Source organism: Candidatus Krumholzibacteriota bacterium, assembly GCA_016931295.1.
In the GTDB taxonomy this organism is placed as follows: domain Bacteria; phylum Krumholzibacteriota; class Krumholzibacteriia; order Krumholzibacteriales; family Krumholzibacteriaceae; genus JAFGEZ01.
This window is the reverse complement of sequence record JAFGEZ010000035.1, coordinates 57672-101590: the sequence shown is the minus strand read 5'-3', so window position 1 is coordinate 101590 and position 43919 is coordinate 57672. Positions and strand designations below refer to the sequence as shown.

At 65.8% G+C, this 43919-nt stretch carries 40 protein-coding genes (1 of these 40 only partly in view); 32 read left to right on the top strand and 8 right to left on the bottom strand.

Going from position 1 to position 43919, the window contains the following annotated elements:
• The 15 genes from JW876_09540 to rseP form a co-directional block, all read left to right on the top strand.
• Positions 1–1021 (top strand): bifunctional (p)ppGpp synthetase/guanosine-3',5'-bis(diphosphate) 3'-pyrophosphohydrolase (locus JW876_09540; GenBank protein MBN1885747.1); only part of this gene is annotated, 1021 nt, incomplete at its 5' end.
• Between the two features lie 11 nt (positions 1022–1032).
• Positions 1033–1482, top strand: coding sequence for a D-tyrosyl-tRNA(Tyr) deacylase (locus JW876_09535; protein MBN1885746.1), 450 nt, complete (start codon positions 1033–1035; stop codon positions 1480–1482).
• A 31-nt stretch (positions 1483–1513) separates the two neighbouring features.
• On the top strand, positions 1514–2092 hold the full coding sequence (gene maf / locus JW876_09530; protein MBN1885745.1) for a septum formation protein Maf: 579 nt from the start codon (positions 1514–1516) through the stop codon (positions 2090–2092).
• Between the two features lie 25 nt (positions 2093–2117).
• Complete coding sequence (locus tag JW876_09525) at positions 2118–2537, top strand: YjbQ family protein (GenBank protein MBN1885744.1); 420 nt, start codon at positions 2118–2120, stop codon at positions 2535–2537.
• Between the two features lies 1 nt (position 2538).
• A complete protein-coding gene (gene mtnA / locus JW876_09520; GenBank protein MBN1885743.1) occupies positions 2539–3684 on the top strand; it encodes an S-methyl-5-thioribose-1-phosphate isomerase in 1146 nt (381 codons plus the stop codon).
• A 136-nt stretch (positions 3685–3820) separates the two neighbouring features.
• A complete protein-coding gene (gene rplM / locus JW876_09515; GenBank protein ID MBN1885742.1) occupies positions 3821–4252 on the top strand; it encodes a 50S ribosomal protein L13 in 432 nt (143 codons plus the stop codon).
• 49 nt (positions 4253–4301) lie between these two features.
• The gene (gene rpsI, locus JW876_09510; GenBank protein ID MBN1885741.1) at positions 4302–4694 is read left to right on the top strand and encodes a 30S ribosomal protein S9; all 393 of its coding nucleotides are present in this window, start codon (positions 4302–4304) and stop codon (positions 4692–4694) included.
• Between the two features lie 107 nt (positions 4695–4801).
• Positions 4802–5608, top strand: coding sequence for a 30S ribosomal protein S2 (gene rpsB / locus JW876_09505; protein MBN1885740.1), 807 nt, complete (start codon positions 4802–4804; stop codon positions 5606–5608).
• A gap of 38 nt (positions 5609–5646) precedes the next feature.
• On the top strand, positions 5647–6249 hold the full coding sequence (gene tsf / locus JW876_09500; protein ID MBN1885739.1) for a translation elongation factor Ts: 603 nt from the start codon (positions 5647–5649) through the stop codon (positions 6247–6249).
• Between the two features lie 92 nt (positions 6250–6341).
• The gene (locus tag JW876_09495; protein MBN1885738.1) at positions 6342–7055 is read left to right on the top strand and encodes a UMP kinase; all 714 of its coding nucleotides are present in this window, start codon (positions 6342–6344) and stop codon (positions 7053–7055) included.
• A gap of 9 nt (positions 7056–7064) precedes the next feature.
• On the top strand, positions 7065–7625 hold the full coding sequence (gene frr / locus JW876_09490) for a ribosome recycling factor (protein MBN1885737.1): 561 nt from the start codon (positions 7065–7067) through the stop codon (positions 7623–7625).
• Positions 7626–7655: 30 nt separating this feature from the next.
• Positions 7656–8423, top strand: a complete 768-nt coding sequence (gene uppS, locus JW876_09485) for a di-trans,poly-cis-decaprenylcistransferase (GenBank protein MBN1885736.1) — start codon at positions 7656–7658, stop codon at positions 8421–8423.
• Positions 8420–9271, top strand: a complete 852-nt coding sequence (locus JW876_09480; GenBank protein MBN1885735.1) for a phosphatidate cytidylyltransferase — start codon at positions 8420–8422, stop codon at positions 9269–9271. Before uppS ends, JW876_09480 begins: the two co-directional genes overlap by 4 nt.
• Positions 9272–9312: 41 nt before the next feature.
• Entirely contained in the window at positions 9313–10476 is a 1164-nt protein-coding gene (locus JW876_09475; GenBank protein ID MBN1885734.1) for a 1-deoxy-D-xylulose-5-phosphate reductoisomerase, read from the top strand.
• 10 nt (positions 10477–10486) lie between these two features.
• Positions 10487–11827, top strand: a complete 1341-nt coding sequence (gene rseP, locus JW876_09470) for an RIP metalloprotease RseP (GenBank protein MBN1885733.1) — start codon at positions 10487–10489, stop codon at positions 11825–11827.
• Between the two features lie 25 nt (positions 11828–11852).
• Here the strand turns inward: rseP and JW876_09465 are convergent, their stop codons facing one another.
• The gene (locus JW876_09465) at positions 11853–12212 is read right to left on the bottom strand and encodes a hypothetical protein (protein ID MBN1885732.1); all 360 of its coding nucleotides are present in this window, start codon (positions 12210–12212) and stop codon (positions 11853–11855) included.
• Between the two features lie 109 nt (positions 12213–12321).
• Between JW876_09465 and bamA the strand changes: the two genes are divergently transcribed.
• From bamA to JW876_09445, 4 genes are all read left to right on the top strand, one after another.
• Positions 12322–14238 (top strand): outer membrane protein assembly factor BamA, encoded by a 1917-nt coding sequence (gene bamA, locus JW876_09460; protein ID MBN1885731.1) that lies wholly within the window; start codon positions 12322–12324, stop codon positions 14236–14238.
• A 10-nt stretch (positions 14239–14248) separates the two neighbouring features.
• A complete protein-coding gene (locus JW876_09455; protein MBN1885730.1) occupies positions 14249–18106 on the top strand; it encodes a translocation/assembly module TamB domain-containing protein in 3858 nt (1285 codons plus the stop codon).
• A gap of 109 nt (positions 18107–18215) precedes the next feature.
• Complete coding sequence (locus tag JW876_09450) at positions 18216–21530, top strand: PD40 domain-containing protein (protein ID MBN1885729.1); 3315 nt, start codon at positions 18216–18218, stop codon at positions 21528–21530.
• Between the two features lie 53 nt (positions 21531–21583).
• The gene (locus JW876_09445; protein ID MBN1885728.1) at positions 21584–23746 is read left to right on the top strand and encodes a UvrD-helicase domain-containing protein; all 2163 of its coding nucleotides are present in this window, start codon (positions 21584–21586) and stop codon (positions 23744–23746) included.
• On the opposite strand, the gene JW876_09440 is transcribed toward JW876_09445, so the two are convergent.
• Entirely contained in the window at positions 23736–24308 is a 573-nt protein-coding gene (locus JW876_09440) for a LemA family protein (protein ID MBN1885727.1), read from the bottom strand. The genes JW876_09445 and JW876_09440 overlap by 11 nt on opposite strands.
• 10 nt (positions 24309–24318) lie before the next feature.
• Positions 24319–26217 carry a DUF2207 domain-containing protein gene (locus tag JW876_09435; protein MBN1885726.1) on the bottom strand — a complete coding sequence of 633 codons (1899 nt, stop codon included), beginning with the start codon at positions 26215–26217 and terminating at the stop codon, positions 24319–24321.
• Between the two features lie 227 nt (positions 26218–26444).
• On the opposite strand from JW876_09435, the gene gatC reads away from it, so the two are divergent.
• The 3 genes from gatC to gatB are packed head-to-tail and all read left to right on the top strand — an operon-like array spanning position 26445 to position 29652.
• On the top strand, positions 26445–26744 hold the full coding sequence (gatC, locus tag JW876_09430; GenBank protein ID MBN1885725.1) for an Asp-tRNA(Asn)/Glu-tRNA(Gln) amidotransferase subunit GatC: 300 nt from the start codon (positions 26445–26447) through the stop codon (positions 26742–26744).
• The gene (gene gatA / locus JW876_09425; GenBank protein MBN1885724.1) at positions 26741–28222 is read left to right on the top strand and encodes an Asp-tRNA(Asn)/Glu-tRNA(Gln) amidotransferase subunit GatA; all 1482 of its coding nucleotides are present in this window, start codon (positions 26741–26743) and stop codon (positions 28220–28222) included. The genes gatC and gatA overlap by 4 nt, the downstream gene beginning before the upstream one ends.
• The gene (gatB, locus tag JW876_09420; GenBank protein MBN1885723.1) at positions 28219–29652 is read left to right on the top strand and encodes an Asp-tRNA(Asn)/Glu-tRNA(Gln) amidotransferase subunit GatB; all 1434 of its coding nucleotides are present in this window, start codon (positions 28219–28221) and stop codon (positions 29650–29652) included. Before gatA ends, gatB begins: the two co-directional genes overlap by 4 nt.
• On the opposite strand, the gene JW876_09415 is transcribed toward gatB, so the two are convergent.
• The gene (locus JW876_09415; GenBank protein MBN1885722.1) at positions 29649–30161 is read right to left on the bottom strand and encodes a zf-HC2 domain-containing protein; all 513 of its coding nucleotides are present in this window, start codon (positions 30159–30161) and stop codon (positions 29649–29651) included. The two genes, gatB and JW876_09415, sit on opposite strands and share 4 nt — an antisense overlap.
• Complete coding sequence (locus JW876_09410; GenBank protein MBN1885721.1) at positions 30158–30724, bottom strand: RNA polymerase sigma factor; 567 nt, start codon at positions 30722–30724, stop codon at positions 30158–30160. Before JW876_09410 ends, JW876_09415 begins: the two co-directional genes overlap by 4 nt.
• Positions 30725–30935: 211 nt before the next feature.
• Between JW876_09410 and JW876_09405 the strand changes: the two genes are divergently transcribed.
• From JW876_09405 to JW876_09360, 10 genes are all read left to right on the top strand, one after another.
• Positions 30936–31304 carry a hypothetical protein gene (locus tag JW876_09405; GenBank protein MBN1885720.1) on the top strand — a complete coding sequence of 123 codons (369 nt, stop codon included), beginning with the start codon at positions 30936–30938 and terminating at the stop codon, positions 31302–31304.
• A 117-nt stretch (positions 31305–31421) separates the two neighbouring features.
• On the top strand, positions 31422–32900 hold the full coding sequence (locus JW876_09400) for a WD40 repeat domain-containing protein (protein MBN1885719.1): 1479 nt from the start codon (positions 31422–31424) through the stop codon (positions 32898–32900).
• 165 nt (positions 32901–33065) lie between these two features.
• On the top strand, positions 33066–33698 hold the full coding sequence (locus JW876_09395; protein ID MBN1885718.1) for a lamin tail domain-containing protein: 633 nt from the start codon (positions 33066–33068) through the stop codon (positions 33696–33698).
• 128 nt (positions 33699–33826) lie between these two features.
• A complete protein-coding gene (locus JW876_09390) occupies positions 33827–35515 on the top strand; it encodes a hypothetical protein (protein ID MBN1885717.1) in 1689 nt (562 codons plus the stop codon).
• Between the two features lie 99 nt (positions 35516–35614).
• Entirely contained in the window at positions 35615–36139 is a 525-nt protein-coding gene (locus JW876_09385; protein ID MBN1885716.1) for a cob(I)yrinic acid a,c-diamide adenosyltransferase, read from the top strand.
• Between the two features lies 1 nt (position 36140).
• Positions 36141–37124: a methylmalonyl Co-A mutase-associated GTPase MeaB gene (gene meaB / locus JW876_09380; protein ID MBN1885715.1), complete on the top strand. Its 984-nt coding sequence runs from the start codon at positions 36141–36143 to the stop codon at positions 37122–37124.
• Positions 37125–37131: 7 nt separating this feature from the next.
• Complete coding sequence (locus JW876_09375; GenBank protein MBN1885714.1) at positions 37132–38799, top strand: methylmalonyl-CoA mutase family protein; 1668 nt, start codon at positions 37132–37134, stop codon at positions 38797–38799.
• Positions 38800–38823: 24 nt separating this feature from the next.
• A complete protein-coding gene (locus JW876_09370; GenBank protein MBN1885713.1) occupies positions 38824–39231 on the top strand; it encodes a cobalamin B12-binding domain-containing protein in 408 nt (135 codons plus the stop codon).
• A gap of 65 nt (positions 39232–39296) precedes the next feature.
• Entirely contained in the window at positions 39297–40478 is a 1182-nt protein-coding gene (locus tag JW876_09365; protein MBN1885712.1) for an acetyl-CoA C-acetyltransferase, read from the top strand.
• A 101-nt stretch (positions 40479–40579) separates the two neighbouring features.
• Positions 40580–41437 carry a 3-hydroxybutyryl-CoA dehydrogenase gene (locus tag JW876_09360; protein MBN1885711.1) on the top strand — a complete coding sequence of 286 codons (858 nt, stop codon included), beginning with the start codon at positions 40580–40582 and terminating at the stop codon, positions 41435–41437.
• Between the two features lie 127 nt (positions 41438–41564).
• Here the strand turns inward: JW876_09360 and mce are convergent, their stop codons facing one another.
• The 3 genes in view from mce to JW876_09345 are tightly spaced (at most 17 nt apart) and all read right to left on the bottom strand, a layout consistent with a single transcriptional unit that may run on beyond the window.
• A complete protein-coding gene (gene mce, locus JW876_09355; GenBank protein ID MBN1885710.1) occupies positions 41565–41972 on the bottom strand; it encodes a methylmalonyl-CoA epimerase in 408 nt (135 codons plus the stop codon).
• Between the two features lie 17 nt (positions 41973–41989).
• The gene (locus JW876_09350; protein MBN1885709.1) at positions 41990–43657 is read right to left on the bottom strand and encodes a methylmalonyl-CoA mutase; all 1668 of its coding nucleotides are present in this window, start codon (positions 43655–43657) and stop codon (positions 41990–41992) included.
• A 17-nt stretch (positions 43658–43674) separates the two neighbouring features.
• Positions 43675–43919, bottom strand: partial view of an acyl-CoA carboxylase subunit beta gene (locus JW876_09345; GenBank protein ID MBN1885708.1) — the 3' portion only. It continues 1309 nt past the right edge of the window; the window shows 245 of its 1554 coding nt (coding positions 1310–1554); its start codon lies beyond the right edge, outside the window; it ends in the stop codon at positions 43675–43677.

Genomic DNA, 43919 nt, shown 5'->3' with positions numbered 1-43919 from the left:
CGATCCAAACGAGTTCCTCCACGCGCTGAAGACGGATCTCTTCGCGAACGAGATCTACGTGTTCACGCCGAAGGGAGAGCTCAAGCGGCTTCCGGCCGGGTCGACGCCGATCGATTTCGCCTACGCCGTCCATACGGACGTCGGCAGCCGGTGCGAGGCGGCCCGCGTCAACGGCAGGCTCGTTCCCCTCGATCATCGTCTCGGCAACGCCGACCGGGTGGAGATCCTGACTGGCGCCCGCGCGGAGCCGTCGGGGAAGTGGCTGGCGACGGTCCGCTCCTCCCGCGCGCGGCAGAAGATCCGCCAGTGGCTCCGCACGAGGACGCGGGAGCAGGAGGAATCCTCGGGCCGGGAGGCGCTCAAACGAGAGCTCCGGAGGCGGCGCATCGTCTTCCCGCGGGAAGAGCGACTCGGGCGGATCGCGGAGGAGACGGGACGCGACAGCGTCCGGAATCTCTACGCGGACATCGCCCGCGGGCGAGTCACGATCGCGTCGATCGTCGAACGTCTCGCCGGGGCGCCGCCCGATCGTGCGCCGGAGGAGATGGATGTCGAGCGACTCCGCGACATGGTGCGCCGCCCGGTCCGCGGTATCCGGATGGCGGGGATCGACAATATCCTCGTCTCGTTCGCCCGATGCTGCCAGCCCGTCCCCGGCGATCCGATCATCGGGATCGTCACGCGCGGGCGCGGCGTTTCGGTGCACCGGAGCAATTGCCCGAACGTCGAGGTCGTGCGAGAGCCGGGGCGTCTCGCCGAGGTCGAGTGGGACGTCGTGCCCGGCCAGCGGTTTCTCGTGTCGCTCGTCGTCAACGCCCGCGACAGAGAGGGCCTCGTCGCCGAGATCAGCCGCCGGGTGCAGGAACTGGGAACGGAGGTGCGCTCCGGGCGGTTCGAGATCCACGAGGGGGAATTCAGCCTCGTTCTCGTCGTGGCGATCGACGATCTCGGCCACCTGCAGCGCGTCGTGAGGGAGATCGAAGCGATCGACAGCGTGCTCAGCGTCACGCGGGCTGTCTAGAAGGGAGGGCCATGCGCACGGTCGTGCAGCGCGTCGCCGAAGCGTCCGTCGACGTCGACGGGCAGCGTGTTTCCTCGATCGGTCCGGGGATACTGCTGCTCGCCGCATTCCGGAAGGGCGATTCAAACGAGGAACTGGACTGGACGGCGAGGAAATGCCTCGAGCTCCGCATCTTCGAAGACGGCGAGGGCCGGATGAATCGATCCCTCCTTGACGTGGAAGGGGACGTTCTCGTAGTGTCCCAGTTCACGCTCTACGGGGACGTCCGCAGGGGAAAACGACCATCCTACACGGAAAGCGCGCCCGCGGAGGAAGCCCGAAGGCTCTACCGGCAATTCGTCGACATGCTCGGCGCCCACTGGCCCCGCGTGGCGGAGGGAGTCTTCCAGGCCCGCATGCGCGTGAGCCTCGTCAACGACGGGCCGGTCACGCTGATCGTCGAGCGGGACGCGCACGCGTGAGAAAGAGGAGGAGATGAACCCCTTCCTGTCGATGGACGTACAGCGATCCCTCGTGCTCGCGTCGGCTTCCCCGCGGCGCGGCGAGATACTCTCCCGACTCGGGTTCGAATTCGAGACGATCCCCTCGGCGGTCGACGAGAACGAGGTCTCGTGGGACGATCCGGTGCGCGCGGCGAGGCTCCTGGCCGAACTGAAGGCGGTCGACGTGCAGCGGATCCGTCCGAGGAAGACGATCATCGGGGCCGACACGATCGTGCTCCACGGCGGCGTGCCTCTCGGCAAGCCGGCCGATTCCGGCGAGGCGGCGGACATGCTCGCCCGTCTCTCCGGACAACGCCACGAGGTGATCACCGGCCTCGCGATCGTCGCCCCGCCCGACGTCAGGCTCGTCGACGCGGCGCGCACCGCCGTCTTCTTCCGGCCCCTGTCCGGGGAGGAGATCGCGCGCTACATCGATACGGCGGAGCCTTTCGACAAGGCGGGGGCGTACGCGATCCAGGGGCACGCGGCGGCGTTCGTCGAGCGCGTCGAGGGGGACTATCCGAACGTCGTCGGCCTGCCGGTCTCGCTGCTCTTCGCCATGTTCCGCGAGCTCGAGGCGCGGCGTTGATGGAGCGGTCGAACGAGGAGGACGGATGAAGGTCCACGAAGGAGAACACCGGTTCGAGACCGACGGCGACGGCACGATCGTCGATCTCACCCCGGCGGTCGCCGGCATACTCGCCGAGTCGCAGGTCACGACGGGGCAGCTGACCGTCTTCTGTCCGGGCTCCACGGGGGCGGTGACGACGATCGAATACGAACCGGGGCTCCTGCGCGATCTTCCCGCGCTCTTCGAACGTATCGCGCCCGAGGGGATCGGCTATCATCACGATGTCGCCTGGGGGGACGGCAACGGGTTCAGCCACGTGCGCGCCGCTTTCCTGGGGCCCTCGATGACCGTGCCCGTCTCCGGCGGGGAAATGACGCTCGGCACCTGGCAGCAGATCGTTTTCCTGGAATTCGACAACCGGCCGCGCAGCAGGCGCGTGACCGTGAGCGTGATCGGGGTCTGACATGGCATCGAGAGAACAGGACGGGAGGGCACGGGACGGCAGCCGCTTCGTCTTTCCGACGGTCGATTTCCGCGGCGGGAGGCTCCAAATCATCGACCAGACCCTGCTGCCCTCCGCGGAGGTGTCGATCGCTCCGGCGAGCCTCGACGATGTCGCGGAGGCGATACGGTCTCTCCGGGTCCGCGGCGCGCCGGCCATCGGGATCGCGGCCGCATACGGGATCCTGCTCGAGCTCGAGATCGCCTTCGAGACCGCGGGCGGGCGGGGGCGTCTCGACCGCCTCGACAGGCGGGAGGTGTCGCCGCCGGCTGGACTGGACGGCGAAACCCTCGCCGGTCGGCTCCTCGACGCCTGCAGCCTGCTCGCCGGCACGAGGCCGACGGCGGCGAACCTCTTCCGGGCGCTCGACCGCATGAGGGGCGTCGTCGAGGAAGCGGCGGGGGATGCGGTCCGGCTCTGCCGCGACCTTCCCGCCGAGGCGTTCGCGATCCACGAGGAGGAGCTCGAGGTCGAGTTCGAGATCGGAAGCCACGGGGCGCCGCTCGTCCGCGAGGGGGCGCGCGTCCTCACGCACTGCAACGCGGGAGGGCTCGCCACCGCCGGATACGGCACGGCCCTGGCCATACTCTACCGGGCGTGGGAAGACGGGCGCCGTTTCGAGGTGTTCGCCGACGAGACGCGGCCGCTCCTCCAGGGCTCGCGCATCACGGCCTGGGAATTGACGCGACGCGGCATCCCCGTCACCGTGCTCTGCGACGGGGCGGCGGCTTCGCTGTTCGACGCGGGCCGGATCGATCTGGTGGTAACCGGCGCGGACCGCATCGCCGCGAACGGCGACGTGGCGAACAAGGTGGGAACGCTCGGTGTCGCCGTCCTCTGCGCCCGGTACGGCGTGCCGTTCTACGTCGCCGCTCCCCTCTCGACCTTCGATCCGTCGGTCGGCTCCGGGGCGTCGATCCCGATCGAACAGCGTTCCCCGCAAGAGGTTGCGTTCTTCGGCGGCAAGAGGACGGCCCCGGAGGAAGCCGCCGTCTACAATCCCGCCTTCGACGTGACGCCGGCGGAGCTCGTCACGGCGATCGTCACCGAGCGGGGGCTGATCGAGCGGCCCGACAGGGCCGGCGTGGCGGCGTATCTCGCCGGGTGAGGGGGGCCGCGCCGGGCTCGCGAAACCGAAACGCCGGGGAGGACGAAACGGGGGGGCTCATCTTCCTTGACAACCCCCGGGAACGCGTGTATATTCAGACATTTGTACGAGGGATACGTCTGTCTGGAGGAGAAGGATGCAGAAGACAAGGGTGCTGAAACCCGGGGAGTTCACGAATGGCTGGTGCGTGGTCGACGCGGCCGGGAAGACGCTCGGGCGCCTCGCCTCGAACGTGGCCACCGTGCTCCGCGGCAAGGACAAGCCGGGATACGTGCCGTTCATGGATACCGGGGACTTCGTGATCGTGGTGAACGCGGACAAGATCCACGTCACGGGAAACAAGCGGGAAGACAAGACCTACTGGCGTCACACCGGGTATCCGGGCGGACTCCGCATCACGACGTACAAGGATGCCTTCGAGAAGGATCCCACCTTCGTGATCAAGCACGCCGTTCGCGGCATGCTCCCGCACAACCGGCTCGGAAGACGCCTCATCAAGAAGCTCAAGGTCTACGTCGGGCCGAAACACCCGCACGACGCCCAGCAGCCCCGCGAGCTCGATTTCTGAAGAGGCGAAGAACGGCAAGAAACGTTAGAACGCTGAAGGGAGGTGTACATTGGCGAAAGAGGTGTACCATTCGGTCGGCCGGCGGAAATCGGCGATCGCCCGCGTCTATCTGAGCGAGGGCAAGGGATCGATTACCGTCAACGGGGAGGATCTCGCCGGGTACATGAAGCGCGACAGTCTCACGTTGCTGGTCAAGCAGCCGCTCGAGGCGACGAGCAGCGTCGACAAGTACGACATCAAGGCGACGATCAACGGCGGCGGTATCGCCGGACAGGCCGGCGCGCTGCAGCTCGGCATCGCCCGCGCGATCCAGATGCACGACGAGACCCACCGCAAGGTCCTGAAGGCCCACGGATTCCTGACTCGCGATCCCCGCGAGAAGGAGCGCAAGAAGTACGGTCAGCCGGGCGCCAGGAAGAAGTTCCAGTTCTCGAAGCGCTAGGCGGCGGAATACGCACATCCCGGCCGGTGGCCCCCGGTGTCCCGGAGAAATGGGATTCGGGCCTGGATACGGCGGGGTGGAGGACAGAACCGAAGGAGGAATGCCACGTGGAAGTCCAGTTGACGGACCTGCTCGAGGCGGGCGCGCATTTCGGACACCAGACGAGACGCTGGAATCCGAAGATGAAGCCCTACATCTTCAAAGAGCAGAACGGCATCTACATCATCGATCTCCGCAAGACACTCGATCATCTCACAAAGGCCTACTCGTTCCTCACCGATCTGGCGGGCGAGGGGAAGACCGTGATCTTCGTCGGCACGAAGCGCCAGGCGAAGGAAAGCGTCCGCGAGGACGCCGAGCGGTGCGACATGTTCTACGTGAACGAACGGTGGCTCGGCGGCACGCTGACGAATTTCCGCACCATCAAGCAGTCGATGGACCGCCTCGACGATCTCGAGGCGATGGAAAAGGACGGGAGGATCGAGCAGTTCTCGAAGAAGGAGCGGCTCGACCTCGAAAAGCTGCACGGCAAGCTCCAGAAGGTGCTCGGCGGGATCAGGGGGATGACGAAGCCGCCTTCGTGTCTCATCGTCTTCGATACCAAGAAGGAGGCGATCGCGATCCGCGAGGCGCGCAAGCTCGGCATCCCGGTGATCGCGCTCGTCGACACAAACAGCGATCCGGACGACGCCGAATACCCGATACCGGCGAACGACGACGCGATCCGCTCGGTGAAGCTCTTCACCAGGATTCTCGCCGATGCGGTCATCGAGGGACGTTCCCGGTATCTCAAGAACAAGGATTTCCTCGACAAGAAGGAAAAGGACGCGGCAGGCGGCGGCAAGAAGCCGGGGCCCAAAGCTCCTCCCGCGGCGTCCGCGCCGCCCGTCGAGCCGAAGGACGGCGACAGGTAATTCGTATACCGGATGAAGATAGATAGAAGGAGACCCCGATGAGCATCACTCCGCAACTCGTCAAGGAGCTGCGCGACCGGACCGGCGCCGGCATGATGGACTGCAAGAAGGCCCTCATCGAGACGAACGGCGACATGGAGGCGGCGATCACCTACCTTCGCGAGAAGGGGATATCGCAGGCCGCGAAGCGGGCAGGCCGCGAGGCATCGGAAGGCTGCGTATTCACCTACGTCCATCCCGGCGACAAGCTGGCCGTCATGGTCGAGGTGAACTGCGAGACGGATTTCGTGGCCAGGACCGACGATTTCCGCGAACTGGGCAGGAATCTCTGCATGCAGGTCGCCGCGGCGAATCCCTCCGTGGTCCGGCGCGAGGAACTGTCCGCCGACATGGTCGCGAAGGAGCGCGAGATCTACGTCAACCAGGCCCGTGAAAGCGGAAAGCCCGAGAAGGTCATCGACAAAATAGTTGAAGGCAAACTCGGCAAGTTCTACCATGAGGTCGTTCTCCTCGAACAGCCGTACATCAAGGACGACAAGGAGAGCGTCGAGCAGGTGGTCAAGGCGGTCATCGGCAAGCTGGGTGAGAATATCGTCGTCAGGCGCTTCGCCCGGTTCCAGTTGGGGGAGGCTGCAAGCTGACGGGAGACGCGAGCGAAGATGACTGCGGTCGTGACATGACGTAGGGCGCAGGAGATCGTCTCTCTTGCGCCCGTTTTTACGGGGAGGCGCCGATGACGGAGCGTCCGAGACTGGGACGGGTGCTGCTCAAGGTCAGCGGGGAGATCCTCGGGGGCCAGGGCAGCGGTATCGAGCACGGGATGGTCGAAGCCTTCGCCGCCGAGCTCGAGGAAGCGAAGGAGACCGGGGCCGAGATCGCGGTCGTGATCGGGGGCGGGAACATCCTCCGCGGCGAGATGATGTGCCGCCAGGGGATCAAGAAGGTCGCCGCCGATTACATGGGCATGCTCGGGACGATCATCAACGCGCTCGCGCTCCAGTCGGCCCTCGAGGATCGCGGCGTCGACGCCAGGGTGATGACCGCCATCGTCATGGAGCACTTCGTCGAGCCGTACGTGTGGCGCAACGCGGTCAGGCATCTCGACGAGGGGCGGATCGTCATCTTCGCCGGCGGGACGGGGAACCCCTTCTTCACCACCGACACGGCCGCCGCCCTGCGCGCCTGCGAGACCGAGGCGGAGGCGCTTTTGAAGGGAACGAAGGTCGACGGAGTCTACACCGCCGACCCGATGACCGATCGGTCGGCCGAGCGGATCGGCGAGATGGGATACACCGACGTTCTCCGACGGGATCTGCGCGTCATGGACGCGACCGCCGTCGCGCTCTGCAGGGACAACCAGATCCCGGTCATCGTGTTCGACCTTTTCGAGAAGGGGAACCTCAGGAGGGTGATCGAGGGAGAGGCCCTCGGGACCATCATCAGGTAGGAGGACGACATGGACGTGGAGGAAATCTTCGTCGAAGCTGAAGATCACATGAAGAAGTCGATCGAGATGACCAGGACCGAGCTCATGTCGATACGGACGGGAAAGGCAACCCCGTCCCTTCTCGACACGATCAGAATCGACTACTACGGCTCGCCGGTCCCCCTGAAACAGGTCGCCAACATCGCCATCCCCGATCCGAAGCTCATCACGATCCAGCCGTACGAGAAGCCGCTCGTCGGCGAGATCGTCAAGACGATACAGTCCTCGAACCTCGGGCTGAATCCGCAGAGCGACGGCAACTTCATCCGCATCCCCCTGCCGCCCTTGACCGAGGAGCGGCGCAAGGAGCTCGTGAAGACCGTCAAGCAGCTCGTCGAGGATTCGAGGATCGCCGTGCGGAACGTCCGCCGGGACGCCAACGAGAAACTCAAGAAGATGGAAAAGGCGCACGAGCTCTCCGAGGACGAGCATCACCGGCGCGCCAAGGAGATACAGGATCTCACCGACAGTTCGATCGCCGAACTGGACGAGCTCGTCGTCGCGAAGGAAAAGGAGATCATGGAGTTTTGACGCTCCTTGGGGCCGGCGCCCGTTGACGATATGAATACGACCATTGAAAGGGAGATCGCCGAACTGTCCGCTCGCCCGGACCTGCCGGGGCACATCGCCGTCATCATGGACGGAAACGGACGGTGGGCCACGCAACGCAGGCTTCCCCGGATCGACGGCCACCGGGCCGGCAGGGAAGCGGTGCGCGCCGCCGTGCGGACCTGCGCCCGGCTGGGCGTCGGCGCCCTGTCGCTCTTCACCTTCTCGATAGAGAACTGGAAGCGTCCGCGCGCGGAGGTCGGTGCGCTCATGGCCTTCCTGCGGAACATCCTCGCCTCGGAATTCCTCGAGCTCGACGAGAACGACATCCGCCTGCGCGCTTCGGGAAGGCTCGACATGCTTCCGGCGTCCACGCGCGCGGCGCTCGACGAGACGATCGACAAGCTTTCCGACAACCGCGGCATGATCCTCAACCTCTGCCTGAGCTACAGCGGCCGGGCCGAGATCGTCGACGCGGTGAACCGCATCCTCGACGAAAAGCGGCGGGGCGCATCCGGGGCGGGGCCCGTCGACGAGGAGGCCTTCGCGAAACACCTCTACGCGCCGGACCTGCCCGACCCCGATCTGCTGATCCGGACGAGCGGCGAGTTCCGGATCAGCAATTTCTTTCTCTGGCAACTCGCCTACACCGAGATCGTCGTCCTCGACGTCCTGTGGCCCGATTTCCGGGAACCGCACCTTCTCGGCGCGATCCGCGACTATCTCGGCCGCGAGCGCCGGTACGGCGGCGTGAAGCCGCGGGGGAAGGAACGGTCGTGAGCAAAGAGAACAGGGTGCAAGGCGGTTCCCTCCTGTGGCGGATCATCGCGTCGGCGATCTTCATTCCCTGCCTCGTCATCATCGTCAGGCGGGGAGGGCTGTATTTCCTCGCCCTCATCGACCTGCTGATCCTCGTCGGGTTGTGGGAATTCTACCGGATGATGGAGGCGAAGGGGCTCCGCCCGTACAAGTGGATCGGTATCCTCTCCGGCCTCGCCCTCTCCTGGTACGTCTTCTTCCAGCAGGGCATCTACGCGAACTTCTTCCTCTCGGTCGTGTTCGTGGCGGTGACGACCCTCGAACTGGCTCGGAAGGAGAAGGGGCATGCCGTCTATCATATCTCGGTCACGATCTTCGGCGTCTTCTACGTGGCGTGGCTCGGGAGCCACCTCATCCTGCTGCGAGAACTGCCGCACGTCGAGGGCCTCGACTATCGTCTCGGGGCATCCTTCGTTTTCGTCGTCTTCATCTTGACCTGGTGCTACGACACCGGGGCCTACACCGTCGGCCGGCTGATCGGCAAACACCGGCTCCTTCCATCGATTTCCCCGAACAAGACGGTGGAGGGCGTCTTCGGCGGGCTCGCCTTCGCCATCGCCGGCATCCTCGTCGCGAGGATGTTCACGGCGGATTACCTCTCGGTCGCCCAGGGGATCCTCCTCGCCATCGTCTTCTCGGTGATCGGTCAGCTCGGGGATCTCGTCGAATCGATGATCAAGCGCGACGCGAAGATCAAGGATGCCTCGACGACGATACCCGGACACGGGGGAGCGCTGGACCGTTTCGACTCGCTTCTGTTCACGGCGCCGCTGATATACTATTTCTTCAGATACTTTATCCTCGACTAGGAGGCGGCCGGCGAAACGCCGGTCGCCCCGGAAACGGGCAGATGGCCAGGAAACGGATCCTGATTCTCGGATCGACAGGGTCGATCGGACGTTCGGCCGTGCAGATCGCCGAACGCGCCGGCGCGGAGATGGAGATCGTCGGCCTCGCCGCCGGGCGGAACGCGTCCGAGTTGCGGCGTCAGCTCGCCCTCTTCCCCGGCGCCCTGTTCACGATGGCCGGAACGGAGGCACTCGACGGGCTCGCCGGCGATCCGGAAACGGCGCCGCGCTTCCGCGGGGCGGGCGACGGGGCCCTAGGCGACCTTATCGGGGAGTGCCGGCCGGATCTCGTGCTGAACGCACTCGTCGGGATATCCGGCCTGGAGCCGACCGTCGCGGCCCTCGATGCGGGGTGCGACGTCGCCCTCGCGAACAAGGAGACCCTCGTGACGGCGGGGGGACTGGTCACCGCTCTCGCCGCGGAGCGGAAGGCGGCGATCATTCCGGTCGACAGCGAGCACTTCTCCCTGGCACGGTGCCTGCACGGCTACGAGGCGGATGTCGACGAGATCGTTTTGACCGCTTCGGGCGGACCCTTTCTCGGCAAAAGCCGTGACGAGCTCGGCGCCGTCTCGATCGGCGACGTGCTCGATCATCCGACATGGCGGATGGGACGGAAGGTGACGGTGGATTCGGCGACCCTCGTCAACAAGGGTCTCGAGGTGATCGAGGCGCACTGGCTCTTCGGTTTCCCCTACGACCGGATCTCCGTCGTCGTCCACCCGCAGTCGATCGTGCACGCGCTCGTCCGCCTGCGGGACGGATCGTTCATTGCTCATCTCGCGCCGCCCGACATGCGCCTGCCCATCCTCGGGGCGTTCCGCTATCCGGCGATCGTCGATTTCCCCTGGAAGAGCCTGGCGCTCGACGAGATCGGCCGGCTGGAATTCCTTCCCGTTCTGAAGGAGTATCCCGCCTTCGAGCTCACGCTCGAGACGGCCCGCGCGGGGGGGACGGCGCCGGCCGTGCTCAACGCGGCGGACGAAGTCGCCGTCGACGCCTTCCTGCGCGGGCGTATCGGATTCCTCGAGATCGTCGACTGGCTGGAGGAGGCTCTCGGGGCGCATCGAACCGCGGCGGTGAGAAAAATCGAGGATGTTCTCGCCGCCGATCGCTGGACACGGGATTTTCTTGCCGCCCGGCACGCGGGTGCCGTCACCGATTGATGGAGGTCACATGCTGCTCACGATCGTCGCCTTCCTGTTCGTCCTGGGCATCGTCGTATTCGTGCACGAGTTCGGCCATTTCATCGTCGCGAAGCTGAACGGCATCTACGTGATCACCTTCTCGTTCGGATTCGGCCCCAAACTGCTGCGAAAGCGCGTCGGAGAGACCGAATACGCGATCTCGGCCCTCCCCTTCGGCGGATACGTCAAGTTCGCCGGCGAGAATCCAGACGAGGAGAGCGAGCCCGAGGATGGCGTGCCCGATCTGCCCGAGCATCGGCTCTACCGGCACAAGCATCCTCTCGGGAAGATGAGCGTCGTCCTCGCCGGGCCGTTCATGAACGCCCTGCTCGCCGTCCTGATCTACGTCCTCGCGGGCTGGTTCTACGGCCTGTACGTCAATCCCGCGACGGTCGTCGGGGCGGTCGTCGATGGGTCGCCGGCGGCCGAGGCCGGATTCCTCCCGGGCGACGAGATCCTCGCCGTCAACGGCGAGACCTTCCGCTTCTGGGACGACATCCAGCGTTCCGTGATCTTCGAGACGGGCGTTCCGTCCTCCTTCCTCGTCCGGCGCGGCGGAAATGAACTGGCGCTCACCGCGACTCCCGTCCTCGACGACTCCTCGGGGTACTGGGATCTCGGCCTCCGGGCCCCCCTGCCGTCGAAGGTCGGCAACGTCAAGCGGGATGCCCCGGCGTGGAAGGCGGGGATGCGGGCCGGCGCGACGATACTCGCGATCAACGACACGACGGTGACGACCTACGCCGAACTCGAGGAGTGGATACACCCGCGCCCGGGCGTGCCGATGGCCTTCACGTGGGAACAGGCCGGGGTGGTTCGCACCGACACGATCGTGCCGGCGGGGATCGATGCCGCCTCGGAGGGAGAGAAACTCGACGTGGTGAAGGTGGGAGGGATCGGTATCGGGCCGCCGTACGAGCGGGTCAGGCTGCCCTTCCCCGACGCCTTCCGCCACGGCATGGCGTCGGTCACGGGGATGCTCCGCTCGATCGTCGATTTCCTCGTGAAGCTCGTCACCGGTCACGCGACCGTGCGGACGGTCGGCGGGCCGCTGCGCGTGGGCATCATGGCGGGCGACATGATCCGGTGGGGATTCGACTACCTCGTCTATTTCATCGCCTTCTTCTCGCTGAACCTGGCGATCTTCAACATGTTGCCGATCCTGCCCTTCGACGGGGGGCATTTCGTCATCTTCGCCGTGGAGTTCGCGACGGGGCGGCGAATGAATCAGCGGGTGCAGAACGTCATGGCGCAGGTGGGTTTCGTCATCCTGATCGCCCTGATCGCGTTCATCTTCGTGATGGATATCTTCAATCTCTTCGGCAGGTGAGCGAGCCGGCGGGAATCCGCCGGCGTCAGGAGCCGACCTCGATCTCGCGCCGCCGGTCCCTCCGGCGTTGCGTGAGTTCGGAGATCCGTTCGTAGACGGCGACCCAGCGGGCGGGATCCTTCTCGAGCCCGTCGAGGGCAGCGCGGATGCGTGCGGGATCGAACTCCGTCCTCAGCTCGTCCCACTTTTTCCCCTGCTCCTCAGGATTGTCTTGGAGATTCATTTCGATTTCGGTTATCTTCATGTAAAGAAGGACGATATATCGTTCGTCCTCCGTGAGCGTCGGCGAGGCGTCCTCTTCTGCAGGGCCGTGGCACGAGACCACGACGGCCGCGAAGGCCAGGATGAGAAGCGGGAGACATGCGGGATACGCTCGAACGTTCACGGGATCACCTCGTCGTCCGGTCCGGCCGGTGAGCGGTCGCGCCGGGCCGTTGTCCTGTGCCGGCGGCAGGATGCAACGGTACATCTCCGCGCGGGTGTTGTCAATCGCAATGCATCTCCGTATCATCGCATCCCGACGGCTCGTCCAGTTCGTCCTGGCGATCCTGCTCCTCTGCGGACCGGGCGAGACCGGCGCCGCGGATTTCGGCATCGAGCTTCCCACCGTCCGGCGCATCCTCATACTCGGCAACCGGTCCTTCGACGACGAGACCCTCAAGAAGCGGATGCGCACGAGGGAATCGCGTTTCTACCACATCTTCAGGAAGCCCCGGTACCGCCGGGATTTCCTCCGCCGCGACGTGCAGACGATCGCCGCCTTCTACGAGAAGAACGGGTTCTTCGATGCCCAGGTCTCGATCGAATCGGTCGAGCGGGACGAGAAGGACAACGAGGTGACGATCAGGATACTCGTCAACGAGGGGCCGCAGACGACGGTCCGTTCGCTTTCCTTCGAGGGATTCGATCTCGTGAGCCCGCGCAACGTGCGGAAGGACCTGCGTCTCATCGAGGGGGCGCCCTATAACCCGAATCTCCTCGAGAACGACCGGTACGCCATACTGCGCAAGCACTTCGAACTCGGATACCTCGGCGCGGTCGCGACCTGGGACGCGTCGGTCGATTCGACGGCCGTCGATATCGCCTGGTCGGTCGATTCGCAGGAGCCCGTGCGGATCGACGCAATCGCGGTCGGCGGCAACCGCAAGGTCAGGGAAGGGCTCATCACCCGGGAGCTGACCTTCGAACGGGGCGAGTTCTTTCGTCTCGGCGAGGTGCTGGAGTCCAAGCAGAACCTCTACAACACGGGGTATTTCACATCGGTGGAGATCGAACCGGTCGACCTCGACGTACGGGGCGGCACCGTCGACCTGAACCTGCAGGTGCGCGAGAGGAGGATGGGCTTCATCGAGACGGGATTCGGCGTCGGGAACGTTCAGGGAAGCCGTGTGTTCGCGGAGTGGGGCCAGCGCAACCTCCTCGGCAGCGGACTCGCGCTGAACGTCGAGAGTTCCTACGCGTTCCAGCTCTTTCCGGACAACCGGTTCTCCTTCGACGAGCTCGATCTCAGGAACAAGTTCCTCAGGCACGAGGGACAGTTGAACTTCCCGCACGTCCTCGGCACGTGGAACACCTTCTCCATCGGCGCGTCGTACGAGCGGGACGCGACGGTCGAGCCGGCGATCGTCAAGGCGACGAGCGCGACGGCGACGGTCTCGAGGCGGTTCTCGCGGCAGACGACGCTCCTGTGCAGCTACGTGTTCGAGCGGATCAGGAGGTTCGATGTCGTTGACGAGCGGGAGAGTTCCCGCCGCCGGTCCCTCGATCTCAACTTCACGCGGGACACGCGCGATTTCTATTTCAATCCCGCGAAGGGGAACTACGTCACTACGCAGGCGCGCTACAGCGGCGGGTTCCTCGGCGGGGACGACGAGTACTGGTCGCTCGTCGCCGCCTATCAGAGCTACCGGCGGCTCGCCGCCGGAACGGTTCTCGCGTGGCGTGTCCGCGCCGGGTACGCGGATCCCTTCGGGAAGAGCGAGGAGGGTGGGCTGCCGATCGAAAGCCGATTCTTCGCCGGGGGCGGCAACTCGGTACGGGGCTACAAGGAGAACTCGCTCGGTCCCCTGCGGGACGGAAACGAGCCGATGGGAGGAAGGATCCTGCTCCTCACGAACCTCGAACTGCGTTTCCCGATCCCCTGGCTCTCCCGGTACAATCTCGGGATGGCCGCCTTCCTCGACGGCGGGAACGTCTGGCGTTCCCTCGACGAGATCAGGATAGACCGGTTCGCCCCGTACGGCGACGAGAAGGAGAACGACGCGCTCGATTACCGGACGAGCGTCGGCTTCGGGTTCCGTCTCAACACGCCGGTCGGTCCCCTGCGGCTCGACGTGGGGTTTCCCATGAAGCGGACCCCCGAGATGGATTACGATTCGTGGGTGCACATCAGCCTCGGACAGATCTTCTGAGGAGCGGCGCGTGGTCAAGCGGCTGTTGAAATCGAGGCTCACCTCGGCGCTCGGGTTCCTCTCGGGTATCGTCGTCGCGTTCATCGCCTTCTTTCTCCTCTTCGTCCATACGGATTTCTTCGCCAGCACCGCGTCGCGCATGGTGTCGCGCTCCCTGCTCGGCGGCACGCCCTTCTCCCTGCGCTTCGAGCGCATCACGGGCAATCCCTTCCAGGGAGTGGAGTTCTCCGACGTGCTGGTCCGTTACGACGGCCCGGAATTCTCGTTCGACCTCTTGCGCATCGAGCGCATGGCCGTCCGCTACTCGCCGATGGACCTTCTCGGGGGCACGGCCCGGATCGAGTTCCTGGAGCTCGACAAACCGCACCTGTGGATAAAACCCGACTCGACCGGCGCGTGGATCCTGCCGGGCGGCGGAGGCGAGGGCGCCTCCTTCGCCGTCGACGCCTTCGTCATCCGCGGAGGGCAGGCGATCGTGCAGGAGCAGAACCGGGCGCACGTGCTGCGAGGCATCGAGACCGCCGGGCGCCTTCGCGCCGGTCCGGACAGCATCGTCGCGCATTTCGACGGGGGATCCGGGCAGGACCTGGCGGGGATCGTGTCAGTACGGTCGCTCAGCGGCGGGATCGCCCTCGTCGGCGGGGGGGAGGGGCGCGGCAGCCGCATCCTTCTCGACAATCTCCGGGTCGATCTCGAGGAGTCCTCCTTCCTGCTCGAGGGCACGGTCGATCTCGACCCGGTGCGTTTCGACGCACGGATCGACGCGGAGCCGATCGACATCGAGGAGATCGCCCTCGCCCTGCGGATGGAGACGGGGCACTTCGGGGAACTCCAGGGCAGCCTTCTCGTGCGGGGCCGGCCGGACAGCATCCGGGTCGCCGGGACGCTCAACGGTATCCTCTCGGGGTTCGCCCTCGACGAACTCGATCTGGACGTCGTCGTCGTGCCCGGGATGGTCGATATCCTGTCCTGCGACGGGGTGCTGAACGGCGCCGGGATAGCCGGAAAGGGCGTTTTCCTGAGAAGTGCCCCCGGCACGCTCGATCTCGATCTCGACGTGGAGAACCTGGATCTCTCTGCCGGGTTCGTCCGCGATACCGAGCTTCCCGAGACCTCCTTCAACGGCCGCGCGCTCATCCGGTACGAGACGGAGACCGGAAACATCGCCTTCTCCTTCGGGCTCGGCCCCGGGCATTTCCGGGGACTTCCCTTCGATGAGGGCGTCTTTCTCGGTTCGTGGGCGCGGGACACGCTCTTCGCCGACCGGTTCGAGATGGTCGGACCGGGACACCGGATCGGCGCCCACGGATCGATCGCGGGCGGCGATTCGGTCCGGCTCTTCATCGACGTCGAAGCAACCCGGGAAGACACCGTCTTCGGGTATTTCGGCATCGAGGAGTACCGCGCCGACGTGCGCCTGAACGGTCTCTGGGAAGGTCCGCTGGATTCGTGGCGGCTCCTGATGAACGGCACCTGCAGGAACCTCGCCTACAAGGGGGCGACGATCCACGCGGGCACGCTCAAGCTCGCCGTGGAGAAAAGGGATTCCTACAGGGTGCTCTTCGACGTCGCCGGGGATTCGCTCGCGATCGGCGATCTCGAATTCGACGGATACGATCTCTCTCTCGACTACTACCATGACGTGACGACCGTCAAGCGCCTCTACCTGCGCAGAAGGGGCGTCGAGAGCGATATCAGGGGGGAGGTGACCGGGCGCGGGTCCGACGACGAGATCCGTTTCCGCGACGTCTCGCTGCACGCGCTGGACGAGAGCTGGACGAGCGGCGGCCGGTTTCTCGTGACGGTCACCGACACCTCGATGGTCTTCGACGATCTCCAGCTGCACTCGAAGCTCGGCGCGATCTACGCCGACGGGGTCCTCGATCTCCGGACTCGCGGTCTCGACGGCGAGATCTTTTTCGAGCGGTTCGGAATGTCCCTCCTCGACCGGGCGGGGATCCTCGATACGCCGATCGACGGCCGCGCCCGCGGAGAAATCTGGCTGCGCGGCAGCCTCGACCGGCCGGACGTCGCATTCGACGTGCGCGTCGAGGGCGGAACGATCGACACCGTCGAGGTGGACGAGGCGCGTCTCGTCGGCAGGTTCTCCGGGAACACGCTCCGTCTCGACACCCTCGCCGTCATTTCACTCTCCGGCGGGTTGTCGGCCCGCGGAACGATCGAGGGACTCGGCAGGGACGGGGAGGGCGGATGGAACGTCGGCAGCGCCGTTGCCGATCTCGAGGTCGGTTGCGAGGATCTCGAGCTGCGACCCCTTCTCGCGCTGGCTCCGGCTCTTCCCGTCAAGAGCGGTGTTTTCACGGGACGGGCCACCATCGTCGATTCGTTGCTGCATCCCCGCATCCGACTCGTCGGAGGGGTCCGACTCCTCGAGATATCCTCCCTCGTGGTCCCGGAGGTCGAACTCGAGGTGCACATCGAGGAGGGGCGTCTGGCCTTCGGCGGGACGATCGCCCTCGGGGCGGGCGGGGGCTCGTTCGACGGGACGATCCCCCTTCGGCGCCTCGAACGGTTCTACGCCGTCGACGCGGACCGGTCCATGGCGCTCGAACTCTTCTTCGACGACGGGCGACTCGGCACCCTGATCGGCGTGACCGATCTTCTCGCCGAGGCCTCGGGACGATTCTCCGTCGGGTTGCGGATCGGGGGATCGCCGGACGATCCGGTGATCGTCGGCGAGATGTCGCTGCACGACGCCTTTTTCCGCCTCGCCGGCATGGAGGAACGGTTCGCCGGGGTGAACGCGCGCGTGTCCTTGAGCGATTCGACGGTGACCGTCCACCGTCTCGACGGGCGGGAGGGGCAGAAGGGCCGGTTCGACGGGCGCGGGACGATCACGCTCCACGGGTGGCGTCCGCACCGGTACGACCTGACGGTCGATCTCGAGGAGTTCCTCGTGGCGAGCTTCCCCGACGTCATCGCCCTGGTCTCGGGCAGGATCGAGCTCGGATCGTCCATGCTCGGGGAGCGGATGGTTCCGCGCCTGACGGGCGATCTCGTCGTCAACAGCGCCGAGGTCTACTACGATCTCGGGGAACTCGGCGGAGACGGCGGCGTGACGGAGATCGCCTCCTCGTGGATCGCGGAGGTCGATCTCGACATCCGGGGAAATACCTGGCTGCGAAGCGACGACGCGAACGTCGAGCTCGAGGGGGAAGTCACGGTACATCACGACAGGCGCGGCACCTACCTGCGGGGCGAGCTCCAGCTCGTGCGCGGATACTACAACGTGTACAACAACAAGTTCCAGGTCACCTCGGGCACGCTCAGGTTCGTTCACGCGGCGAGCTTCCGGCCGGTCGTGAACATCGAGGCGGAGACGCGCGATCCGGAGGGGCGCAGGATCTATCTCGTCCTTTCCTGGCTCCAGGACGACGTCGAACCCATTCTCACCCTCACGCACGAGGACCCGGGGTACAGCGAGACGGATATCTGGAAGATGCTCGGCGGCGGCGTCGTCGAATCGGGCGGCGGGGAAGGAGCGAGCTGGGACGCGCTCTCGACGGCGCAGAATCTCGCCGCGAACTACATAGAGCGCATCCTCAACTCGCAGATGGAGGGGGTGACGATCGAGGTCGAGTCGCGCGGCACGGCCGGGTCGGACGGCATGGCCGAACAGGAGACGATGGTCGCGATCGGCAAGTACCTCTCCGAGGGGCTCTACGTCAAGTACAAGCAGGGGCTCTCCATATCGACGGCGCGGCAGATCGAGGTGGAGTACCGCATCAGCAAGCGGATACTCCTCCGTTCGGAGATCATCAGGCACTCGGAGAAGGTCCTCCCCGGCCAGAGCCGCAGGAGCTCGGACGAGGTCAATCTCGACATCAAGCTCCGCTGGGAGTTCTAGCGGCCCCGGGGGTTTGAACGAGGCCTTCCATCCCCGAAAACCCTTGCCGGGCCGGCCGGAGCGGGCCTATCTTTGAGACGGGCACGGATCGCCCGGAAGAGGGATGCACATGGGATCGACACGACGAATCGCCGCCGCCGCGGTCCTGGCGGTCGCGCTCCTTGCGCCTGCTCCCCGGGAGGCGAACGGCCAGGCGTGGTGGTTCGGCAAGAACAAGGTGCAGTACAAGGAATTCGACTGGCGGATCCTCCGTACGCCCCATTTCGACATCCATTTCTCCGAGGGATACCGTGACCTCGCGTCCCGCGCCGCCGTGATCCTCGAGGACGGCTACATCGGGCTCGCCGAGGATTTCGAACACAACATATCCTGGCGCATTCCCGTGATCCTCTACGGGAGCCACGCCGACTTCCAGCAGACCAACGTCACCTGGGAGCTCCTGCCCGAGGGGGTGCAGGCCTTCGCCGAGCCCCTCCGCAAGCGGATCGTCCTGCATTTCGGGGGCGATTACGCCGACTTCGCGCACACGGCGGTGCACGAGCTCATCCATATCTTCGAATTCGACATCATCTACGGGTCCCTCCTCAAGTCCGTCTTCTCCCGCGGTCTCCTCTTCCGGATCCCGCTCTGGTTCGCCGAGGGGATCTCCGAGTTCTACTCGGCCGGCTACGACGAGGAAGTCGAGATGTACATGCGGGACGCGACCGTCTTCGACTACCTTCCGTACAACCTCGATTACGCGTCCGGGTACATGAACTACAAGGCGGGGCAGTCGGCGATACATTACATCGCAGAGACGTACGGGCTGCGGAAGGTCAAGGAGATCATGGAGCATCTCCGGTATCAGCGCTCGATGGAGCTGGCCCTGCGGAACACGATCGGCATCGGCACGGAGCAGCTCACGAAGGACTGGAAGAAGAGTTTGCGGCGGCTTTACTGGCCGCTCTACGCCGACAAGAAGGAGCCCGAGGAGTTCGGCCGCAGGCTCACCGACCATATAAAGCATCATCATTTCATGAACACGAAGCCGGCCTTCTCGCCCGACGGGGACTGGATCGTCTACTACTCCGACCGCAAGGGGCTCGACGCGATCTACCTCATGAACGCGCTCACCGGCAAGGTCGAGAAACGCCTCCTGCAGGCGCAGATGTCGACGCAGTTCGAGTCGATCAAGTCGATGCGGTCCCTGCTCTCCTTCAGTCCCGACGGCGGGTCGATCGCGTTCGTCGCGAAGTCGAATGGACGGGACAAACTCTTCGTGCTCAGCGTGCCCGGCGGCGATATCACCGACGAGATCGCGCTTCCGATCGACTTCTTCCACAGCCCCGCCTGGTCGCCCGACGGCGGGCGCATCGCCGTCGTCGGCACCGACCACGGACAGACCGACATCTACGTGTACGACATCGGCGCCGGCACGCTCAGGCAGGTCACCGACGACGTGGAGGACGAGAAGGAACCGCGATGGTTCCCCGGCGGCGACAGAATCGCGTACACGCGCGTCAGGCGGACGGCCGTCGACCCGGTCTTTCTTCCCGACAGTCTCGGGATCGAACGCATCGCGAACATCGATTTCTTCGCCCCGGAGAACGTCGAGCATTCGAGCGGGGACATCTGGAGCGTCGATGTCGCGACGGGGAGCACGCGGGAGCTCATAGCGACGTCCGGCGACGATCGATCGCCAATCGTCCTTCCGGGAGGAGAGGAGATCATCTTCGTCTCCGACGAGGAGGGGATTCTCAACCTCTACCGCGGCTCCTTGCGGTTCGGCAGCTACTACCGCTTCACCGACGTCCTCGGCGGCATCCAGCAGGCCGATTACTCGCACGAAAAGGATCGGCTCGTATTCTCCGCCTTCTCCTACGCCGGGTACGATCTCTTCATGATGGACAGCTTCTCCGACAAGTCGAAGGAATCCTGGTCGACGGGAAATTCGATCGTCGCTTCCGGAACGGAGGACGAGGAGACGGCGGCTTCGTTCTCCCCTCGTTCCGGCCCGGACGCCGCGCCGGAAACGGGCGACGTGGACGTCGCGCGGGCCGTCCCGGATAACGACGGGGTGCCCGGTTCGCCCGACACGGCGGTTGTCGCGGAACCCGACACCGTCTCATGGCCGAGCGTCCCGGGTCCCGGCGCGGTCGACGAACGGATCGCGAAGCGGCTGCGGTTCACCGGCGTCGTGAGGGGCGGCCTGCCGTTCGATCCGCCGGACGCGCCGGGCGATCGAAGGATTTGGCCGGCCGTCTCGGTCGACGAGGACAGCGAAAAAGACATCGATCCCGACACGCTCGAGGCGATCCGAGAGCGGATGCGGTCGCAGGTGGGCACGGTCCAGCCCTACCATCTCAAGTTCAAACCGGATTACATCGGCAACGGCATGGGGCTCTTCTTCTCCACGGGGTACGGCTTCGGTTTGATGAACCAGATCGCCTTCAGCGATCTCATGGGCGATCACCACATCTACGTGGCGTTCAATATCTACCGGTCGCTCGAGGACAGCGACATGATGCTCGCCTACCATTATCTCCGGAAACGGATCGATTATTCCTTCGGCATCTTCCAGTTCAAGAACTACCTGAACTCGCGCATCTCGTCGATCGGCGAGACCTTCTACGATTACCGGTACTTCACCGAACGGAACTACGGCGCGTTCGGATCGGCGAGCTTCCCCTTCTCGACGTTCACCCGGCTCGATCTCGAGCTGCAGGCCTACATCAGCGAAAGGGAGTTCTTCGACTACTACGCGTACGATCCGTCATCCGTCTCGGGATACGTCTACGTACCCGGGGAGAAATCGACGAGACGCCTGGTCCAGCCCGCGCTGACGCTCGTCCACGATTCGGCGTACTTCGGTTCCTTCGGGCCGGTGATCGGGACGCGGTACATGCTGAGCGTCTCCCGCGGCCTCTCCTTCTCCGGCGACGACGTGTCGCGGACGACCGCATTCGCCGATTACCGGAAGTACCTGCCCCTCTTCTACCGCAACTATCTCGCCTTCCGCGCGATCGGCTCGGTCTCGACCGGCGAGGACCGGCGCTTCTTCTTCCTCGGCGGCCCCCTGACGATGCGCGGGTACGACTATCTCCAGTTCCAGGGTCCCCGCATGATGCTTTTCAACCTCGAATACCGCTACCCGCTGATCGACGCCCTCGTGTTCGGATGGCCGGCGCAGTGGGCCCTCACGAACGTCGGGGGGACGCTCTTCCTCGATTCGGGCGCCGTCTGGGGCGAGGGGAGGTACGTGGAGCCGCTCCCGTCCGGCATCGAGCCGACGACGATCAACGACATCGATTTCTACAGCGATTTCGGCATCGGGCTCTACATGCGGCTGGGCTGGCTGATCATGAACTTCCAGTTCGGCTGGCCGACCGATTTCAACCGGACAGGCGGGTCGGTCTTCCACTTCTACCTGGGGCCGCAGTTCTGACGGCGTCAATCGATCCGTCATCGGCTTTCACGGGAGGGAAAAGGGATATCCTCATGCTTGACGAGCTCAACCCGCGGCAGCGGGAGGCGGTGCTTGCCACCGAGGGATACGTGCTCGTGCTCGCCGGGGCGGGAAGCGGGAAGACGCGCGTCCTCACCGAGCGGATCGCCTTCCTGATCAGGGAGAAACGCATTCCGCCAGAACGCATCCTCGCCTTCACCTTCACCAACAAGGCGGCGGGGGAGATGCGCGGACGCGTCGGACGGACGCTGAAGCGCGACCTGCCATTCTGGGTGGGGACATTCCACGCGACGGGACTCCGCATCCTGCGCCGGGAGGCGCACCATATCGGATTCAGGAACAGCTTCGCCATCTATGACGAGGACGATTCAATCTCCCTCATCAAGGCCGTCCTGAAGAAGAAGGGTCTCAAGACCGACGAGTATCCGCCGTCCTCCCTTCGCGGCCGCATCTCGAGCTGGAAGAACGCCCTCGTCACGCCGGCGGCGGCGCTCGAGGCCGCCGGCGACCCGATCGAGGAGAACCAGGCACGTATCTACGAGCGATACGCCGCGGGGCTCGCGGCCTGCAACGCCTTCGATTTCGACGACCTGATCGTCAGGGTCGTCGAACTCTTCACCGCGCATCCGAAGGTCCGCCAGCGGTACGCCAGGCAATTCAAGTACGTCCTCGTCGACGAGTTCCAGGACACGAACCGCATCCAGATGGTCATGATCGACCAGCTCTCCTCGCTCCACCGCAACCTCTTCGTCGTCGGCGACGACGACCAGGCCATCTACGGCTGGCGAGGCGCCTCGATCGACAATATCCTGCAGTTCGACCGGGTCTACGAGAACACCACGACGATCAGGCTCGAGGAGAATTACCGTTCGACGAACAGCATCCTCGAGGCGGCGAACGCCGTCATCCGGCACAACGCCGGGCGGAAGGGGAAGACGCTCTGGTCGAAATGCGGCAGGGGGGAGCCGGTCGAGATCCGCTACGACGACGACGAGGAGGGGGAGGCGTACGCGGTGCGCGAGACGATCCTTTCGCTGATCCGCGGCGGTTGCCGTCGCGACGAGATCGCCGTTCTCTACCGGACCCACGCGCAGTCCCGCGCCATCGAGAACGCCCTGCGCCGGGGCGGCCTGCCCTACCAGATCATCGGCGGCGTCCGTTTCTACGAACGGAAGGAGATCAAGGATCTCCTCGGCTATCTCAAGCTCGTCGCGAACCCGGACGACGACGTCAATTTCCGCCGGGTCGTGAACGTCCCGCGGCGCGGCATCGGGCAGGTGACGATGGATCGGATCGAGCGCGAGGCGGCGGGACGGAGTCTTCTCGACACGATCACCGATCCGGAGACCCTCGATCGCTTTCCGCGGGGACAGCGCGACCGCGTGACGATCTTCGCCGCCCTGATGGCGAAGCTCAGGCTCGTCGCGGCGAGAGGAACCGCTCACGACGTGCTCGACGCCGCCATCGAGGAATCGGGGTACATCGACCATCTCATGGAGGATCCGAAGACGGCGCAGATTCGCCAGGAGAACGTCGACGAACTCCGCGTCGAGACCCGCCGTTTCGCGGACGCGTCGGAAAACAAATCGCTTTCCGCCTTTCTCGAGGAGATCGCCCTCTTCAGCGACGTCGATGCGCTGCGGGGCGAGGAGACGGTGGCCTTGATGACCCTGCACAACTCCAAGGGGCTCGAGTACCGCGCCATCCTCGTTACGGGGCTCGACGAGGGGCTGTTGCCGCACTTCGCCAGCAGCGACGACGACGACGAGCTCGAGGAGGAGCGGCGGCTCTTCTACGTCGGGATGACCCGGGCCAGGGAACGGCTCTTCCTCTTTTCCGCCTCGAACCGGATGCGGTACGGATCGTGGACCGACAATGCGCCATCGCGCTTCCTTCGGGAGATACCGGCGTCGCTCTGCCGTGTCACCGGGTTGTCGCGAGGCGCCGCCGATTCCGCAGATCTCTTCCGCGCCGTCGACGAGGTGCCGGCGCCCGAGGCCCCGGCTCCCGGGGAGCCGGCGGTCTCCCGGTCGCGATACCGGGAGGGGCGGGACGTCTGGCATCCCACATACGGCAAGGGCACGATCACGAAGGTGGAGGGGGCCGGAGCGGATCTCAAACTGACCGTCCGGTTCGTCGGCTACGGCTCGAAGAAATTCCTCGCGAACTACGCAAACTTCCGGTTCACTCCCTGAACAAATCGGGAGGAGCCCCGTTTTCCCGTCGGCCGGTTCCGCGTTCGAGGTCGAAGAAGGGCGCCGGCTCGAATCCGAACGCGCGCGCGACGATGATTTCGGGGAAGGTGTCGAGCGCCGTATTGTACTTCATGACGACGTCGTTGTAGAACATCCTCGAGAATCCGATCCGGTCCTCCATGCCGGCGAGCTCCTCCTGGAGGCGGATGAAACGGTCGTTCGCCTTCAGTCCGGGATACGCCTCGGCGAGAAGGAGCATCGAGTCGATCGCTCCGCCGAGCGCGTTCTCGGCGGCCGCGCGGCCCGCCGCGGACGACGCCTTCGAGACGAACGACCGCGCCTCGGCCACACGCTCGAAGGCCGCGCGTTCGTGCGACGCGTACCCGCGGACCGTGTCGACGAGCATCGGCACGAGGTCGTGGCGCCGCCGCAGCTCGATGTCGATCTGCGTTCTTCCGTTCTCCGCGCGGTTCATCATGACGACGAACCGGTTGTACACGATGGCGACCCACAAGGCCGCCGCGATGATGACGAACGCGAGTATGCCGGTCGGTCCGATCATGCGCTCTCCGTCAACCGGCGCCGCTGCAGCCGCCGCCGCCACCACCGCCGCCGCCGCCGCTGAATCCGCCGCCGGTCGACGTCGACGTCGACAGGGCCGAGGAAAGGGACTGGAGGCTCGCGAAGGTCGTCGCGATCCCCTCGAATGACGCGAACTGGGCGCCGGGGGCGCCGGAAGCCGTTGCGGGATGGAACCAGACGGCGGGCTGGATGGGGGCGCGCATCTCGGTGGCGAGATCGCGGAGATTGTCGAGCAGCTTGTCGGAGACGCCGAGAGCGGTCGCGTACACGAGGTAGCGTTCCCACAGGGGAAGCATGTCGGCGCCGGCCTCCTTCATCGCCGAGAAATCGCCCATGAACCTGCGGAAGGCCTTCCACCGCTTCTCCTCCAGCGCTCCCTCGGGCGTCCACCGGGCGAGGGGGATCGAGAGGAGGGGGCCGAGGATGCCGATCGCGATGCCGATCGCGATCAGCGCCGGATGGCGCATGACGGCGAAGAAGAGCGAGATGTCGATGGCGGCGAATGCGAGCGCGATCGCGACGAACCAGCCGCGCATCCTCGCGCTGCGCCGGTCGTCGAGCTGGAAGTGCCGTCGTTCGAAATGCCGCCGGAGCTCCTTCGCGCGAGGCTCGAGGAAGGAAAGGAACGCCGTCTTCCCGCCGCGCGTCTTCTTCGCCCATTTCCGTATGTCATCGTTCGTCGCCGCTGCGCCGTCGCCGGCCTCGAGGATGACGATGCGGAGAACGTCCTCCTCGAAGGGCACGAGCGCCCGTTCGCCGCGTTCCGGCTCGACGGCGCCGCCGTGGAGAAGGGCCCTTCCCTTTTCCGTCGCAACGTAACGAAGGCCGTCGTGCGAGAAGATGAATTTCTTTTCGCGCGTCTCCTCGATCACGAGATATCCGAGGCGCGCGCACTCGAGGACCGCCGCGGTGAAGGATTTGTGGAATTCGCTCGTCTGGACTCCTCCCTGCGTCAGGATCGTCGGCACATAGACGGCGGGTATGTCCCTCGGCGGTTCCCGCTCGTAGACGCGATCGTACGGAACGGCCGGCTCGCGTCCGAAACGCGCGAAGAAGACGACATAGAGGATCATGAAGGCGATGAGGGTGGCGGCGCCCACGAAGAGGCCGGCGAGCTGCGCCCGGAGGCGGCGGCGCTGCGCATCGACGATCCTCGTCTCGTCGGCGAGGAGGTCCTCGAGGGAATGGCCTTCGAGGAGAGGGGAGTCGAAGAAGATCGCCGGATCGAGGAGGACACGGACCTCGACATGCCCCCGCCGGCCGATCCTGGTCTGCTCGATCCTCGCCTCCGAGAAGTCGTCGAGGAAATCGAGCGTGCCCGGGCGGGCGGGGCTGTGGACGAAGACCTTGAAGAGATCCGGGCTCGGCGAGGGCGCGTGGATCGCGATCCGCACGCGGTCGATCGAGGCGTGCCGGTCCTCGATCACCTTCCAGTAGAACTGGGCCGCGTCGCCGTAGCGCTGGACGGCGCCGAAGATGCGGTACCTGATACGGAACCGCTTCGTCTCGTCACGCGCGCTGTACTCCCAGCGGATGCGTTCCGCGCCGGCCGTGCGGCTCTTCACCGTCGGGAGCCGCTCGCCCGAATCGGCGTCCTCGACCCCGGTGAAATCGATGCCGTACGAGCCGTAGTCCCCCTCCGTCTCCCTCTCGATGAACGCATGGGAGAAGGAGCCGTGAAAGCGGAAGGAGCGGATCTCCTCGACCTCGGCGCTTCCGTCGGGCAACAGACGGATCGAGATGTCGATCACAGGATGCCGGTAGCTCTTGTCGTCGTCCGCGAGCGCCCGGCCGGGGCAACAGACGGCCAGGAGGGCCGCGATCAGCACGGCATGGAATGCGCCCATCCCGCCGCGTAACCGGAACGCCCCCTCATGCGCACTCATCATGAAATACCTCCTCGTGCGGATGGTACGGCCTGGCGGCGGTCCGGTCAATTCGAAGTTCGCCTCCGCGCGCCGATCGTTTTCGCGAATACTACCGCCGACGGACGCGTCGTATTCAAGCGAAAGCGCGGGAAACGAAGCGGTCTGGCCGCCGTTGACACGGCGGGGCGGAATTGATACCCTGACGTGTTTCCGTCGGCGTTTGCCGGCGGGGCGGAAGGGAGCAAGCGGTGGCTTTCAGCGACGACGATCTCCGGCACATCGAGAAGCTGGCGAGCATCAGGCTGGATGCGGACAGCCGCGAACGCCTTCGGGGGCAGCTCGAACGGATCATCGGTTTCGTGCGGCGGCTCGAGGAGGTCGACGCGACAGACTGGGAACCCCGTGCCCACGTCGGTCGATTCAGGCCGGATCTCCGCACGGACGCCGTCGAACCGTGCCTGAGCCGCGACGAGGTTCTCGCCGCCGCCCCGGAGCGGGAAGCGGGATTCTTCCGCGTTCCACCCGTGATCGGGTCGGAGGAGCCATGAAGGGCGGGAAACCGGACGGCCTGACCGGTCTCACGATCGAGCAACTCGGCGAGGGATATCAGCGCGGAGACTTCTCCCCGACCGACGTCGTTTGCGCGTACCTCGCGAGAATCGAACAGACAGACGGCGTCATCGGGGCCTTTCTCTCCGTCCTCGGCGAGCATGCGCTCGGGGAAGCCTCGGCGCTGGAGAGGGGCGGTTACGACGGCCGGCCGCTCTGGGGCGTTCCCGTGGCGGTGAAGGACAACATCTGCACGCGGGGGCTTCCGACCACGGCGGCGTCGCGCATCCTCGAAGGATACCGTCCTCCCTACGACGCGACGGTCGTCGAGCGTCTCCGTGACGCGGGCGCCATCATCGTCGGCAAGACGAATCTCGACGAATTCGCGATGGGATCCTCAACCGAGAACTCGGCGTTCGGCCCGACGGGCAATCCCTGGAACCCGGCCTGTGCTCCCGGCGGGTCGAGCGGCGGTTCGGCCGCGGCGGTGGCGGGGGAGATGGCGGCGATCGCCCTCGGTTCGGACACCGGCGGATCGATCAGGCAGCCGGCGAGCTTCTGCGGCGTCGTCGGGCTCAAGGGCACCTACGGCCGGGTGTCCAGGTACGGGCTGATCGCCTTCGCCAGCAGCCTCGACCAGATCGGTCCCTTCGCGCGGTCGGTGCGCGATTGCGCCATCGCCATGCAGGCGATCGGCGGGCACGATCCGCGCGACGCGACGACGATCCCGGGAGGCGCACCCGACCTGCTCTCCTCGATCGAGGAGGGGTTCGCGGGTCTCCGGGTGGGTTGTCCGGCGGCGCTCGGCGACTGGGAGATGGACGCCTGCGTCAGGGATGCCGCCCGTCGCGCCTTCGACGGCATGGAGGCGGACGGGGCGACGGTCGAGGAGGTCGTCCTCCCCGACCCGGAGGTCTCGATCGCCTGCTATTACGTGCTGGCGAACGCGGAAGCCTCGTCGAACCTCGCGCGGTACGACGGCGTGAAGTACGGCCTCCGCGTCGAGGGCAGAGACCTCGCCGGGATGTACGAGAATACACGCGGCGAGGGTTTCGGCGACGAGGTCAAACGCCGCGTGCTTCTCGGCACCTACGTCCTCTCGGCCGGCTACTACGACGCCTACTACGCCAAGGCGCAGCGGGTGAAAGCGATGATGTGCGAGAGATACGAGCGCCTGTTCGAGGATCTCGACCTGATCGCGCTTCCCACCTCGCCGACCCCCGCGTTCCGGCTCGGCGAGCGGGTAGACGACCCGATCGCGATGTATCTCTCGGATATCTTCACGACCGCGGCCAACATCGCCGGTCTTCCCGCGATCTCCGTGCCGGCGGCTCTTTCCCCGGACGGACTGCCTCTCGGGATGCAGCTCGTCGCGGCGGCCGGCCGCGAGGATCTGCTGATGAGGGGCGCCCGCGCCATGGAGCGGATCTTCCGTTTCCGGGAGACGCATCCCCGCCCGGGGGGTGATGCGTCGTGAGCTCACGGTACGAGCCCGTCATCGGCCTCGAGGTCCACGCCCAGCTCCTCACGAAGAGCAAGATCTACTGCGGTTGCCCCGTCGCCTACGGCGAGGAGCCGAACACGCTGGTTTGCCCCGTCTGTCTCGGGCTTCCCGGCTCTCTTCCGGTCCTCAACGAGCGCGCCGTCGAGATGGCCGTGAAAACGGGACTCGCAATGGGGTGTTCGATCGCGCCGGAAAGCGTCTTCTCGCGGAAGAACTACTTCTACCCGGATGCGCCTCGCAACTACCAGATATCGATGTACGACCGGCCGCTCTGCGGTGAAGGGCGGCTCGAGTTCGAGTTCGAGGGCGAAAGACGGGTCGTTTGCATCGAGCGGATCCACCTCGAGGACGACGCGGGCAAGCTCGTCCACGTGGAGGGCGGCGGAAGCCTCGTCGATTTCAACCGTTGCGGCGTGCCACTGATAGAGATCGTGAGCGGTCCCGACATGCGATCGCCGGGGGAGGCGGCAGCCTACCTGACGATGCTGCGCCGGCTTCTCCGGTGGCTCGGCGTCTGCGACGGCAACATGGAAGAGGGATCCCTGCGCTGCGACGTCAACATCTCGATACGGCCGGAAGGATCGACGACCCTGGGGACGCGGACCGAGATCAAGAACCTGAACTCCATCAAGGCGGTCGAGATGGGCATCCGCTGGGAGATGGAGCGGCAGCGACGTGTGCTCGAGGGCGGGGGAGAGATCATCCAGGTGACAAACCTGTGGGACGCGGCGAAGAAGCGGCTCGTCACGATGAGACGCAAGGAATACGCGCACGACTACCGGTATTTCCCCGAACCTGATCTGCTCCCGCTGACGGTGGAAGCCGGACGGGTGAAGGTGATCGGCGAGAAACTTCCCGAACTGCCCCTCGACCGGGAGAAGCGCTTCAGGGACGAGTACGGCCTTTCGGCTTACGACGTGGCGGTTCTCTGCGCCGAGCGGGGCGTCTCGGACTACTTCGAGGAGACGGCCGCTCTCGCCGGCGACGCGAAGACCGTCTCGAACTGGATCATGCGAGAGGTGCTCGGCGAGATGAAGAACACCGGCGGTTGTATCGAGGAGTTTCCCCTCACGCCCCCGATGCTCGCGGGGCTGCTCGAACTCGTCGCGCGGGGGGCGATCAGCGGCAGTGCGGGGACGGACGTCTTCCGGGAGATGATCCGGACGGGAGACGACGCCGGAGCGGTCGTCGAGCAACTCGGCCTCGAGCAGATCAGCGGCGAGGAGGATCTGGCCAGGATCGTCGACGAGACGATCGCCGCGCACCCGGAAGAGGCCGCGAGATGCCGCGAGGGGCGAACGCAACTCATCGGGTTCTTCGTCGGCCAGGTGATGAAGAGGAGCCGGGGCAAGGCCAACCCGAAGCTCACCGGCGAGATCATACGGAAAAAACTCGAGGGCTAGTCGCGCAGGAGCCCGACGATCGTCGCGGTCGCGGCGATGACAAGGAACGCGGAAAGCCCGACCGTCCAGGCGACGAGTTCGACCGGGCCGATCGAGCCGAGCCATCCCGTCGCCGAATCGATCCCTCCGACGAGAGCGGCGAAGACCCGCGTGCCGAAGAGATGCATCCGGCCGAGCGCCGACGCGACCGATCCCCCGCCGATACGGAAGATGACTGCCGCGAGGACCATCAGGAAACTCGACATGGCGGGCACGCTGAAGATGCGGTCGAAGAGGGGCGTCCACCGCTTCCGGCGCAGCGCCGGGGCGAGCGCGGCGATCGTCCGGGAGGCGGGGGGCACTTCGTTCCGCCTGGCGAGGAGCGCTTCCTCGATCGCCAGCCATGCCGCGAGCGACTCCCGGCAGGCGGCGCAGGAAGCGGCGTGACGCTCGACCTCGGCGGCCTCCTCGCGCCCGAGGTCTCCCGCGGCGAGGGCCGCGAGCAGGGCTTCGGCTTCGTGGCAGTTCATGTCTGTTTTCCTGATCTTCCGGGTGATTCGTCGACCATCATTCGCCTCAGCGCGGTCTTGCCGCGGTGAATATACGTCTTCACGGTGCCCACGGGCAACTCCATGATATCGGCGATCTCGGCGTAGGAGCGTTCGCCCATGTAGCGGAGCTCGATCGCCGTCCGCCAGCGCTCCTCGATCCGGGCCAGGAAGCGTTCGAGGCCGGCCGCGGTTTCCGCCCGTCCGACGGCGCGGTCGGGTCGTTCGCCGGGATCCTCGATTCGCTCGACAATCTCGATCGGAAGGGTCTCGTGGACCTTCCGGGAGACGGCGTTGAGCGCCTCGTTCCTCGCGATGCGGTAGATCCAGGTCGAGAGCCTCGATCCGCCGCGGAAGGAGGGCAGGCCCCGGTAGACCTTGATGAAGACCTCCTGGACCGTATCCTCGACGTCCAGCCGGTCTCCCATGACGGCGCGCACCGACGCCCAGACGAGGGAGTGATGCTCCTCGATGATTTCTTCGAACGCCCGTCCATCGCCGTTCGCCGCCCGTTTCACGAGTCCGGGGTCGAGATCCCCACGCACGCTCAGCTCCTTCACAAGGGTTTGACAGGACGGAGGGCCGGCGGGTTTCAGCGAATCCCGCCGGGAGCCATTAGACCAGCATGTTCTCCCGGCACTCAAGAAAAAAGGGGACGCCGCTGAAACCGATCGGGGCCGGGGGGTGTCATACCGGGTGAATCACGGGAGAGGCAGCGACGCCGGCGGCGGTCCGGCGGAGAAAAGGAGAAGCAGGATGTTCGAAATAAATCCCGATGTCATCGCGGTCACCATCCCCATCATGTTCCTCATCGGCGCGGTCGCAGTCGTCATCACCGCGATCGTGACACGAGCGGGCCACAAGGAGCTTCTCCACAAGGAGCGGCTCGCGGCCATGGAGAAGGGAATCCCGATCCCCGAGGAACCGGCCAGGCTCCGCCCGCCCCGCTATCTCGCGATCCGCGCGTGGGGGCTGGTGTTTCTGTTCGTGGGGATCGCCGTGATGGTCGGCATCATCGCGGAGGCGGGAATCCGCCACGGCCTCTGGGGCCTCATCCCCACGGCGATGGGCGCGGCGCTGCTCCTCTCGGCGCAGCTGGAACGCTCCGAGACCGGCGACAGGTAATCCCGGGCCCCGGCCCGGTCCGCGGCAGGCGGCGCGGCGCATGCCGCGCCGTTTGCCTTTTGACGTCCGTGTCCTCCGGGTGTACGATCGCCGAGGCGGCCGTCAACCGGGGGAGACATGAGGCCATCCGTCCTGTTGTTCCTGGTTCTTTTCATGCCGGCGTGCGGGTTCGTTCATTTCGCCGACGGATCCGGTGACGCGTCCCCGCGGGCCTCCGACGATCCCCGGAGCCCGGCGGTCGTCTTCCGTTCGCACGGCGAACCGGTTCTCTGGGCCCGTTTCTCCCCGACGGACAACACGATCCTCTCCTCCTCCTCCCCCGACGGGAAGGACCGATCGAGCCAGTTCGTCTGGAACGGCGCCTCGGGAGCCGTCGTCGGCGGATTCGCCAACGAGGAGTTCGTCGATCTCGCCGGCGCCTGGGCGAACGACGGACGCCGGGCCGCGATCGGGGAGCGGGCCCTCCACGTGATCGACATACCGGCGAACAGGAACCTCCATACCTTTCCGGCGGACGTCTACGAGGCGCTCCGCGTCCTCGACATCGACCAGACGATGCCGGTCGTGAACTATCTCGTCGAGACGAAATTCCACTATCTCACCGCCGTCGCCTTCTCGCCGGACGACCGCTACATCGCGGCGGGCCAGGCGAACGGCCTCGTGCGCGTCTGGTCGATGGAGAACCGCGCCCTTCTCGCCGTGCTCCTGGCGAGCAGGGTCCTCGGCGAGATACGGGATGTCGCGTTCAGCCGCGACGGTCGTTTCCTCGCCGTCTGCCAGGACGATCGCGACATCCCGGTCTGGGGATTCCCCGACTATCGAAAACGCATGCTTGCCGGACACGGCGGATCCGTCACGGCGATCGATTTCGCGGCGGGGGGGATGCTCGCCTCCGCGTCCGAGGACGGGACGGTGCGTCTCTGGCGGTCGGATACCTGGCGGACGGTCAGGCGGATCGTCGCCCACCGCGGCGGCGTGACCGATGTCGTCTTCACCGCCGACGGGTGCTTTCTCGCGACCGGCGGCGCAAACGGGACCGTCGCCGTGTGGAACGCCTCGACCGGAGCGAATATCGCACGGTTTGCCGGACACGAGAAAGCGGTCTCGAGCGTATCCTTCAATTCGAACGCGACCCTTCTCGCGAGCGGGGCGAGGGACGGCGCCGTTCTCGTCTGGGATCTGTCCGATCTCGGGCTCTGCGGCGATCTCGCCCGCACGCCGGCCCCGCGATTCCCCGCGCGGCTCTCCGGATCGGTCTTTCTCGACGGCGCCTCCGCGGACGGCTCCTTCGCGCCGGGCTCGGCCGGCGCCGTTCTTCTCGACCTGCGGAACGACGGCGAGGGAGCGGCCTACCACATCGTCGTCATGGTCACTCCCGACGAGGGAGGCGCCGCCGTGCGTCTCGCCGCGCCCGGGATCGTCACGCAGCTCCTGCCCGGCGCGAAACGGCTCGTCGAGATTCCGCTCGTCGTCGAACCGGACGCCTCGCCGGGGACGTACTGGTGGACGATCCGCGTCCTCGAGGCGAACGGTTTCCACATCGGCCGTCCCCTCCGCGCCGTCGTCAGCGTGGGATCCCCCGTCCGCGGACCGTGACAAGGCGGCGCGCCGGCGGCCATCGCGACATCCCCCGATTTTCCTCTGGCATGCCGGCGGCTCGCATGATAACCTCCGGACGTGCAGGGAGGGGCCGCCCGGCGGCGGACCGTTTCTGCCCGGAGGACGGTATGTTTCCCGGGTGGAGGATGAAGGGAGGACGTGATGCGGAGGCATGCTTTTTTTGTGGCCGTCGCCGTACTGGCGGCCTGCGCGGCGATGCCGACGGCGGCGACGTCGCAGATCGTGATCAACGAGATCCTCGCCGATCCCGCGCGCGACTGGGACGGGGACGGCGAGTACGACTACCGCAACGACGAATGGGTCGAGATCCTGAACGCCGGCTCGGAGCCGGTCGATCTCGCGGGATACCTGATCGCGGACGGCGCGGAGGGACCGGCCTGGCGGTTCGGTCTCGCCGGCGTCCTCGAGCCGGGAGGAGTCGTCGTCGTCTACGGCAGCGACTCGAGAGCCTGGGAGGAATCGACCGGGAACGCCATCTACGGACTGTCGCTCAACAACACGGGTGACGTCGTCCGGCTGTTCCGCGTCGCAGGCGGGGACACGGTCCTCGTCGACGGCCGCGAGTACGTCGCCCGCGCGGCGGAAAACGACCGTTCCTTCGGCAGGAGGGCGGACGACCCGGGGACGTGGGTGGTGTTCGACGCCCTGAATCCCTGTCCGGCGGAAAGCGAACCCCCGGGGACCGGGTGCCTGCCGACACCGGGAGCCCCCAACCATTGCCTGACGGCGACCGACGGGGCGTCGTGGAGCCTGATAAAGCACCGGACGCGCTGATCGCCGGCAACCGCTGAATCGGTCGGTTATCCGGCCGGCGCAGCAACATCGATCGCAGCCGCCGGGCGCCCCCTGCACCCTTTTCCCTTTACCCGGCCGGCGGGGCTGTGATAGCCTCGTTCGTTGATATGACTGATTTAAACGGGGATACGGGCTCGAGAGAAAACAACTGCTGGGAGTTTCTCGGCTGTGACAAGAAGGAGTGCGCCGCCTACGGGCAGACGCACTCGCCGTGCTGGGAAGTGACGGGGCACCGGTGCCACGGACGCGTCTTCCCGCGGCTCGAGGAGAAGCTCATCCAGTGCTGCTTCAAGTGCCCCTTCTTCAAGCAGCTCAAGAAGCGGATGAAGGGCCGCCGGTGGGTCGACATCACCCTCCTGGAGACCCTCGAGGACGCGCTGATCCGTTCCTCCCGGTACTCCAACAAGGTCGAAGATCTCTACATGGAGGTGATCCGTCGCTCCAAGCTGATGAACCTCCTCGGCGAGGTGAGCAGGATCATCGCCCGCCTCGACAAGGAAGAGGATATCATCCTCGCCATCCTCACCGTCATCACCGCGCGCGAGGGGCTCGGGTTCAACAGGGCCTTCGTCTTTCTCCGGGGGCCCGAGTACGACGTCCTCCGCGGGCGCTACGCGCTGGGACCGTCCTCGCCCGAGGAGGCCGGGGCGATCTGGCGCATACTCGACAAGGACGAGGAGGCCTCGCTCGAGAAACTGGTTTCCAAGGGCCAGAAACTCCACTACCTGCGGAACAGCCCTCTCACGAAGATCACGTCGAGTCTCGCGATACCGATCGGCAGCGACGAGGGCGTGATCGTGAAGGGCATGCACGAGGTGCGGTTCATCCGGAAGGACGATCTCTCCTCCGAGGCGGACCTCGAGGTGGCCGGCATCCTCGGCCTCGAGAACTTCTGCACGTGTCCGATCGCGACGGTCGAGGACAGCCTCGGCCTGCTGATCGTCGACAACATCTTCACCGGCCAGGAGATCACCGCCGAGGACGCGCACCTGCTCGAGCTGGTGGTCAGTCACGCGACCACGTCGCTCCGGGCGGCGCAGCTCAAGGAATCGCTCACGAAGAACGTCGAGAGCCTGAAGGCGACCTACCGGAAGCTCAAGGCGAACGAGGAACGGATGATGAAAGCCGAGCGGCTCGCGATCTCCGGGGAGCTGACCTCCTCGGTGATCCACGAGATACGCAACCCGCTCGTCTCCATCGGCGGATTCGCGCGCAACCTGCAGCATTCGTCGACTCTCTCGGGGGCGGATCGCGACAAGCTCGACATCATCATCAACGAGGCGCTTCGCCTCGAGCAGTACCTCGAGAATCTCCAGTCGCGGGTGAGCAAGCTCAAGCTCGAGAAGAGCGACATCAACCGCGTCATCGAGGACAACATCGCGCTCATACAGAACGACCTCGAGGAACGGGGGATCGTGCTCCTCAAGAGCCTCTCGCCCTCCTTGCCACGCGCCATGATCGACGTCGTCAAGATGCACGAGGTCTTTCTCAATCTCCTGCAGAACTCCATCGAGGCCATCGAGGGCGGCGGAACGGTCCGCGTGAAAACCTGGGCCGTCGAGGACCGGATCTTCATAGAGATCACGGACACCGGCGTCGGCATACCCGATGCCGAGATGGCGAGGATATTCACGCCGTTCTTCACGACGAAGGAGAACGGTTCGGGGCTCGGACTCGCGTTCGCCCACCGGATCATCAAGGACCACGGGGGATCCATCACGGTATCGAGCGGGGAGGGCGAGGGCGCGACGTTTCTCGTCAGCCTTCCGTACGTACGCGTGCCGAGCGAGGTCTGACGTTCGGCGGTGCGCACGTATTGATCCGGCATGTATTTACAGAGTAGCAGGTTGCAGGAATAATATGCTGTCGTTTCGAGATGGCGACGGGGGGGAACGATGAAGGATCGGCGGGGTACGGTGCAGTTGTACACGGGTGACGGGAAGGGGAAGACGACCGCGGCGATCGGGCTCGCGATGCGCGCCGCCGGGCACAACTGGCGGATCGTCGTCGTCCAGTTCATGAAGGGGCGGCTCTACGGCGAACTCGCGTCGGCAAAGCACGTGCCGGGCCTCGAGATCGAGCAGTACGGGCGGGACGAGTTCGTCGACCCGGACGATCCGGCCGAGATCGACCGCGAGCTCGCCGCGCGCGGCTGGGAGCGGGCCGAAGCGCTCGTACGCGAGGGAACGATCGACATGCTCGTCCTCGACGAGATCAACGTCGCCTGCTCTTTCGGCCTCGTGCCCGTGGAGAAGGTCGTCGCGCTGGCCGCGGATCGGCCGCCCTCGATGGAGCTCGTGCTCACCGGGCGGTACGCCCCGGAGGAACTGATCGGGATCGCCGACACCGTGACGGAGATGCGCGAGATCAAGCACCACTACGCTGCGGGCGTGCAGGCCCGCGAGGGGATCGAGTACTAGGATGGAACGGAACGCCGCCGTGGAGGAGCTGCTCGAACGGTTCGCGGCCGGAAAGACCGCCGCCCTCGCTCGCGCGATCTCGATCATCGAGAACGGCGGGGCGGGAGCGGAAGCGGTGATGGACGGTATCTATCCGCGGGCGAGCGGGGCCTGGCGCGTTGGATTCACCGGACCACCGGGGGCGGGGAAGAGCACCCTCGTCAACCTCATGACGAGGATCTTCCGGGCGCGCGAACGGCAGATCGGCGTCATCGCCGTCGATCCGTCGAGCCCGTTCAGCGGTGGCGCGCTCCTCGGCGATCGGGTGCGGATGCAGGACCTGGCCATCGATCCGGGCGTCTACGTCCGATCGCTGGCGAGCCGGGGTTCCCTCGGGGGGATCTCGAACTGCACGGACGAGGCGGCCGACGTGCTCGACGCCTTCGGCAAGGACCTCGTGCTGATCGAGACGGTCGGCGTCGGACAGAGCGAGCTGGAGATCGCCGAGACGGCGCACACGGTCGTCGTCGTGCTCGTCCCCGAATCGGGGGACGGCATCCAGGCGATGAAGGCCGGCCTGATGGAGATCGGCGACGTCTTCGTGATGAACAAGGCGGACCATTCCGACGCCGAGATCGCCGCGAGGGAGATCGAGACGGCGCTCCGCCTCAAGACGGTTCCCGGGGGGGGATGGCGTCCGCCCGTTCTGCTCGCCTCGGCGCGCGAGGAGCGGGGGATCGTGGAGATCGCCGATACGCTGGAAAAGCACCGTCGATGGCTCGGCGAATCGGGCCGTTTCGCGGCGAAGCGCCGCGAGATACTCTTTGCGCGTGTCAGGAACGCCCTCATGGACCGCATCACGCGGCGGCTCGACCGCGCCGCCGCCGTGCGGCGCCTGGTCGAGGAGAAGATGGACGAGGTCTATTCCGGGCGCATGTCCCCGTACCGGCTCGTGCGGCAGCTCGAGGGCCTGGTGCGGATCGACGATGCGCCGGGCGGGAGTTGATCAGTCGATGGCGAAACACGACGAGCCCCGGGAATTCGGCGAGGCGCGAAACCGGTTCGAAGAACGCTACGCGTCCTGTCACGAGGAGGAACGGGAATTCACCACCGTCTCGGGCGCCCCGGTCAAACCGCTCTATACGCCCGAGGACGTCGGCGATCTCGATTACCTGCGCGATCTGGGATTCCCCGGCGATTATCCGTTCACGCGGGGCGTCTACCCGACGATGTATCGGGGGCGGCCCTGGACGATGAGGCAGTTCGCCGGTTTCGGCACGCCGCGCGACACCAACCGCCGCTACCACTACCTGCTGGAACACGGGCAGACCGGGCTCTCGGTCGCCTTCGACATGCCCACGATCATGGGGTACGACTCGGACCATCCGCGTTCCGAGGGCGAAGTTGGACGCTGCGGCGTGGCGATCGATTCCCTCCGGGACATGGAGATCCTCTTCGACGGCATCGACCAGGGGGCGATCACGACGTCGATGACGATCAACGCCCCCGCGTCGATCCTCCTCGCCTTTTATCTCTGCGCGGGCGGGAAGAAGGGCGTTCCGTTCGAACGGATGGGAGGAACGATCCAGAACGACATCCTGAAGGAGTACATCGCGCAGAAGTCGTGGATATTCCCGCCGGAGCCGTCGCTCAGGATCATCACCGACATCCTCGCCTTCTGCGCCGATCACGTGCCGCGGTGGAACACGATCTCGATCAGCGGCTACCACATCAGGGAAGCGGGGTCGACGGCGGTGCAGGAACTCGCCTTCACTCTCGCCGACGGATTCGCCTACGTCGAGGCGGGGATCGCCGCCGGGCTCGACGTCGATCGCTTCGCGCCCCGGTTGTCGTTCTTCTTCAACGCGCACCTCGATTTCTTCGAGGAGATCGCGAAGTACCGGGCCGCGCGGCGGATCTGGGCGAGGCGCATGCGCGGGAAATACGGGGCGAAGGATCCGCGATCGTGGCTGCTCAGGTTCCACACGCAGACGGCCGGGTGCACGCTGACGGCCCAGCAGCCCGAGAACAACATCGTGCGGACCGCCTTCCAGGCCCTCTCGGCGGTGCTCGGCGGCACGCAGAGCCTGCACACGAACTCGATGGACGAGACTTTGGCCCTCCCGAGCGAGAAGGCCGTGCGGATCGCCCTGCGGACGCAGCAGCTGATCGCCGACGAGACCGGGGTGACGAATACGGCTGATCCCCTGGCGGGCAGCTATTTCATCGAATCCAGGACGGCGGAGATGGAGGCGCAAGCGGAGGAGTATTTCGAACGGATCGACGCGATGGGAGGGGTGGTCAGGGCGATCGAGCAGGGCTTCTTCCAGCGGGAGATCGGCAGGGCCGCCTACGAGTACCAGATCGCGGTCGAGGAGAAACGCAAGACGATCGTCGGCCTGAACCGTTACGTCCTCGACGACGAGAAGATCGAGATCCCCCTCCTGAGGATCGATCACCAGGTCGAGCGGGACCAGCGCCGGAGCGTCCGTCTCGTCAGGGAGCAGCGCGACAACGACGGCGCCGCGCGGGCTCTCGGGAAACTCCGCGAGGGAGCCGCGTCGAACGACAATCTCATGCCCCTCATCATCGAGTGCGCGAAGGCCTACTGCACGGAGGGGGAGATCATCGCCGAGCTGAAAAGTGTGTTCGGGGAATACAAGGAGCCGCCGGTCTTCTAGGCGGCGCTCACGGGAGGAACGGGAATGGAGAGAAAGATCAGGGTCCTCGTCGCGAAACCCGGACTCGACGGGCACGACCGCGGGGCCAAGGTCGTCGCGAACGCGCTCAGGGACGCCGGCATGGAGATCATCTACACCGGGCTGCACCAGACGCCCGAGATGATCGCCGAGGCCGCCGTCCAGGAGGATGTCGATTTCGTGGGCCTGAGCATCCTGTCCGGCGCCCACATGACGATGTTTCCGCGCGTCATGGAGCTTCTCGCCGAGAAGGGCGCCGATCACGTGAAGGTGTTCGGCGGCGGGATCATCCCCGAGGAGGACATCGAGGAACTCGAGAAGCAGGGGGTCGTCAAGGTGTTCGGTCCGGGGACCGATACCCGGGAGATCGCCGCATTCATCAGGAAGACGTTCGAGGAAACGACGGGCGCATGACAATCGGTTCGCCGGCGGGCGCACGGCGCTTGGACGGCGGCCGGGATCCCAAGGAGGTCGTTGATATGTCAGAGGTCGTGATCGCCGGCGCGGTCCGGACGCCGATCGGCAGGTTTCTCGGTGGACTCTCGTCCTTCAAGGCGACCGAGCTCGGCTCGATGGCCGTACGGGAGGCGATGGAGCGGGCGGGGGTCGACGGTGGCCAGGTCGACGAAGTCATCATGGGGAACGTGATCGGCGCGGGGCTCGGGCAGAACCCTGCGCGCCAGGCGGCGATCGGCGCGGGCGTCGACGTCGCCAGCGCCGCGATGACGATCAACAAGGTCTGCGGATCGGGTCTCAAGGCGGCCGTCCTCGCCGCCCAGGCGATCAGGCTCGGCGACAGCCGCGTCGTCGTGGCGGGGGGGATGGAGAGCATGAGCAACGCGCCCTACATCCTCCGGCAGGCCCGCACCGGGTACCGCCTCAACGACGGCGCCCTCGTCGACACGATGGTCTACGACGGCCTCTGGGACGTCTACAACGATTTCCACATGGGCAACACGGGGGAACTCGTGGCCGAGAAGTACGGTATCGCCCGCGAGGCGATCGACGAGTACGCCGCGGAGAGCAACCGCAAGGCCGTCGAGGCGCACGAGAGCGGCGCCTTCGCCGGCGAGCTCATGCCGGTCGAGGTCCCGCAGCGCAAGGGCGATCCGGTCGTCGTCGACCGCGACGAGGGGCCCCGTCCCGGCACGACCGCCGCGAAACTGGCCGGTTTGAAGCCCGTCTTCAAGAAGGGCGGCACGGTCACGGCGGGCAACGCATCCCAGATCTCCGACGGCGCGGCGGCGATGGTCATGATGTCGGACAAGACGGCGGCCGAGCTCGGGGTCGAGCCGATCGCCCGCGTGACGGGCTACGCCACGGGCGGGCTCGCTCCCGAATGGGTCATGATGACCCCGACGGTGGCCACCCGCACGCTCCTCGAGAAGTACGGCATGAAGATCGAGGATTTCGACCTCATCGAGCTCAACGAGGCCTTCGCCGTCCAGGCGATCGCCGTCGGCGGCGAGCTGGGCCTCGACATGACGAAGGTGAACGTCAACGGCGGCGCGGTCGCGCTGGGCCACCCGATCGGCTGTTCAGGCGCGCGCGTCCTCGTCACCCTGATGCACGCGCTGAAGCGCACGGGAGGGCGGAAGGGGCTCGCCACCCTCTGTCTCGGCGGGGGGAACGCCGTCGCGATGAGCGTGGAGATGCTGTAGCCCGCCACGGCGCGAGGCACAGGCAACGAACGTAAAGGCAGTCGGTTACGATGGACGCTTCGTCCTGGATCGAGCGTCCGGCACGAGCAGGGAGGTTCTGCATGGCCATACGGAAGATCGCCGTCTTCGGCGCCGGGACGATGGGGAACGGGATCGCGCAGACGTTCGCGCAGCACGGGTTCCCCGTGACGATGATCGATGTGAAGCAGGAGTTCGTCGATCGCGGGATGAAGGCGATCGACGGGAGCCTCGACCGGCTCGTGAAGAAGGAGAAGATCGACAAAGCGGAGAAGAAGGAGATTCTCGGCCGTATCGCCGCGTCGACGACGCTCTCCGACGCCGCAGGCGCCGACCTCGTCGTCGAGGCGATCTTCGAGGATTTCGACACGAAGGTATCGGTCTTCGGCGAGCTCGACGCGGTCTGCAAACCGGATACGATCTTCGCCTCCAACACCTCCTCGATCTCCATCACCTCGATCGCCGCCCGGACATCGCGTCCAAAGAAGTTCATCGGCATGCACTTCATGAATCCCGTGCCCGTCATGAAGCTCGTCGAGGTGATCCGCGGCCTCGCCACGGACGACGCGACCACGGAGACGGTGATGACGCTGAGCGAAAAGCTCGGCAAGACGCCGATCGAGGTCAACGACTATCCGGGCTTCGTCTCCAACCGGGTGCTTTTGCCGATGATCAACGAGGCAATCTACTGCCTGATGGAAGGCGTGGCCACGGCCGAGGCGATCGACGGCGTGATGAAGCTCGGCATGAACCATCCACTCGGACCCCTCGCGCTGGCCGACCTGATCGGCCTCGACGTCTGCCTGAACATCCTGCGCGTCCTGCAGGAGGGGCTCGGCGATCCGAAGTACCGGCCCTGCCCGCTTCTCGTCAAGATGGTGGCCGCCGGCTGGCTCGGCCGCAAGACGAAGAAGGGCTTCTACGAGTACGGGGAGAAGTAGCTCCTGTCCGCCGGGGGTGGCCGCCCGCCGGCGTCGGAACGGATCGGAAAGAGACGGGCGCCGGAAAGATCCCGGCGCCCGTTTTCTTCGTCTGTCCGGCAAAGATGCCGTCCAGGTTCCGCTTGAACTATTCCTCCTCGAGCTCGATCAGCACGCCCGAGGTCGATTTCGGATGGAGGAAGGCGACGAGGTGCCCCTCGGCGCCCTCGCGCGGTTCGGCGTCGATGAGTCGGAGCCCCGCGTCGGCCAGTTCGCGCATGACCCGGCGGATGTTTTTCACCTTGAAGCAGAGATGGTGGATCCCCGGTCCCTTCTTCTCGAGGAACCTGCCCACCGCGCTGTCCTCACGCGTGGAGGCGAGGAGCTCGATCTTCGTGTTGCCCGTATCGAGGAATGCCACCTCGAGCCCCCGGTCGGGAAGCGCCTTCCGCCCCTCGAAGACCAGGCCGAGCGTGTCGCCGAAGAGCGATTTCGCCTCGTCGAGGTTCTCGACGGCGATCCCGATATGAGCAAGTTTCTCCAGCCTGTCCGTCATCGTTTCATCTCCCGTCGTCAGTGCGAACCGGGCGAGAATCGCCCGAAGACCGATTCCATCGCTTTCGCGATCTCGCCGAGCGTGCAGTTCCCCTTGACCGCGGCGATGATCGCCGGCATGAGGTTCTCCGTGCCGGCGGCCGTCTTCGCCACCCGTTCGAGCAGGGTGCCGATCGCCGCGGCGTCGCGCCCGGCCCGGAATCGCTCGAGTTTCTTTGCCTGCCGCTCCTGGATCGCAGGGTCGACGCGGAAGACGCCCGCGTGGGCCGCGGTGGCGTCGGTGTATTTGTTGACGCCGACGACCGTGATCTCCTCCTCCTCGACCCCCTTCTGGTATTCGTAGGCGGATCGCTCGATCTCGCGCTGCGGGAACTGCGCCTCGATCGCCCGGATCATGCCGCCCATTCCATCGATGCGTTCCATGAGGGCGAGGACGGACGACTCGATCTCGTCGGTCATCTTCTCGACGTACCACGAGCCGCCGAGGGGATCGATGACGTCGGCCGCTCCGCTCTCCTCGGCGATGACCTGCTGCGTGCGCAGGGCCGTGAGGACCGAGTCCTCCGATGGCAGGCTCAACGCCTCGTCGCGGGAGTTGGTGTGCAGGCTCTGCGTGCCGCCGAGGACGGCGGCGAGGGCCTGGAGCGCGACGCGGACGACGTTGTTCTCGATCTGCTGGGCCGTGAGCGAGCAGCCGGCCGTCTGGGTATGGAAGCGGAGAAGACAGCTCTTGTCCTTCTTCGCTTCGAAGCGGTCGCGCATCAGCCGGGCCCAGATACGGCGGGCGGCCCGGAACTTGGCGACCTCCTCGAAGATGTTGTTGTGCACGCAGAAGAAGAAGGAGAGCCGCGGGGCGAAGGTATCCACGTCGAGACCGGCGGCGACGGCCGCCTCCACGTAGGCGACGGCGTCGGCGAGGGTGAAGGCGACCTCCTGGACGGCGGTCGATCCGGCCTCGCGGATGTGGTAGCCGCTGATCGAGATCGTGTTCCAGGACGGCGTGTTGTCGCGGCACCAGGCGAAGATGTCGGTGATAATCCGCATCGACGGCGCCGGCGGATAGATGTATGTGCCCCGTGCGATGTATTCCTTGAGGACGTCGTTCTGGATCGTGCCGGCGATTTGGTCGGGACTCACGCCAGTCTCCTCGGCGAGGGCGACGTACATGGCGAGCAGGATCGCGGAGGTCGCGTTGATCGTCATCGACGTGCTCACCCTGTCGAGGGGGATGTCACGCAGGAGCGTCCGGAAATCGTCCATCGTGTCGATGGCGACGCCGACGCGGCCGACTTCTCCCTCAGCCATCGCGTCGTCGGAGTCGTAGCCCATCTGCGTGGGAAGATCGAAGGCGACCGAGAGCCCCGTCTGACCCTGCTCGAGCAGGTAGCGGAAACGCTCGTTCGTCTCCTCGGCCGAACCGAATCCCGCGTACTGGCGCATCGTCCAGAACTTTCCCCGGTACATCGTCGGGTAGACGCCGCGCGTGAAGGGGAAGAGCCCGGGAAGGCCGTCGCGCTCGAGGGCGGTATTCTCCGGAGCGTCGATGGGGGTGTAGACCGGTTTCATCTCGATGCCGGCCGTCGTCTCGAAACGTTCCCGGCGCTCGCCGCGCTTCGCCTTGAAGGGCCCGTAGACCTTCTCCCGCCAGTGCTCGACGGAAGAGGAGATATCGTCGCTGGAAGCCATGAAGCAACACCTTCTTCTCAGAGCGGAATGTTCCCGTGCTTCTTCGCTGGAAGCTGCTGGTTCTTGTTGAGCAGGTTCTCAAGGGCGTGGATGATCATCGGCCGCGTGTTCTCCGGCATGATGACGTCGTCGAGGTACCCGAGGCTGGCGGCGACGTACGGGTTGGAGAAGGCCTCCGTGTATTCCTCTATCTTCTCGCCGAGCTTGGCCTTCGGGTCGTCCGCCTCCTTGATCTCCTTCCGGTAGAGGATGTTCGCGGCGC

What these genes read in the sequence shown, in the direction of transcription:
- JW876_09535 (MBN1885746.1), top strand. Translation starts at nt 1,033, where the DNA reads ATGCGCACGGTCGTGCAGCGCGTCGCCGAAGCGTCCGTCGACGTCGAC.
- maf (MBN1885745.1), top strand. Translation starts at nt 1,514, where the DNA reads ATGGACGTACAGCGATCCCTCGTGCTCGCGTCGGCTTCCCCGCGGCGC.
- JW876_09525 (MBN1885744.1), top strand. Translation starts at nt 2,118, where the DNA reads ATGAAGGTCCACGAAGGAGAACACCGGTTCGAGACCGACGGCGACGGC.
- mtnA (MBN1885743.1), top strand. Translation starts at nt 2,539, where the DNA reads ATGGCATCGAGAGAACAGGACGGGAGGGCACGGGACGGCAGCCGCTTC.
- rplM (MBN1885742.1), top strand. Translation starts at nt 3,821, where the DNA reads ATGCAGAAGACAAGGGTGCTGAAACCCGGGGAGTTCACGAATGGCTGG.
- tsf (MBN1885739.1), top strand. Translation starts at nt 5,647, where the DNA reads ATGAGCATCACTCCGCAACTCGTCAAGGAGCTGCGCGACCGGACCGGC.
- JW876_09495 (MBN1885738.1), top strand. Translation starts at nt 6,342, where the DNA reads ATGACGGAGCGTCCGAGACTGGGACGGGTGCTGCTCAAGGTCAGCGGG.
- frr (MBN1885737.1), top strand. Translation starts at nt 7,065, where the DNA reads ATGGACGTGGAGGAAATCTTCGTCGAAGCTGAAGATCACATGAAGAAG.
- uppS (MBN1885736.1), top strand. Translation starts at nt 7,656, where the DNA reads ATGAATACGACCATTGAAAGGGAGATCGCCGAACTGTCCGCTCGCCCG.
- JW876_09475 (MBN1885734.1), top strand. Translation starts at nt 9,313, where the DNA reads ATGGCCAGGAAACGGATCCTGATTCTCGGATCGACAGGGTCGATCGGA.
- rseP (MBN1885733.1), top strand. Translation starts at nt 10,487, where the DNA reads ATGCTGCTCACGATCGTCGCCTTCCTGTTCGTCCTGGGCATCGTCGTA.
- bamA (MBN1885731.1), top strand. Translation starts at nt 12,322, where the DNA reads ATGCATCTCCGTATCATCGCATCCCGACGGCTCGTCCAGTTCGTCCTG.
- JW876_09450 (MBN1885729.1), top strand. Translation starts at nt 18,216, where the DNA reads ATGGGATCGACACGACGAATCGCCGCCGCCGCGGTCCTGGCGGTCGCG.
- JW876_09445 (MBN1885728.1), top strand. Translation starts at nt 21,584, where the DNA reads ATGCTTGACGAGCTCAACCCGCGGCAGCGGGAGGCGGTGCTTGCCACC.
- JW876_09440 (MBN1885727.1), bottom strand. Translation starts at nt 24,308, where the DNA reads ATGATCGGACCGACCGGCATACTCGCGTTCGTCATCATCGCGGCGGCC.
- JW876_09435 (MBN1885726.1), bottom strand. Translation starts at nt 26,217, where the DNA reads ATGATGAGTGCGCATGAGGGGGCGTTCCGGTTACGCGGCGGGATGGGC.
- gatA (MBN1885724.1), top strand. Translation starts at nt 26,741, where the DNA reads ATGAAGGGCGGGAAACCGGACGGCCTGACCGGTCTCACGATCGAGCAA.
- JW876_09415 (MBN1885722.1), bottom strand. Translation starts at nt 30,161, where the DNA reads ATGAACTGCCACGAAGCCGAAGCCCTGCTCGCGGCCCTCGCCGCGGGA.
- JW876_09405 (MBN1885720.1), top strand. Translation starts at nt 30,936, where the DNA reads ATGTTCGAAATAAATCCCGATGTCATCGCGGTCACCATCCCCATCATG.
- JW876_09400 (MBN1885719.1), top strand. Translation starts at nt 31,422, where the DNA reads ATGAGGCCATCCGTCCTGTTGTTCCTGGTTCTTTTCATGCCGGCGTGC.
- JW876_09395 (MBN1885718.1), top strand. Translation starts at nt 33,066, where the DNA reads ATGCGGAGGCATGCTTTTTTTGTGGCCGTCGCCGTACTGGCGGCCTGC.
- JW876_09390 (MBN1885717.1), top strand. Translation starts at nt 33,827, where the DNA reads ATGACTGATTTAAACGGGGATACGGGCTCGAGAGAAAACAACTGCTGG.
- JW876_09385 (MBN1885716.1), top strand. Translation starts at nt 35,615, where the DNA reads ATGAAGGATCGGCGGGGTACGGTGCAGTTGTACACGGGTGACGGGAAG.
- meaB (MBN1885715.1), top strand. Translation starts at nt 36,141, where the DNA reads ATGGAACGGAACGCCGCCGTGGAGGAGCTGCTCGAACGGTTCGCGGCC.
- JW876_09375 (MBN1885714.1), top strand. Translation starts at nt 37,132, where the DNA reads ATGGCGAAACACGACGAGCCCCGGGAATTCGGCGAGGCGCGAAACCGG.
- JW876_09370 (MBN1885713.1), top strand. Translation starts at nt 38,824, where the DNA reads ATGGAGAGAAAGATCAGGGTCCTCGTCGCGAAACCCGGACTCGACGGG.
- JW876_09365 (MBN1885712.1), top strand. Translation starts at nt 39,297, where the DNA reads ATGTCAGAGGTCGTGATCGCCGGCGCGGTCCGGACGCCGATCGGCAGG.
- JW876_09360 (MBN1885711.1), top strand. Translation starts at nt 40,580, where the DNA reads ATGGCCATACGGAAGATCGCCGTCTTCGGCGCCGGGACGATGGGGAAC.
- mce (MBN1885710.1), bottom strand. Translation starts at nt 41,972, where the DNA reads ATGACGGACAGGCTGGAGAAACTTGCTCATATCGGGATCGCCGTCGAG.
- JW876_09350 (MBN1885709.1), bottom strand. Translation starts at nt 43,657, where the DNA reads ATGGCTTCCAGCGACGATATCTCCTCTTCCGTCGAGCACTGGCGGGAG.